The sequence below is a fragment of the Rothia sp. HMSC062H08 genome, assembly GCF_001810775.1.
Classification (GTDB): Bacteria; Actinomycetota; Actinomycetes; order Actinomycetales; family Micrococcaceae; genus Rothia.
In genome coordinates, this window is the sequence record NZ_KV802674.1 from 107584 (window position 1) to 164567 (window position 56984).

Consider the following 56984-nt stretch of genomic DNA (forward strand, 5'->3'; position numbering starts at 1 on the left):
GTCGCGATGACCTGCACGAGTGCGGAGCGGAGCCCGCCGAGCATCATGTTGGCGGCGAGCGGGATTTCGAGGCGGGTCAGAATCTGCCATTCGGTCAGGCCTTGGGCGCGGGCTGCGTCCACGAGGTCTTCCGGCACGGCGGCGAGGCCTTCAAGAACTCCGGCGAGCAGGGGTGCCGCCGCAATAATAATGAGCACGATGAGGGCGGGCAGGGTTGAGACGCCCAGCCAGAGCGCCAGGATGGTGAGCAGACCGAGCGCGGGTAGCGCGCGGGTGGCGGCTACGGCGCTCATGAGCAGGTTGCTGCGGCGGCGGTTAGTGCCGTCGGAGGGTCGGTGGTGTCCAGCCCAGAGGCCGAGGGGCACGACGATGAGTGCCGCGCAGGCGGTGGCGAGGGCGGTGACGCTCAGGTGTTCGAGCAGGCGCACGAGGATTCCGCCGCTTCCCTGCCAATTGGCGCCGTCCATGAGGTAGGCGAAGGTTCGTTCTATGACGTTCACGGGTTACGCCTTCCTTTCGGGGCTGCGGTGGTTCGCAACCGTAGCCGCCTGCCAGGGCGTAAGTGCCCTTGTCAGAAGGATAAGAAGCAGGTCGAGGACCAGTGCCAGCAGCAGGCTAAGGATTACGCCAGCCAGGATTTCCGAAGGGATATTGCGCGCGAGTCCGTCGGTGAAGAGCGTGCCGAGCGAGGGTACACCGATGAGGGCACCCACGGACACCATCGCAATATTTGCCACGGTTGCCACGCGGATTCCCGCCATAATGACAGGTGTAGCGAGGGGCAGGTAGAGCTCCATCAGCGCCTGTCGGGGCGTGTATCCGAGGGCGCGTGCAGATTCGTGCACGCTATCGGGTACGGAGTCGAAGGCATCCACACCGGAGCGCACCATGAGCGAGAAGGAGTAGACACTCAGGGCGACGAGCACGTTCAGCGGGGAAATAATGGAGGTTCCCAGAATGAGCGGCATCAGCACGAACAGCGCGATCGAGGGGATGGTGTACAGCAGCGAGGAGAGGTGCATGAGGGTTCGCGCACCGATGCGGCGTTCAGAACCGCGGTCACGGCGACGGCTCGCGTAGTAGGCGACCGGCAGCGCAACGAGAGCACCAATCGCGACGGGCACGACGCCCTGGTAGAGGTGGCTGAGGGTCAGCTCGAGGATGCGCTGGCTGTTGGTGGCGACCCATTCCCAGTGCATATCGCTTGCGGCGAGGGGTTGCGTGACGAAAGGTGGTGCCGCGAGCACAATATTTTCTAGAAGACTCATTCGCTTTTCTCGCCTTCTACCACACCATTCTGTGCTTCTCGGGAGGCGGCAAGTCGGCGTGCGCGCGCCTGGCGCACCGTCTGCTCATCCAGCAGACCGGCAACGGAGCGGCTCACGAAGGAACGCACAAAATCATCGGCGGGGCTGTAGAGAATCTCTTCGGGAGTACCGAACTGTGCGAGGCGGCCGCCCTCCGCGAAGACGGCGATTGTATCGCCGAGCAGAAGCGCCTCATCAATGTCGTGGGTGACGAACACGATCGTCTTGGCGAGTCGACCCTGTAGGCGCAGCAGCTCTTTCTGCAGGTCGGTACGCACCACCGGATCCACCGCGGAGAACGGCTCGTCCATCAGCAGGACGGGCGCATCGGCGGCGAGAGCACGCGCCACACCAACGCGCTGCACCTGACCGCCCGAAAGCTGGGAGGGGTAGCGCTTGGCGTACGAAGGATCCAGACCGACTACTTCGAGCAGTTCGAGGGCGCGCGCCTGCGCCTCCTTGCGGGAGGCGCCGAGCAGGCGCGGTACGGTGGCAATATTCTGCGCGACGGTGCGGTGCGGCATGAGCCCGCCCTGCTGCATTACGTAGCCAATGCCGCGGCGCAACTCGTAGGGGTTCTTCTCGTGCACGTTCACGCCGTCAATGGTGATGGTTCCGCTATTGGGCTCCACCATGCGGTTAATCATGCGTAGACTAGTGGTTTTACCGCAGCCGGAGGGGCCGACGAACACGGTAATCTGACCGGCGGGAATATGCAGGTTCAGGTTCTGCAGTACCGTGGTGGGTTCACCGGTTCGGCTCGGGTAGCTTTTGGTGATGTTCTCGAAGCGGATTCCGCCCGCCTGAGCACTATCGACAGCAGCATTTTTTGCCCAGGGAATCTGGGGTGAGCCCGGAATTTGGGGTGAGATTTCCGGAGGCTGAGCGCTGGGATTCTGAGCGGTCATGGGTGCGGCAATCCTTTCTACAGCCTGGTGTTACAGCCTGGTGTTACAGCCCGGTTTTATAACCCGGTGCATGCGCCGTGCCCGCAGAAATATTTGGGTCAGTTTTCTGCGGGAAGCTTTCTAGAGTGAGCGTGGCGTTGTTTTCTTATACAAAAGGCGGCATCTCAGGGTTTTATTCCCAAAATGCCGCCTTTTCGACGGTTTTGCAGTATCTGCAACCGCAAAGTTTTTTAAAAACAAAACCCGCCCCACTGTAGAAGCCTGGAGGCGGATTTCGTGGCTCCGACCGGCGTCGATCCGGTGACCTTACGATTTTCAGTCGTACGCTCTACCAACTGAGCTACAGAGCCTTGCGTATTTACTTTTAGATACGCAATGACCGCGTCTTCGGATGAATAATCATCTGAACTTACGCGGCCAGAGCGACCCCGACGGGACTTGAACCCGCGACCTCCGCCGTGACAGGGCGGCGCGCTAACCAACTGCGCTACGGGGCCTTGTTGGAATCAACAGAAGTAAATTCTATATCATCTAACTTGGCTTTGCAAATCGTGAGATTTGCAAGTACCCCCAACGGGATTTGAACCCGTGCTACCGCCGTGAAAGGGCGGCGTCCTAGGCCGCTAGACGATGGGGGCCTAGTCGATCGAACAGGTTCCGTTTTCTTCATCCCGTCGTTCGAACCTCCACTAGTCTATGACAGGTTTGCGGAGGCGCGCAAACCGTTTTGTTCGATTTTGCCCGATTTTGACCCCCATTTTCGACGATTTATAGCCTGGCACATATGTATTTAAGCTTGTCAATGAGGATTCAGAAAAACTTCAAAAAATTTTAAAATTTCTTCACAACACCCCATATCAGGGGCTTTTGGAGGGGTTTTAGCGACTTTTGGGCGCCTACAGAGGCCTCGAGGAAGCCCTATTTTTTGCTCTGATTTCTACAAATTTCCTTCAGAATCTTTCAAAATTTTGCTCCAAAGAGAGTCAAAGATCTTTGAACGACCCTTCACAAGAGTTCCGAAAATCCGTTTTCCGCTCCCCCACTCGCCTCACGGCAGTCCAAAAAATCTCCAAAAAATTTTCAGTACTTTCTGCAGCGCCTATATAAGGTGCACACGGAGGCGCTACCCGGAGTGCAAAAACGCAAGAGAGTGCACGGCGAATTCTGCAGTGAATCCTGCGGCAAATTCTGTGGTGAATCCTGCGATGGACTCCGTGGTGCATCTTCGGTGAATCTGGCGGCGCATCCCTTCAGCAAGACTCGTCTCAACCTTCAAGCGACCCACAAAATTCTGCCGCGCAAAGCAACTACAGGCCAGAATGCACGTAGATGCAAATATTCACTCTTGGGAATACAATAAACCGGCTTGTCAGACGCTTATTTTTCTCTCAGTGCAGATATCTACGCAATTATGACGACGCAGAAATATAAAGATTTGATAAACCTCTAGCGATTGACAAGGACAGATGAAAGCCAGCTGAAAATACCCCCTGAAATGGCTTGAAGCCCCCTCTTTGAGCACCGTACTATAGAGGGCGTGAGGTCACTTCCGGACCTTGTACGGGGCCACTTCCGGAGCCCCAGACGTAAAGTCACCGCACATTACAGCACCGATAAACCGCATAGAGATCCAAAGGGGGATCCAGTGTCCGCAACGATGAATCGCCGCACGGCATTCCGTGCACTCGGCGTAGGCACCGCAACCATCGCTCTCGGTTGTGCAGCTGCACCCGCAGCGCAGGCACAGCAGATGGCGCACCCGCAGAAAGCAATGACTGCCGACCAGCAGCTCAAGCTGATTCTGCGCCGCCTAGAGCAGGTACCTGCCCGTTTGAAGTATGCGAAGCCTGGATCCTCCAACCGCGTTAATAGCGGCATTGAGAGCGCACTGGGCAACCTGACCACCGTCCAGGGCACTGACGCAGGCCGTCAGATTGCAAGCGCTAAGGCCGCTGTTCGTAAGTCTGATGGACGCGCCCACGCAGCTCTCTCCCCCGTTGGTGTTATTGCCTGCGTTGTCAGTATTGCAAAGTTTGTCATTCAGCTGGGCATCGCCATTTACAAGCTTATTAAGGCACTCGTTAACGCCTTCAAGCAGTGGAAGACCTTCAAGAACATCGTGAAGGCCGTCATTTCTGGTGAAGCCCGCAAGAAGCTGGGTACTGAAACTGAAACCGTACTCAAGGCCATTTTGGGCATTGAAGACGTCCTCAAAAAGTGTGCATAGTCTACACACCGTACGGCTATGCGCTTGTTTAGAGAGCTAATCTTGGTGTTTCTTTAGCTTTCTAGACCCCGTTAAGGGATGCGCCGCACGTGGAGTCACTGCATGGGCTCGTTGCGCGTCCGGGTAGCCGGAGGGTATGTCCTCGAGTGTCTTCGGCACCTACCCAGCCCACCCCGCATGACCTCATGGTGCGGGGTGGGTTTCTTTAACCGCTCTTTCGATAACTCTTCCGGGCGAGCACTTTCGGGGAACCCTCCCCGTTACTCCCCCGCATCCTTATATATAGACAAAAATCGACCCCGCACCGGCTCACGGTACGGGGTCGATTTCTATGCTCTACGTACTCAACGTAAGGATTACTCGCCGCGGGAGACGTTGATCATCTCGTCGCGGTCCACAACCTTCACGCGGGCGCGAGGCTCACCGGCAGCGTCCTTGGATGCGGCGCCCAGTGCCTTCTCGTGGTCGTCCAGGCGGTGCCAGCCTTCCCAGGTGGTGTACTTGATGCCCTTGGAGTCCAGGTATGCGCTGAATGCCTCTGCCTCCGGCTCGGGTGCGGTGTAGAGGTTCTCGCGGTCCTCGAGCAGGTGAGTGATGGTCTCGAGCGCGTCAGACTTGGTGGAGCCGATCAGACCGACGGGGCCGCGCTTAATCCAACCGGATGCGTACAGGCCGGGAACAACCTCGCCGTTCTCGTCCACGACGCGACCCTCAACGTTGGTGATGACGCCGCGCTTGTCGTCGTAACCGATTTCGGGCAGTTCGGAACCAAAGTAGCCGATCGCGCGGTAGACAGCCTGTACGGGGTAGTCCACGTACTCGCCGGTGCCGATGATACCGCCGTTGCCGTCGAGCTTGTTGCGTTCAATGCGCAGGCCCACGACCTTGCCGTCTTCGCCGAGGATCTCGTGCGGGGACTGCAGGAAGTGCAGGTGCAGGCGGCGGGATGCGGTCTGCTCATTGGTCTTCTGGTCTTCCAGCCAGCCGCGCAGGGTCTTCATCATGACCTTGGTCTGCGCGTTCTTCTCCATTGCTTCTTCGGAAGCAGCGTCGAACTGGAAGTCCTCTTCATACAGGACGATGTCCACGTCGCGGGAGTGTGCGAGTTCGCGCAGCTCGAGCGGGGTGAACTTCATCTGTGCGGGGCCGCGGCGACCGAAGACGTGCACGTCGGTCACGGGAGAAGCCTTCAGGCCCTGGTAGACGTTGTCGGGGATTTCGGTGACGAGCAGGTCGTCAGCATGCTTGGAGAGGATGCGGGAGACGTCCAGGGCGACGTTGCCGTTACCGAGCACTGCAACCTGCTCAGCTTCGAGCGGCCAGGTGCGGGGGTAGTCGGGGTGGCCGTCGTACCAGGAGACGAAGTCTGCTGCGCCGTAGGAGCCGTCCAGGTCGATGCCCTTAATGTTCAGGGGTGCATCAAAAATCGCGCCGGTTGCGAAGATGATGGCGTCGTAGTGTTCGCGCAGGTCGGCGAGGGTCAGGTCCTTGCCGTATTCGACGTTGCCGAAGAAACGGATGTCGCCGCGGTCCAAGACCTTGTGCAGCGCGGTGATGATGCCCTTGATACGGGGGTGATCCGGTGCCACACCGTAGCGGATCAGGCCGAAGGGGGCGGGGTAGCGGTCGAAGATGTCGATGGCGACCTCGACGGCGCCGGTGCGGACCTCTTCAGACTTGGTGAGGATGTCGGCGGTGTAAATACCGGCGGGACCTGCACCAATAACGGCGACGCGCAGGGGGCGTGCTGCTTCAGACACGAAAATCTTCCTTTCGAAGTTCACCGTCCGGCGCCCGGTGCGGCGCGAACAGGCGGTGAGCTTAGTGTTCACTTCCTGCCTATTTTACCGGGGATTGACGGGTGTTCGGGGGCTTATATGTCGTCGCCCACTAAATAGGACAATTTTCTGTCACCTAATCCGGGCGGGGTCACCTAATCCGGGGAGGTGCGGCACGGTCGGTTCCGGAACCCTGCGCACGCGGCGGGCGTAAAAACTGCCCCGCCCTCCGAGGTGCAGGAGGGCGGGGCAGGGTAACGAAGACTAGAAAGCAGGGACTAGGAGGCGGGTACCGCCTCAAAGGTCACGACCAGTTCGTCACGCTCACCGAAGCGGACCAGGTGGCGGTCCAGCACATCCGCCAGACCAGCAGCCAACTCGTCACTTTCGGCGCGCACCTCCATGATGAGGGCACCGTCGATTTCGCGCAGGTCACCGTAGCCGCGGAAAATACCGTCGCGGTTGAAGGTGAGGCGCAGACCGTCGGGCAGTTCTGCGGTGCCGAGCTTGCGGCCCATGTGCGAGCCGAGCTGCTTGATGTATCGGGCGGGGCGGTCGGTTGCTACGACGGCGCGCTGGCGTACCGGCAGGGATTCCGCGGCGGGGTAGTTCTCAGCGGTGTTTTCCTGGGGAGTTTCAGTCACGGTGGATTCCTTCTCATCTATGCCGGAAAAGGCTCACCACACGGAACCTGGCATCCGGCGACGCATGTTTCACCTCGAATATAGCAGAAACTTAGGGTCTACTAACCTAACAAACTATCATTGTTCGCGCAGAGGCGAGAGATAGTTACCGCTATTACGCCCCCAAAAAATCTCTGAACGAAAGCTGGGAATTTCCTGGATTAACGCTTAGAGAAACTTTAACCGTAGAATATTTCGGTACAACAGTGTCACCTCCCCAACACACCGGGAAGTGGCACTTTTTTATGCGGGATCGGAACCCCGAACCCCGCCCCGACTATGAGTATCTACGGATTTTCACGAATGTCTTCTGAGAACACCGCGGCTCCCCAGAGCCCCAAGGCAGAAGCCAAGGGCGCACTGGACCGTTACTTCAAGATCACTGAGCGAGGCTCCACCATCGCCGCAGAATTCCGCGGCGGCCTCGCCACCTTCTTCGCGATGAGCTACATCGTCGTGCTGAACCCCCTCATCATCGGCCTCGGCAAGGACGCATCCGGCAACGCCCTCGGCGTACCGCAGGTCGCAGCAATGACCGCACTGGTCGCAGGCGTCATGACCATCCTCATGGGCGTCGTCGCCAAGCAGCCCTTCGCCATGGCGGCAGGCCTCGGCGTGAACGCGCTGCTGGCAACCACCATCGCCTCCACCCCCAACCTGACCTGGCCCGCCATCATGGGCCTCGTCGTCTGGGCTGGTGTGCTGATGACCATCCTCGTGCTGACCGGCTTCCGCACCGCAGTGTTCAACGCGGTTCCCGAATCGCTCAAGGTTGCAATCGTCGTCGGTATCGGCTTCTTCATCGCCTTCATCGGCCTCGTCAACGCAGGTATCATCCGCCGCATGCCCGACGCAGCAGGCACCACCGTGCCCGTCTCCTTCGGCGTGAGCGGCCACCTGCTCGGCTGGCCCACCCTGGTCTTCCTGTTCGGCCTGTTCCTCACCATTGCGCTGTTCATCCGTAATGTGAAGGGTGCAATCCTCTACGGTGTGCTCGCCTCCACCGCCCTCTCCATCATCCTGGAGAAGGTCGTGCCCTCCGGCAGCTCGCTTCAGTCCCCCACCGGCTGGTCTCTGAACGTCCCCGTCTGGGACTCCAACACCAGCAAGCTGCCCGACTTCTCCCTGTTCGGCTCCGCTGACCTGTTTGGCGCCTTCGGCACCCTCGGCGGCATGGCTGCAGTTCTGCTGATCTTCACCATCCTCATCTCCGCGTTCTTCGACGCAATGGGCACCTCCGTCGGTCTCGCAACCGAAGCAGGCACCATCAAGGACGGCCAGATCGAGAACGTCGACAAGGTCCTGCTCGTGGACGCTCTCGGCTCCGTAGCCGGCGGTGGCACCTCCTCCTCCGCAAGCCAGATCTTCGTGGAGTCCGCAACCGGTATCGGCGCGGGCGCACGCACCGGCTTCGCGAACGTCGTCACCGGCGCACTGTTCCTCGTCGCGATCTTCCTGTCCCCGCTGGTCACCATCGTGCCCTTCGAAGCTGTTGCACCCGCAATGGTGTTCGTTGGCTTCCTGATGATCCGCCAGGCAGTGAACATCGACTGGAACGACTGGGGTCTGGGTATCCCCGCGTTCATGACCATCATCTTCATGCCGCTGGCATACTCCATCGCGGACGGTATCGGCGCAGGCTTCCTGTCCTACGTCTTCATCCGCCTGGTGCAGGGTCGCGGCAAGGAAGTTCACTGGCTCATGTACGTGGTTTCCGCAGTGTTCCTCATCTTCTTCGCTAACGGCCTGATTACCGGCTGGATGCACTAAATACATCGGGTGCCTCACCCTCCACACGTGGAGGAGCGGGCGCCATCAGGGCGGGGTATCGGCACCTTCGGGTTGCCGGTACCCCGCCCTGCGCTATTCTTCCCTCTACCCCAACTACCCAATTCTGGTTGCAGGGGTCGGGGAAACACCACATCACCGACTGAACCGCCGCACACAACGCGTTTCAACGGCACAAGCTAAGCGGCGGCGCCTACAATGGTTGAACCATCGTGGCGCCCAACCCGAGACTTACCCGCGAGCCTAGCCCGTGAAATTTACCTGCGAGCTTTACCCGCGAAACCGGCGGCGCAACAGTACACACCGAACAACATCAACGGATCCTCACATGTCTGAACCCCAGAAGGCGGCAGCGCCCACCAGCGCACTCGACCGCTACTTCAAGATTTCCGAACGCGGCTCCTCCATCGCCGCAGAATTCCGCGGCGGCCTCGCCGCATTCTTCGCCATGAGCTACATCGTGGTGCTGAACCCCCTCGTCATCGGCCTCGGCAAGGACGCATCCGAACGCACCCTCGGTATCGCACCCGTCGCGGCTGTGACCGCGCTGGTTGCCGGCGTGATGACCATCCTCATGGGTGTTATCGCCAAGCAGCCCTTCGCCATGGCGGCTGGCCTGGGCGTGAACGCGCTGCTCGCCTCCACCATTGCCACCACCCCGAACCTGACCTGGGCAGACATCATGGGCCTGGTCGTTCTTGCCGGTCTGATCATGACCGTTCTGGTGCTCACCGGCTTCCGTACCGCGGTGTTTGAGGCGGTCCCCGAGTCGCTCAAGACCGCGATTGTGGTCGGTATCGGCTTCTTTATTTCCTTTATCGGTCTGGTCGACTCCGGCATTATCCGCCGCATGCCTGACGCAGCTGGCACCACCGTTCCGGTGAGCCTCGGCGCGGGCGGTCACCTGCTCGGCTGGCCCACCCTCGTCTTCCTCTTCGGCTTGTTCTTCACCATCGCCCTGTTCATCCGTAACGTGAAGGGTGCGATCCTGTGGGGCGTGCTCGCCTCCACCGCGCTGTCCCTGATTCTGGAGGCGGTTGTCCCCTCCGGTTCCGTGAAGGAGGCGGCGACCGGCTGGTCCCTGAACGTGCCTTCCCTGGCGGACATGGAGTTCACCACCCCGAACTTCTCCCTCATCGGTTCCGCTGACCTGTTCGGCGCGTTCACCCACATCGGCCCGCTGGCCGCATCGCTGCTGGTGTTCACCATTCTGCTGTCCGTGTTCTTTGACGCGATGGGCGTTTCGGTTGGCCTTGCCGCCGAGGCTGGCACCATGAAGGACGGCAAGGTTGAGGACATTGACAAGGTCCTGCTCGTGGACGCTTTCGGTTCCGTTGTCGGTGGTGGCGCGTCCGGTTCGGCGAACCAGATTTTCGTGGAATCCGCTACCGGTATTGGTGCGGGTGCACGCACCGGCTTTGCGAACATTGTGACCGGTGTGCTGTTCCTGCTGGCGATTTTCATTTCGCCGCTGGTCACCATCGTTCCTTTCGAGGCGGTTGCTCCGGCGCTGGTCGTGGTCGGCTTCCTGATGATTCGCCAGGCCGTGAATATTGACTGGACCGATTGGGGTCTGGGTATTCCGGCGTTCTTGACCATTATTTTCATGCCGCTGTCGTACTCGATTGCGAACGGTATTGGTGCCGGCTTCGTGGCGTACACTTTCATTCGCCTGGTGCAGGGCCGCGGTAAGGACGTGCACTGGCTGATGTACCTGGTGTCTGCGGTGTTCGTGATCTACTTCGGTATGGGCATCATTAACGGCTGGACTAGCTAAGTCCAACAGTCCCGATAGTTAGCCTCGTTGAGAGGCGTCAACAAAGAATGGCAGAATCGTTCCGGTTTCGGAATGATTCTGCCATTTCTTCTATGCCCACACTCTGCACGTATGAGAGGCAGGGAAAGTTACGAGATTTAGCGGACGTCTCCATCCACATAGAGCCAGGTGCCGCCCACCTTCTCAAAGCGCGACAGCTCATGCATACTGCCCTTCACCCGCTCCTCCGCAGGAACACCCGGCACCGAACGGTAATACGCAACGAACTCCACCGTACCGGACGCATCAAACGGGCCACCCGAAGCACCCAGAATATCCAGGCGATACCAGCAGATATTATCCTCCAACTCCAGCGTCGCCGGGCGAGTACTCGGATGCCAGCTCGCCAGCAAGTACGCCGCATCCCCTGTCGCAAACGCGGTAAAACGCGAGCGCATCAGCTGCTCCGGCGCGGGAGCAGTCAGCGTGCCGGAGGCGGCAAACTCGCCCAGGAACCTGCCGCAGCAGGCGCCGTACACCTCGCCGCTCGAGCAGGGGCAGCGGTCATCATGGTTAAGTTCAACCTGGTTCAGTTCAGTCATGCCACCCAGTATAAAGAACGTGCCACGTCAAGAAGGCATCGCATCAAGAAAGCACAGCGCAAAGAAACGCCCGCTCCGCCGGGGATACAAATCCTCCAGCAGAACGGGCGTTCTTGTTTTCAATCGTTAAGTTTGAGCGAACCTACACGGTGCGCTTCAGCGGCAACGCTTATTCAGCGATTGCGCGAGCCGGGGTGTCAGCAGCCGAAGGCTTGCCCACGTATGCGCCGCGGTACTTAGCAGCCGGGTGGCTGTCAGCAACCTTGGTGTGGCCCTTACCGAAGATGTTCTCACGCAGGGTGTTGCCCTCGTACTCGGTGCGGTAGCGGCCGCGCTTCTGCAGCTCGGGAACAACGTACTCGATGAAGTCCTCGAAGGAACCCGGGGAGACGTGGTACGCCAGGTTGATGCCGTCCAGGCCGCCCTCGTCGATCCAACGCTCCAGCTCGTCAGCAACCTGAACCGGGTCACCAACAATGACCTCGCCCATACCGCCGAGGGTGGTGTGCTCAGCGATGTCCTTGCGGGTCCACTTCTTGTCCTTCGCCTGCAGGGTGAAGGGGGTCAGGAAGGACTGAATCGACTCGGTCTGCACGTAGTTCAGGACCTCATCCTCGTCGAACTGGGACAGGTCAACACCGGACCATCCGCCGACAATAGCCTGTGCAGAGTCGAGGTTCACGTACTTCTTGTACTCCTCGTACTTTGCCTTTGCCTTCTCCTCGGTCTCATCCACGATGACGGAGAGCATTGCGAGGATCTTGACGTCGTCGCGGCTACGGCCCTGCTCCTCGGCAGCGGCGCGAATACGGTCGGTCACAACGCGGGTCAGGTCCGGGCGCAGGGCGCTGATGAACACAGCCTCAGCGTGCTTACCGGAGAACTTCTGACCGCGGCTGGATGCGCCAGCCTGGAAGATCACGGGGGTGCGCTGCGGGCTCGGCTCGGTCAGGGAGATGCCGGGCACGGAGAAGTACTTGCCCTTGTGGCCAATCGGGTGGACCTTGGAGGGGTCAGCGTAGATGCCGCGCTCGCGGTCCTTGATGACTGCGCCGTCTTCCCAGGAGCCTTCCCACAGCTTGTAGCAGACGTCCAGGAACTCGTCGGCGATTTCGTAGCGCTCGTCGTGCGGGATCTGGGTGGGCAGGCCCTGGTTCTCAGCAGCCGAAGGCAGGTAAGAGGTCACAACGTTGAAGCCGACGCGGCCCTCAGTGAGGTGGTCGAGGGAGGCGTAGCGGCGAGCCAGAGTGTAGGGCTGCTCGAAAGTAGCGGCAGCAGTCACACCGAAGCCGAGGTGCTCGGTCACTGCAGCCATTGCAGAAATCTGGGTTGCGGGGTCATTCACGGGAACCTGAGCGGCACCCTCAATGGCGGGAGCGGCAGAGTTCTTGTACACGTCGTAGATGCCGACAACATCAGCGATGAACACGGCGTCGAACAGGCCGCGCTCAAGGGTCTTAGCCAGGTCAGTCCAGTACTTGATGGTGTTGTACTCGGTTGCGCGGGAGCGCGGGTGACGCCAGAGGTCGAAGCTCTGGTGACCGATGCAGGTCATTTCGAATGCGTTAACTACGATGCGCTTCTTCTGCTCAGCCATCGATTTTCCTTTCGCGAATGATCGGGGACGATCGGGTTTGTACCCTGCACCCCGCGCGCCGCCTCCTTCTTGCCTTCTGCGTTCGGTGGTGGCCTTCGTGCAGGTGGCGCGTTCGCGCCGTACTTGCCTCTTTTCGTTGAGGCCAGATCATCATCTGGGGCACCCCGCTACGGGAGAGGGTTGCCGCCCGGCTAGCCAGAGCTTAGCGCCGGGACTCATGATCTCGTGGTTTGAGTGTACGGGGCGCGCGGGAGGGAGGTCACGTTTGTGACGAAAAAATCTTTTTGTGACGTGGAACCGAAATATTTCGTGATAAATGCGAAATATACGGTCATAGAAATTCATACGCGCCCGCCGGGTTGATTGAGGCACGCCACAGCCCATAGGGTGGGAGAAGCAAACCATCCAGAGCGACTGAGAGACCTGGCTCCACGACGTCGCAGCAACCGACACGGATTCTTCCGCCCCCGGTGCTAACGCCAGGAACGATGGAAGTGACATGACACTCAACAGTGCAGTAACTGACGTACCCACCAGTGAAAAGAACGGCCGCCGTGCCGTATCCACCGCCGCCGTCCCCTTGAGCTTTGAAGACGTCGGACAGTCTTTCCCCGTGCCCGGCGGAACCCACGAAGTTCTTCGCGGAGTCTCCTTCACCGCAGCCCCCGGCGAGATTATCTCCGTCATCGGATCCTCCGGATGCGGCAAATCCACCCTCCTGCGTGCAGCAGCAGGCCTGAACCGCATCACCGCAGGTACCGTGCGTATCGGCGAGAAGGCAGTGACCGGCCTCGACCCCCGCGTAGCTATCGGCTTTCAGGAACCGCGCCTGCTCCCCTGGCGCACCGTCGCCGACAACGTGGCACTCGGACTGCCGCAGGGCACCAAAAAATCTGAAGGCGCAGCATCCGTAGCGCGCCTGCTCGACCTGGTCGGCCTGGGCGAATACGCAACCCACCGTCCCAAGGAAATTTCAGGCGGTATGGCTCAGCGCGTGTCCCTGGCGCGAGCGCTCGCACGCAACCCCGGCGTGCTGTTGCTCGACGAGCCCTTCGGTGCTCTAGACGCGCTGACCCGCATCAACATGCAGGATTTGCTGTTGGACGTGCACCGTCAAGATCCGACCACGATTCTGCTGGTCACCCACGATGTGGAAGAGGCGCTGTACCTCTCTGACCGGGTGATTGTCCTCGGTAAGGACACCCCGGAGGCGCCCGCCACCATCCAGCGCATTGTGACCGTTGACCGCTCTCACCCGCGTGACCGCGCCGATGCAGAGATCACGGCGCTGCGCAGCGAACTGCTGGCTGAGCTCGGCGTGGAAGATAACGCCTAAAGCCGCCACGAAACGCATTTCTCACACATCACATCATCATCTTCAGAAGCGAAAAGATTTCATCATGACTTACTCCCCGTCTCGCCGTACCGCCCTCAAGTCCCTTGCCGCAGCCGCCGCTTTTGCTACTCTGCTCAGCGCCTGCGCCGGTGAAGGGTCCGGTTCCGCTAACGCCTCCGGTGCTGCCGGTGGTGGCGACCAGAACACCGTGACCATTGACTACGCGACCTACAACCCGCTGTCCCTGATTATCCGCAAGAAGGGTTGGCTTGAGACTGCCCTCGCCGCGGAGGGTAAGAAGGTTGAGTGGGTCAAGTCGGCCGGTTCGAACAAGGCGAATGAGGCGCTGCGTAGCGGCAATATTGATGTCGGCTCGACCGCCGGTTCGGCGGCGCTGCTGGCACGCGCTAATGGCTCCCCCATCAAGGTCATTAGCCTCTACTCGCAGCCGGAGTGGTCGGCTCTGGTGACCCGCAAGGATTCGGGCATCACCAAGGTTGCGGACCTGAAGGGTAAGACCGTTGCCGTGACCAAGGGTACTGACCCGTACTTCCTGCTGCTGCAGGCACTCAAGCAGGAGGGTATTTCCGCTTCGGATCTGACCATTCAGAACCTGCAGCACGCCGACGGTCGCACCGCCCTGGATAACGGTCAGGTCAACGCGTGGAGCGGCCTGGATCCGATCATGGCTGCCGCAGAGGTGGAAAGCGGCGACGTGCTCTTCTACCGCAACCTGAACTTCAACACCTACGGCTTCCTGAACGCGACCGAGAAGTTCATTCAGTCCAACCCGACCGCCGCACAGGCCATCGTGGACGTGTACGAGTACGCTCGCGCCTGGGCTAAGAAGAACCCCGAAGAGGCTGTGAAGATTGTCGAGGAGGAGTCCGGCATTAAGCACGAGACCGCCCAGGTCGTCATGGAGCGCACCCACCTGGATATCGACCCGGTTCCGGGCGCTAAGCAGGTTGAGGTTCTCAAGGGCGTCGGCCCGATCCTGGTGGAGTCCGGCGACGTTCCCTCCCAGTCCGACGTGGACAAGGCACTGAACAGCATTGTGGACGACCAGTTCGCAAAGAAGGCTGACAGCGCAGCCGTTGAGAAGATCGCAAAGGTGGTTGAGAAGTAATGACCGCCGCAACGATTACCGCCGCCTCCAGCGCTCGCGCTGAGCGTGCCGAGAAGCGTGTCTCTTCCGTGAAGCTGCCGTCGAACCCGTTCGCCGGTAAGCAGTACCTGGGCCTGATTCTTCCCCTGGCGCTGATTGCCCTCTGGTACATTCTGAGCACGAACGGCGTGTTCACCCAGGTTCAGCTGCCCTCCCCCGACCGTGTGGTCAGCGCCGGTGTTGAGCTGGCACAGCGCGGCGAGTTGGGCCGCCACGTGGCGATTTCTACTCAGCGTGTGCTGATTGGTTTCGGTATTGGTGCCGTGCTCGGCCTGGTGCTTGGTGCGCTGATTGGCTTGTCTGCGCCGGTGCGTCTGATTGCCGCACCGACCATTGGTGCGCTACGTGCCGTGCCGTCCCTGGCGTGGGTTCCGCTGCTTCTGCTGTGGATCGGTATCGGCGAGAATTCCAAGGTGACCCTGGTTGCTATTGGTGCGTTCTTCCCGGTGTACACCACGGTTTCTGCGGCTCTGGCGCACGTTGACCCCAAGCTTGTGGAGGCGGCACGCGCCTTCGGTCTGAAGGGTCTGCGCCTGTTCACCACGGTTCAGCTTCCCGCGGTTCTGCCGTCGGTCGTTTCGGGTCTGCGTCTGGCGCTGGCTCAGGCGTGGCTGTTCCTGGTCGCCGCTGAGCTGCTGGGTGCATCCATGGGCCTGGGTTACCTGCTGACCGACTCGCAGAACAACGGCCGCACCGACCGCCTGCTGCTGGCCATTGTGGCGCTGGCGGTGCTCGGTAAGATTACCGACGCGCTGGTGGGCGTGTTCGAGCGCTGGGTGAAGGCGAAGTACCCCAGCAACTAACGCCACCAGCAACTAGCACCACAGCTAAACGTAACACTCAGCACGCGCTGAGTTTTAGGAGAGATGTCCGCCGCGTGGCTGCTCCCCAAAGGTGAGCTAATCATCGCTACGCGCCGGAGAAAGAAGTCGGCGGGGAAACCTGTCGCCTACTGAATGATGATGATGAATCCCGCCCCGCGCCCCACAGCAGTGAGCGCGGGGCGGGGTCTTTAAATATGTCGTTATATTACGAACTGGTACTCACCATTCCGAATATGACGGTCCCCTTTGCGTCCACCCCCTCGAGCGCGCTTTACTAAGAAGGCAAACCATCCAGAGCGACCGAGAGACCTGGCTCCGTGACGTCGCAGCAACCCCCTCGCCAACGCACACACAGACCCCACGGTCACACAGACAGCGGCGCGGCGAGCAAGGGTGCTAATGCCAGCAACCGATGGGAGAATAATGGGACTGCCCACCCCCTACTCGTTCACCGACCCGCTGAACCCCACTCCGAACCCCGCGCTCGAATCTGACGAGGCACGCGTCGAGTTCTGGGAGAAGCAGGCGCAGCGCCTCACCTGGGCTGAGCCCTGGCACACCGCGCACCGCTTCGAGAAGCCGAAGTCCCTCGGCTTCGATGAGGACGGCATCGAACAGTTCACGATTCCCGAAATTAAGTGGTTCGAGGGCGGTAAGCTGAACGTCGCCTACAACTGCGTAGACCGCCACGTGGAGGCGGGCCGCGGCGACAAGGTCGCCCTCTACTTTGAAGGTGAACCCGGCGACCGCGAAGCCATCACCTACGCCGAGCTGCAGCGCCGCATCGCGAAGGCAGCGAACGGCCTGCTGTCCCTGGGCGTGCGCAAGGGTGACCGCGTGGTCATCTACCTGCCCGTCATCCCCGAAACCATTATCTTCACCCTCGCCTGCGCGCGTATTGGTGCGATTCACTCGCTCGTGTTCGGTGGTTTCTCCGCCGAGGCGCTGAAGTTCCGTGTGGAAGACACCGGCGCGAAGGTTCTCATCACCACCGACGGCCAGAACCGCCGCGGCAAGGTCGTTCCCGTGAAGGTCAACGCCGACGAAGCATGCTCCGGTGAGAACAACATCGAGCACGTTATCGTGGTGGACCGCACCAGCGCCTCCGACCCGGTGGCGCACGCCGCTGTGCCGTGGACTGAGGGCCGCGACGTCTGGTACCACGACCTGGTGGACGACCAGCCGGATACTCACGCCTACGAACTGCACGACGCAGAAGACCCGCTGTTCATCATTTACACCTCCGGCACCACCGGTAAGCCCAAGGGCCTGGTGCACACCATGGCTGGATACCTGGTGCAGACCGCGTACACCCACGCGCTGCTGTACGATCTGCTGCCGGATTACGTGGATGAGAACGGCGTGCTGCGCCCCGACGAGCTGTCCGCGGTCAACGACCCGGAAAAGGTTGAGTCCACCGTTCACTGGTGCACCGCCGACCTCGCCTGGGTGACCGCCCACACCTACGAAATTTACGGCCCGCTGGTTAACGGCGTGTCCGAGGTGATTTATGAGGGTCCCCCGAACACCCCGCACTTCGGCCGCCACTTTGAGGTCATCGAACGCTACGGCGTGACCAACTACTACACCGCCCCGACCCTGATTCGTTCCCTCATGGGTGCGTTCCCGAACGGCCCGGAGCCCGGCAAGTACGACTTCTCGACCGTGCGTCTGCTCGGTTCTGTGGGTGAATCCATTAACCCGGAGGCGTGGCGCTGGCTGCGTCAGCACGTGGGCGGCGGCACCGCGGCGTTCATCGACACCTGGTGGCAGTCTGAAACCGGTTCGACCGTGTGCTCCCCGCGCCCGCACGACCCCGCATTCGCGCCCGAGGGCACCTACCCGGAGGGCACCCCGCACTGCACTCCCCTGCCCGGTTGCGCTACCCGCGCCGTTCCAGGCGTATCCACCCGCGTGGTGGATGAGCACGGCGACCCGGTCGAGCCCGGCAAGCAGGGCTTCATCGTGGTCGATAAGATTGGCCCCTCGATGGCTCGTACCGTGTGGCAGAACCCGCAGCGTTACCTGGATTCCTATTGGCGTCACTACGGCGAGCGCGGCTGGTTCCTCGCTGGCGACGGCGCGAAGGAAGACGAAGAGGGTAACGTGTACATCCTCGGCCGTATTGATGACGTGATTAACATTTCGGGTCACCGCCTGTCCACGATTGAGATTGAGTCGGCTCTGGTGACTCACCCGGCTGTGGTGGAGGCTGGTGTCTGCCCCGTGGAGGATGAGCTGACCGGTCACCAGGCGGTCGCCTACGTAACGCTCACCGATGAGGGTAAGGATCTGACTGAGGATGAGCTGAAGGCGGCGCTGACCGCACATGTGCGTGAGCACATTGGCCCGATTGCTAAACCGAAAGACGTTGTGGCGGTTGCCGATATCCCGAAGACCCGTTCGGGTAAGATTACTCGCCGTCTGCTCGGTGAGCTGTACCAGGGCCGTTCTTTGGGCGATGTTTCTTCGCTGCAGAATGAGGAGGCGCTGGGCCACATCGCGCAGGTGCTGGTGGATACTGGCCGCGTGAGCGAGGCTGTCTAGGCTCTGTTGCTGAGCTGCACGTTATGCTGAGCTGAGAGCTGAGCTGAGCTAAAAGCTACATAGAGTAAAGGTGCGGATACCGAATGATGATTCGGTATCCGCACCTTTTGCTATGCCATTTTATTGAGCTGACACGGCTCTCAACCGGCGGCGTGCCGCCTAGTCAGCCTACTTAATCAGGCCCAGCGAACGAGCGTGTTCGGCGGTAATGCCGCTCGGTTCAATATGCTCGGGGCCTTTGTCCTTCTCGGGGTGCTCGGTCGCCTGGAAGCGAATCATCTTCACATCGTTTGCCGCGCCCAGGTTCGTGATCATGCCGTCACCGTTCAGATCCACCGAGACCGGCTCGGTGTCGATCTTGCCGTTGCCGTTGAAGTCAATCGGCTGGTTGGCGGGCTTGCCCTTGTACAGGAAGCCAGCCGCGCGGGGACCGAAGCCACGCGCCTCGTACAGCTTCGCCTCGTTGAGCATGCGGTACTCGGCGGTGGAGTAGCCGAAGTAGCGGCTACCGTCAGCCATGGGCACGCCGGTGAGGGTGTACTGGTAGTTCATGACGCTGTAGTAGTTGGGCTTGTAGTTGATTTCGTCCCAGCCACCGTGACTCAGTGCGAGGTTGTGGCCGAGCTCGTGCACGAACACTGCCACGCGGATGTCGCTGCTTGCCTTGCCCCAGAAGTGCGGGCCGACGGTGACCATGAGGTTGCGGCCGCCGAAGTTAGCAATGCCGGAGGAGGTGCTGTTGTCGTAGTAATCGCCCCAGATGACGTAGTGGAAGGTGCCTTCGCGGGCGGGGTTGAACTTACCTTCGGTCGCCTTGATGCGGTGGAGTGCCTTGAACTCGCTGTCGAGTGCCTGGTAGCTGATTTCGTTGCCGCCGCCCAGGTTGTACTTGGCGCTGCGGGCGTCACCTGCGTCCAGGTGGATGTTCACGCCGTGGGTGCCGTCGGGGTTGCGCAAGGGCAGGTCGGCGTAAATCTTGGTGATGCGGTCCAGTTCGTCTTCGCTGGGCAACAGGCCTGCCATGTAGTCCATCTCGACGAAGATGTCCTTGTGGTTGGGGTCTGCGCCCATTGCGGGGAAGTCGACGTCGATTTTGCCGTCGCCGTCAGCGTCGTAGCCCTTCAGTTCCCAGGTATTGGGGATGCCGTCGCCGTCGATGTCGGGGCTGTAGGCGTTTGCTGCGGGGGCTGCGATAGTGCCCAGGCAGAGCACTGCGAGGGAGGCAAGCGTGACGCGTGCGCTCTTCAGAAATGCCATGTTGTGTTCCTTAGTGTGTGGTGACCGATAATGTTCCGGTGGTGTTTCGATGGAGTTTTCCGGGAGGGCGTTCTCCTCGGTTTCCATGATGCTCCCGTTTCACGTGTTAGGTGAGCTGGGTGCCGCAATGTTCATACATTGAGGTAAAAGTTGAGATAATTTTGAAGATGAGCTGAATTACATTAGAGTATCAGTAATTCAAATCACATGCATCACCACATTCTTAATGACAAGAGAGATCCCATGACTTCTTCCTCGAACACCACTAACGGTCTGAACCGCCGCGCCCTCATCAAGGGTGCCGCGTGGAGCACCCCCGTCATCGCAACCGCAGCGGCGGTACCCGCCTACGCGGCGTCCACCGATGCGCAGGAAACCCCGACCCTGAAGTTCGGTGTCTTCACTCAGGCGTTCAACTCGAACCCCGCCAACGACTTTGATACCCGCTACGGCCTGGACTCCTACACCGTGCAGGTACCCAACATCACCGCAACCTCCACCACCCCGCAGAGCCTCGGCGGCGGCACCTTCACCCCCGGCGGTAGCGTCGGTGCCGGCCTGTACGGTGGTGCGGGTCTGTGGATTTCCGCACCCGTTAACTCCAAGGGCGAGTTCCAGGGCAGCTCCTGGCTGTACCCTCAGGCGCACCTGCAGGTGACCTTCGAGTTCACCTTCCCCACCGCCGAGGATGTCACCGACCCGCTGCTGTGGGATGTCGATAACGACGTTGAGATCCCGGCACTCGCTAAGAGCGAGGGCGGCGCAAAGACCAACAACCCCGCCGTGGCGGCGTTCAACGGCATCGCATACACTGCGAAGTTCTACGAGCCGACCATCGAGGACAACGTCTGGACCGGCGTACTGGACATCCGCACCTCCGACTACCTGGAAGCCACCGCGAAGGACGGCGTGAGCTACGCGCAGGTGCTGGCGTCGCTGGTTCCGGTGTACTTCACCAAGGTGACCTCCAGCTACACCCTGACCACCACCGCTCAGATCACCAGCGGTAACGTCGCAATGCAGCTGACCGAGGGCGGCGAGTACACCTTCCAGGATCTGGCTGGTTTGCGCGCTTCGGCAACCATCAGCCGCTAAAGTACCGAACATCAGCGAGGGGCCCGGCATCCGTTATGGATGCTGGGCCCCTCGCTGTGTTTATGGCTTAGCCTACTGGGCACCGCCGGTAGCTGCTAGAGGCTAGTCCTTCGCGGGAACCAGACCCTCAGCTGGTAGCAATAGTTCATGACGCTCAGGTAGTTCGGCTTGTCGTTCACGTCATCGGTGCCGCCGGGCAATAAAAACCTAGCACTTCATCATAACGCCGTCTTGAGCCCCGCACGAGAATTCTCATCATGCGGTGCTGTTTGAGCGCATCAGCACAGGGAATGCGGGTATCTGTCGTTCTCGGGAAGCATAAGAAAAACCATAGACGTTGCGGCACAGCAAGCCTATTCTGGATATACAAGTATTTTTCAACATACAGGAGGATACGATGGCTAACGTTACGATCATTGGCGGGCACGGCAAGGTTGCTCTTCTGGCCGAGCCGCTGCTGGTGGAGCGCGGGCATGCGGTCAATGCGCTTATTCGCAGGCCGGAGCAGTCAGAGGATATTGTCACGCGCGGGGCGAACCCTGTGGTCGCTGACATTACCGCGTTGAGCACCGAGGAGATGGCGAAGCTCTTCAAGGATTTACATACAGAAGTGCTGGTGTGGTCCGCGGGTGCGGGCGGTGTAGGTGGCCCCGAACGCACCTATGCGATTGACCGTGACGCTGCGATCCGGTCGATGGATGCGGCGCGGCTGGCCGGTATTAAACGGTACGTGATGGTATCGTACCTGGGCGCGGGTTCCGGGCACGGCATCGACCCTGATGACAGTTTTTACGCCTACGCCGAGTCGAAGACGATCGCCGATGAGCACCTGCGCGGCTCGGGGCTGGATTACACGATTCTGGGGCCGGGGACGCTCACCCTTGAGGAGGCAGGCGGCATTACTCTGGGGATTGAGCCCGCCCACACGCCCGGCGCCGAATCTAATACTCCGCGGGCCACCGTTGCCCAGGTGCTGGCGGCGGTTCTTGAGGACCCGTCCACGGTTGGGAAGGCGCTCCCGTTTATTGGCGGGCCCACCCCGATAGCTCAGGCTCTCGCATCGGCGCCTAACAGCAATAAGCTGCGCTAGGGTTTGCCGGATGCACCCGCCCCGGCTGAGTGCGGACGCGTCCCGAGCCTCTTCACGGGTTTGGGGCGTGTTTTTCTCTCACGCAAGGTTGGTGCCGCATCGCTCAGTATCCTAAAGTACCATGTATTTTTAGAGCAACTGCAAGAGGTTCCCGTGGGATTCTTCGATCTCTTCGCCGACAAAACCCCGGACGAGCCCGCCGAGGCGTAGCTTACCAGGACATTTCTGGTCTGACTGCTTCGGCGACCATTACCCGCTAAGGGGCATGAGCCGCTAAGACAGCGAATTTAAAACACCAGGGGCCCGGCATCCATATTGGATGCCGGGCCCCTTTGCTTTCGGGCTCAGCCTATCGGCTGCCGCCGAGGTAAATTGTCGCAAAAAGTAGTTCCCAAAAAAAGAGAACTGTATTACAATGTATATATAGTCTTTAGGAACGAGGTACCAACTATGGAAAACCTAGTAATTTCAGTCTTTAACACCGAAAGCGAAGCTTATCAGTCCTTTGCAGATTTGAAGGCTTTCCGCCAAACTCAGACGACCAAGGTTGCTCAAATCGCCCTGGTCAAAAATGAAAACGGTCATATCGTTGAAAAAGAACGCTATGATTTTGAAGATTCAACGACGGATGCAACCCTAAAAGGTGGCTTGCTCGGTGCAGTTATCGGGCTTTTGGGTGGTCCTATCGGCGTCTTGTTTGGTTATGGTATTGGTAGCCTCAATGGTTTGGTTGCTGGTGCTACCGTTGATACGGCAGAAGCTGGCCTGATTGACGTTGTTTCTCAAAAATTGACTAACGGTGAAACAGCCGTTGTTGCCTTGGTGCAAGAAGACAACGAAGCAGTCATCGATGCTTACTTCACCAAGTACGACACCCAAATCGTGCGTTGGGATGTAGCAACCGTCGTAGCCGAAATCGAAGCAGCTCTGCAAGTCCAAGAAGACCTCTACAACCAGGCGCGTGCACAGATGAAGGCTGAACGTAAAGCCGAACGCAAGGCTAAGCTTGAAGAATTCAAGGCGAATGTCAAAGCAAAGTTTGACAAATTGAAAGCGTAAGCACCCAAGCATCTCATAAAAAATAGGCTATCTACTTCTGGTAGATAGCCTATTTTTTTTAAAAACTAGATTTTAGAAAGAGGAAGTGAGGATTTTGGCTCAAGATCTTGAACAAATCAAGGAAGACAATGGCAAAAATACCAAACTCAAGGTGGGGATTTTAGCCATCTCTCTTTCTCCAGGTGGATGTTGATGCCGGTGGTGCTGTTGGGGTTGCGCAGGGGAAGCTGGGCGAAGGATTCGGTGATACGGTCCAGCTCATCCTCGCTAGCGAGCAGGCCGGGCATGTAATCCATCTCCACGAAGATGTCCTTCTACAGCGGGTTATTGCGCTCTCACGAGGTTTCAACACCTCAGGGCAACAATAACCCGCTTCATCATACACAGAGTGCATATAGATTTTCTCCGGTATAGCACCATATCTCAGGTTATGCACCGCTTATGCCGTAAAAGCGCTCTGATAAGCCTTCTACTTGGTGGTCTCCACCCCAGCGTTCTGCGCGGCAGCCTTCGCCTCGGAGGTCTTCTTGGAGGCATAGAACAGGCACACGACCGCGCCCACCGCCGCGGCAACCAGGGGCAGCATCATGGAATCAGCCATTGCCGCCGCGTAGGGTTCACGCAGGACCTGCGGAAGCACGCCTCCAGCAGCGCTGCCGTGAGAGCTACCGCCCGCTGCGGCAGCCGGACCCAACGCGGACAGGTGCGAGGTAATCGCAGAAGCCATAATCGTCGTAATCGCAGCCGAACCCAGCACCGACGCCATCTGGCGGGTCTCGTTGTACACGCCCGAACCGGCACCGGCACGCTGCGGCGGCAGGTTACGGGTCGCAGACACCGACAGCGGACCCCAAATGCAGGAGTTCGCCGCACCCAGAATAATCATCGGACCAACCATCAGCCACAGGTTGCCTTCCGCAACCATCGTCGGGCGGAGCAGAGCAAAACCAACAACCATCAGCGTAAAGCCAATCACGGCAATCCACTTCGGGTCGTTACGGTTCAGACGCGCACCCACCACCGGCGCCAACGCGCCCGAGAACAACGCCATCGGGGCGGTCATCAGCGCAGCCTGGGTCGGGTCCAGGCCCTCCACCTGCTGCAGGTACAGGGTCAGCGGGAATGCCATGCTGATAGCGACCACACCCATAGCGGAGATAGCCACATTCGACACGGAGAAGTTACGGTCACTGAACAGGCTCAGCGGAACCAGCGGCTCACGCGGGTTAATAGCCTGCCAACCAATGAACAGACCCAGCACCAGAATGCCGGCAATAATCAGACCCCACACGCTCACCGCAATACCGGTGCCCAGGAACGAATCGGTCATGGTGCCCCAGTCGTAGGTGGCACCTTCCTGAATACCGAAAACTAGCAGGAACAGACCGACCGCCGAAAGCACCACGCCCAACCAGTCGAAGCTGTGCTTCTTCTGCTCAAACACCGGCACGTTACGCCACGCCAAGAACAGACCGACCAAACCCACCGGAATGTTCACGAAGAAAATCCAGCTCCAATTCAGGGCATCCACGAGCACGCCGCCCAGAATCGGGCCAACCAGCGAGGCGACACCCGCCGTCGCACCCCAAATACTCATCGCAACACCGCGCGCATTCGGCGGGAACATCAGCGTAATCAGAGACATGGTCTGCGGGGTCATCAGCGACGCACCCAGGCCCTGCACCACGCGGGCAGTAATCAGCGATTCAACGTTCGGTGCCAGACCACACCACAGGGAGGCGAGCGTAAAAATAGCCATACCGATCATGTACAGGTTCTTCTGACCGAAGCGGTCACCCATACGACCGGTAATGAGCAGCGGCACCGCATACGCCAGCAGGTAGGCGCTCGTCACCCACATACCCGCCGACAGGGATGCATCCAGATCCTGCAGCATGTGCGGCAGGGCGATGGTGACGATATTGCCATCCACCAGGATCATGAAGAAGCCAACAACCAGGGACCAGAGAGCAGGCCAGGGCTTGTAAGGTGTCTTCGCCGGGTTACCGACGAGAGGCGCTTTTTTAGGGCGTGAACTCAATGATCCTCCAGGGGATGGGTTGTATGCGGGTAGATGTCCGTGTGTTCAGCGTTGCCGCTGAGTGAATGTCCCTAATGTTACTCCTTTTCAGGGCGCAGCTTCGGTTGCTTTACCCTTATTCAACTCTTCACGGCGCGTACGCGCGGCAACCAGGCAACAGGCACCCCGCACCCTCTAGACTGAAGCTATAGAAGCTAATCCGGGCGCCACCACCGGCGCTCACCCCCATCAGACCACTCACAATGAGATGACCCCGGGAGGACCCATGGGTTTCTTTGATTTCTTCACCGACCGCACCCCGGCAGAACCCGCCGAAATCCGCCTCGTCGCTTTCGTCAGCGGCAAAGTGCAGGGTGTGGGTTTCCGCTGGTGGTGCGCCGGAACCGCCAAGCCCATGGGCCTGACCGGCTACGCCGAGAACCTCGACGACGGGCGCGTGAAGGTCGTTGCGGAGGGTACCGCCGCCTCCTGCGCTCGCCTGGTGGATGTGCTGCGGGGTGATGACACCGCGGGCCGGGTTGACGAGGTGGTCGTCGAGTGGGAGGAGCCGTCCGGCTCGTTCCGCGGCTTCGGCATTCGGTAGTAGTCCCCCGTTCTTTATGTAGTGCGCGGGTTAGTTTCTCGGTTCTCCACAGAGCACTGCGCCAGTTTGTCCTAAAGCCTTAGTTAGCCCCAGAGCCTAGTGAGCCCAGAGCGCCGCGAATTGCGCGCGGGTCATATCGGCGCGGCGCACCCGATGCTGCACCGGGTGACCGTTCTCGTCGGGGCGGCCGGAGTTCGGGTCAATATCGTCGTAGATACCCGTGAAACCCGCCTTAACCGCCACTCGTTCGGATGCCTCGTTACCCGCCAGGGCGGTCCAGCGGACGGTATCAAGGCCCAGCCCGAGCGGGTCGAAAGCGTAGCCGAGGATGGCTCGCAGCGCCTCGGTCATGTAGCCCTTGCCGCGCGCCTTCGGGGCGGCGTAATAGCCCAGTTCGGCGCGGGTTCCGGGGCTTTCGGAGGTGCCGTCAGCCAGACGTAATTCAATGGTCCCGGCAAACACACCGGAGGCGTCAATCACCCAACGCTGAATCTGTCCGGCGGCAATCTGGCGGGCGGTGGTGAGCAGGTAGTCCTCGGCGTCGGCACGCGTGTAGTTCAGTGGAATGCGGGTGTAGCGGAGGGTTTCTTCGTCGCGGCAGGCTTCTACGATGTCGGGGATATCCGCCTCGCGCAGGTGGCGCAGGGTGAGGCGTTCGGTAATGAGTTCGGGCTGGCTGGGCTCTACATATTCGCTGTGTTCTGAGAAGTCGCTGTCTGAGAAGTTACTGTGTTCGGGGGTCATGATTCGAGCTTAAACCCTCAGGTTTGTGTGCCGGAAAAGCTTTTGTGAGCATCCCAGAATGCTCGGTGATGCAAATCATAGTTAAACCTTCAGGTTTTATTCCAATATTACTTGATTATTATGAATTATTCATAATAAAATAATTATCAAGCCCGCCCAATGGGCACCACTTAGAACAAGCGCCGCGCAACGAATCTGCGCGGCACGAAGCAGAAAGAAGAACACCATGGCAGTTCTGACCATCGGCGACCAGTTCCCCGCATACGAGCTCACCGGCGTTGTCCCCGGTAAGCTGGCTGACATCGAAGCAACCAAGCCCGAAGACTACTTCACCACCGTCTCCTCCGAGGGTCTGGACGAAGACACCTGGCGCGTCGTCTTCTTCTGGCCGAAGGACTTCACCTTCGTTTGCCCCACCGAGATTGCTGCATTCGGCAAGCTCGCTGACGAGTTCGAGGCACGCGACACCCAGGTGATTGGTGTTTCCGTTGACAACGAGTACACCCACTACGCATGGCGCCGCTCCCACGAAGAGCTCCTGGACCTGCCCATCGTCATGGCATCCGACCTCAAGCGTGAGCTGGTTAGCGCACTGGGCATCCTGAACAAGGACGGCGTTGCAGACCGCGCAACCTTCATCATCGACCCCCACAACACCATCCAGTCGGTCTCCATTACCGCTGACTCCGTCGGCCGTAACACCGACGAGGTGCTCCGCCAGCTGGACGCACTGCAGTCCGACGAGCTGTGCGCATGCAACTGGAAGAAGGGTGCAGCAACCATCGACGCATTCAAGGAGATGAAGTAATCCATGAGCATCGATAACCTGCGTTCGGCTCTGCCTTCCTACGCGAAGGACATGAACCTCAACCTGTCCTCCCTGCCCCGCATTAGCTCTCTCACCGAGCAGCAGCTCTGGGGCGCAATCCTCGCAACCGCAGCAGCAACCAAGGTTGACTCTGTTGTTGTTGAGATTGCTGCAGAGGCTAAGGAGCACCTGAGCGACACCGCTTACGAGGCTGCTCTGGGTGCTGCATCCATCATGGGCATGAACAACATCTTCTACCGCACCCGTGGCTTCCTGAATGGTGCATACGATGACCAGCGCGCAAACCTGCGCATGCAGATCATCGGCAAGAACGGTGGCATTGAGAAGCTGGACTTCGAGATGTTCGCTCTGGCAGTGTCCGCAGTCAACGGCTGCTCCCACTGCGTTGAGGCTCACGAGCACACCCTGCGCGAAGAGGGCGCAACCAAGGAGCAGGTCAACGACCTGATCCGTATTGCTGCAACCCTCGGTGGCGTGGCACAGGGCATTCAGCTGGCTGAGGCACTGGGCTAAACCCACTAAGCGTTAGAGCTTGAAACAAGCGGCGCATCCACCCCTTTACGGGTCGGATGCGCCGCTTACTTTATGCCCAGATTATGTCCTGCACTAGCTAAAAACGTGTTGGACGGCAGTTCCCTAAATCCCCCAATTTGACGCTATACAATGCCTGTATGCGGTACTGTATTTTGGACTCCACCAGCCCCCTTCCCAGCGTGGAAGAACTTACTGAGCTTTACGATTCTGTGGGCTGGAGCGCCTATACCAAAACACCCGAACGTCTCATCCCGATGGTGGAAGGGTCGCGGTATCTCTACACCGCACGAGAGGCAACCACAGACGGAACGGGACGGCTCGTCGGGCTAGTCCGCGCCGTCGGGGATGGACATTCTATCGCCTACATTCAGGACCTTTTGGTACATCCGCACGCCCAACGACAGGGCGTTGGTTCTGCGCTTCTAAAGCGTGTCATTGAGGACTTTGACCAAGAAGACATTCGACAGCGGCTCATTACTACCGACGTCGGTACTGAACACGCCGTTGCGCTCTACAAACGCTACGGCTACGCCCCCGTAGAGGCGGCAGGATGCATCACCCTTGCATGCTATCGATAAGGCAATATCGCATGCGGCTTGACTCGTTCAAACTAGCTGAGGCACTGGGCTAAACCCACTCAGCGTTAGAGCTTGACCAAGCGGCGCATCCACCCATCACGGGTCGGATGCGCCGCTTTGTTTTATGTTTTAGCTGCCCGCCGAGCCCGTGCGCAGGGCGGCATCCCAGCTACTCGCCAGGCGCGTCGCCGCGGCCACCAGAGCCACCAGATCCTCGGCGTACACCGGGGTCGAGCGCACGCCCGCGCACCAGTCAATTGTGCCCAAACCCAGCCAGGGCTTACCCGGAAAGAACTCGCGGCGTAGCGCCACGCGGCGCTTACCCAGGGCGCGGCGACCGGGCACGTACCCGCCGCGGCTGATGAACAGCGCCTCGCGGCCCTCGGACTCCACTAGAGCCTCCAGTGCCCTCAACGCGGGAACCCAGCTCGGCTCCCCCACGCTCGCCAGGTCGGCCGGCTCGGGGTACTCGCTCTCGTGCTCCGCCACGCTCACTCCCAGGATGTACTGGTAACGCACCTGCCCGAGCTCCTGCGGCAGGCCGCGGTCGGCGGTCTGAATCGTGCCGCACAGGTGGCGGGCGACCGGCTCACCCTCGACGTTCACGCCGGCCAGGGGCTCGCCGTCCCGGTAGATTGCGGGGCCGTCCAGGTAGAGCCCCACCGCGCCGGTACCCGTAATGTTGGGGCGCACCGACCAGCCGGGAAGCGCCTCCTCCAGACGGGGTACGATTCCCTGCAGGACCCCGAAAACTTCGTCGCGAGATACCGCCACAGCGGCTCCTTTCACCTTACGCAGATTTCGTCTAGTCCCAGCTTAGCGAGCGTTCCGGCTACGCGAAGGCAACCACACCATGAGCGCCGACAGCGCCGTGCCGGCAAACATCATGACCGCCATGGACTCCACCGCATTCAGGGGGCTCAACGCCAACAGTAGCGAAGAAATGATGCCGTTACCGTACTGGAAAGAACCCAGCGCAAAAACAATCATGACAGAACATTGGGGGTGGAGATTCACTCATTCTACGCCCATCTTTTAGCGCGCCCACAAGCTTCTCCTTCTCGTCTCAGAGCTCGTCATGAGCACTTTTCAACTAGGAGCAGGAGCGGCGGCGGGTCTACAATAAATCGGTGCCAATTCAGGTACGCGCACAGGCAGACAGAGCCGGATGCGGTGATAACGTCGTCACCCGACCCCCCCCGTTGCGCGCGCCTCCCCCTACCGGCACCCGCAGCACACGCATCACGTACGCAGGAGAACGCCCATGCACGAGTTCTTTGACCCCGATCAGGTATTCCGCATCGTCGACATTGCCGCCGTTGTTGCTAACGGCCTGCTCGGCGGTGCTGTGGCGCGCGCCTTCCGATTCGATATCGTGGGCTTCCTGCTACTCGCGGTCGCCTGCGGTATGGGCGGCGGCATGATTCGTGACGTGCTACTAAACTCGGGCCTGCCCGTGGCGCTCACCGACGGCGGCTACTGGGTGGGTGCTATCGGCTCCTCGATTCTGGCGTACAGCATCGATTTGAGTGCCCGGTGGGCGACCCGAACCATGCTCATCATTGACTTCATCGGTATGGGCGCGTGGGCGGCAACCGGCACCATCAAGTCCCTGAACCTGGGTCTGCACTGGCTGCCCGCTATCGCACTGGGTGTGACCACCGCGGTCGGTGGCGGCGTTATCCGTGACATCATGGTCAACCGTATTCCGGCAATCTTTGGTGGTAACTCCCTGTACGCTACCGTGGCGTTTGTGGGTGCCGCCGAGACCGCCCTCGTGACCGGCCTATTCCACCGCCCGAACCTGGCGATGGGTCTGTCCATTCTGCTGTGTTTGGTGCTGGGTGTGCTCTCCCATATGAAGAATTGGCAGCTGCCGACCACTCCGGCTGAGCTTCGTGTGCCTCGCCCGCGCCTCTTCAATTTTGGTAAGCAGGAGGACCGCACCGTCGCTAATGAGGGCTGGTCGCCCGGTGAGCCGCTCACTGAGCAGCTTGAGGTTATTAACGCTGAGCAGCTGGAGGAGTACCGCCGCTCTAAGGGGCTTTCAGAGTAAAAGCCAATATATGCTGAATATAGAATATGGGCTGGTTTCCGCTGGTTAGATGCTTATCTGACGGGCAGAAACCAGCCCATATTTACTATGTACAGTACAACTAAATCGTGTACTCAGTGCTGTCGTACACGGTCAGGAACTTGCGGATACGCTCATCGTCCGAGGCGAAGAAGCCATTCGGCTCACCGTTATAGCGCAGGGTACCGTTCTCCAGGAACACGATGCGGTCCGCGACCTTCTTCGCAAACGCCATATTGTGCGTCACGATGACCAGAGAGCGGCCCTCCTTCGCCAGCTGCATGAGCACGCGAATCACCTCCGCCTCCAGCTCGGGGTCCAGGGCGCTCGTCGGCTCGTCGAAGAGCAGGTATGCCGGTTCCAGCGCCAGGGCGCGGGCAATCGCCACGCGCTGCTGCTGACCGCCCGAGAGCGACTCCGGGTAGGAGCCGGTCTTATCGGCTAGACCCACCTTGGCGAGCAGCTCGCGGGCGCGCTCCTCAGCCTGCTTGGCGTCCAGGGTGCCGTTGAGGGTCGGGGCGAGCGCCACGTTCTTCAGCGCCGTGTAGTTCGGGAACAGGTTGAACTGCTGGAACACCATCGCCGAGCGGGAGCGAATATCACGCACCTGCGCGTCGGTGAGCTTCTGACTGTAATCCACCTGCGCGTCATCAATGGTGAGCGTGCCGGACTGCGGGGTTTCCAGCAGGTTCAGGCAGCGCAGCAGGGTCGACTTGCCGCTACCGGAGGGGCCCAGAATCACCGTGGTCTCACCGTCGGGGATGTCCAGGCTGATGTTCTTGAGCACCTGCGTCTCGCCGAAGCTCTTCGACAGGGAATCAACGCTAAGCATTGTTGCTCCTCACGTAACGGTTGCTGTACTTCTCCAGCGCCGACTGCGCGGCGGTCAGCAGAGTGAAAATCACCAGGTAAATAATGGCGACTTCGGAGTACATTGCCAGCGGCTCGAAGGTACGCGACGCGATCTGCTTACCGGTCTGGAACAGGTCAACCATCGAAATAACCGACACCAGCGAAGTGCCCTTAATCAGGTCAATAAAGTTGTTGCCCAGGTTCGGCAGCGCGATGCGCACCGCCTGCGGAATCACCACGTGGCGCAGGGTCTGCATGCGGGTGAAGTTCAGGGTTGCCGCCGCCTCAAACTGGCCACGGGGAATAGCCGCCACCGCGGAGCGGAAGGTTTCCGCCACGTACGCGCCGGTGTGCAGGCTCATCGTGATGATCGCGGCACTCCATACGTCCAGTGCGATACCGACCTTCGGCAGGCCGTAGAAGACGATGAACAGCTGAACCAGCAGCGGGGTGCCACGGAAAACCCAAATGTACACCCACGCCAGCCAGTTCACCGGCGCAAAACGGCTCGTACGCGCGCCAGCAGACACAATGCCGACCAGCAGCGCCACCGCGAACGAAATCAGCGACAGCGGAATGGTCACTGCCACCGTCGAGGCCAGCAGCTGAGGCAGGGACTCAGCCCAAAGATTCAGGTAGCGTTCCATGAACGGAACTCAGCTCCTTATAGAAAGTATTAGTTCTTCGGGGAGAGGTCTTCGCCCACGTACTTCTCGTAAATCGCCTTGATGTCACCGTTCTGCAGGTGCTTCTTCAGCGACTCGTCGATAGCGTTGCGCAGGGCGTCCTGGCCCTTAGCCATCAGGATGGAGGAGTTGCTGCCGGTACCCAGGTCACCGGAGAGCAGGCGCAGGTTAGCGTCCGGGTGCTCCTTGAAGTACTCAGCGAAGGACACGGAGTCGTTCGCGGTCATCTCGGCGCGGCCCGAGAGGACCTGCTCGATGGCCTCGTCGAAACCGGAAACAACCACGATCGAGGCGCCCTTCGCCTCCACCATCTTGCGGAAGTTCGAGGTCTCAGACTGCGCCGAGGAGTGGCCGGAAATCTCGCTCACGTTCTGCAGGGAAGAATCCTTCTTCACAGCAACCTTCGGCTCGGAGTACAGGTAGGGTACGGAGAAGTCGTACTTCTGCTTACGCTCATCGGTTGCGGAGACGTTGTTAATGACAATGTCGTAGCGGTCAGCGTCCACACCGGCAATCAGCGAATCCCAGGGGGTCTCGACGAACTCGGCGGTCACGCCCAGGTCCTTGGCAATCAGGTCGGCGATTTCCTTCTCGAAGCCGACCAGGGTGCCGTTGGACTCGTGGAAGGAGAAGGGGCGGTAGGTACCCTCCAGGCCCACACGAATCTTGCCAGCAGACTTGATAGCCTCCAGCTTGTTAGTGCTGGATGCGGAGGTGCTGCTGGACGAACCGCACGCTGCGAGCAGTGCAGCCAGGCCGGTGAAGGCGGTGCCTGCGAGGACGGTGCGGCGGTTAATCATTGCGGACATGGTTCTTCCTTTGCGTCGTAGTCGATGCTCTTGTAGGTGCAGGTTGTCACCTTGCGATAACCCTGGGGCATCATGCGGTGTGCCCCTTACTCTGCGGGTACAACGCTGGCTATCCTACAGCTATTCCCAACCCGAGAGAATTCAACATAATATTCCGTCACAATCTGCAAGAGAGGAAAACCCGGCGGTCGGTACGCGTGTGTGCTGAGTACCGGCCGCCGGGCTCCACACTAGGATACCGGCTCAGCACCCCAGAACATAAGGGTAGGTTTACCTTAAAGCTGAACTGCCCTCCACTAGGGGCGATGCTGCGCCCTCAATCTCGCCCAAACACGCCGGATGCCCTGCCGGGCATTACACGGGTATTACACCGGGTATAGAAGGAGGGGCGCACCCGGGAATCACCCCGGGTACGCCCCTTCCGTTCAAACGCTAACGAGCGCCTGATTTTTTGTAATTACAAGCCGCAGCGGCTTATACAGCACAGGCTGCTTACTTCGACAGCACCTGACGCTTCGAAGAAATCACGCCCGTATTGAAACCAGCCAGGTGCAGGCCACCGTGGAAACGCGCATGCTCAATCTTCACGCACTTATCCATCACCACGTTCAGGCCGGCAGCCTCACCAATCGCGGCAGCCTCCTCGCTCCAGGAGCCCAGCTGCATCCAGACGGTCTTCGCGCCCAGATCCACAGCCTCCTGAACCACGCCCGGCAGGTCCTCATTACGGCGGAAAATCTCCACCAGATCCGGGACCTCCGGCAGGTCCTGCAGCGACGGGTACACCGGCTGACCCAGCACAAGCTTGCCCTTCGCCGCCAGAATCGGGTTCACAAAATACAGCTTGTACGGCGACGCCGACTGCAGATACGTTGCCACAAAGTACGAGGCACGCGAAATCTTATCGCTCATACCCACAATCGCAATCGTGCGGGTATTACGCAGAATGTTCAGACGCTCAGGGGCGGAAGGACCCACCCAGGTACGCTTCTCAGTCATTACTTCTCCTCCTGAGTGGTAGTAGGCAGGGAGCAGGATGCGCCAGCAGCAGCCTCAGCGGCGGCAGCGTCCTCGGCGGCCTTAGCGGCGGCAACCGCCTCCTCAGCCTCCACGAGCTTGTCCGCGCTGGACTCGCCCACACGCTCACCGGCGTGGTTCAGGCCGGTCGCGTAGGTCAGCGCCTGGTCCAGGTCCCAGATGATGTCTTCCACATCTTCCAGACCCACCGAAATGCGGATCAGATCCTCGCCCACGCCGGCAGCCTCAAGCTGCTCACGCGACAGCTGCTGGTGCGTGGTCGAACCCGGGTGCAGAACCAGGGTGCGGGAGTCACCAATGTTCGCCAGGTGGCTTGCCAGCTGCAGCGCACCGATGAACTCGCCGCCGACCAGGCGGCCCGAGGCCTTCTCGGTCGCCTTCACACCGAAGGAGAACACGGAACCGACGCCCAGCGGCAGCAGCTTCTTCGCGCGCTCGTGGTGCGGGTGGTCTTCCAAGCCGGCGTAGTTCACGTAGGCGATGCGCTCATCCTCAACCAGCCATGCGACAACCTGCTTAGCGTTCGCCAGGTGCGCGTCCATACGCTGCGGCAGAGTCTCAACGCCCTGCAACAGGTTGAACGCGGCCTGCGGGCTCAGCGACGGGCCGAAGTCACGCAGCTGCTCGGAACGCAGCTTGGTGAGGAAGCCGTACTCGCCGAAGTTACCCCACCAGGACACGCCGTTGTAGGAGGGCACGGGCTCGGTCATGGACGGGAAGTTGCCGTTGCCCCAGTTGAAGCGGCCGGACTCGACGACGACACCGCCGAGGGTGGTGCCGTGGCCGCCCAGGAACTTGGTGACCGAGTGGATAACGATGTCCGCGCCGTGCTCGAGGGGGCGAATCAGGTAGGGGGTGGAGATGGTGGCGTCCACGACCAGCGGGATGCCGGCCTCGTGGGCGACCTCTGCGAGGCCCTCCAGGTCGGCAACCTCGCCGGAGGGGTTGGCGACAACCTCGGTGTAGATTGCCTTGGTGTTCTCGGTCAGTGCCGCCTTGTAGTCGGCGGGGTCGGTGCCGGGAACGAAGGTGGTCTCAATGCCGAAGCGTCGCAGGGACACGTCCAGCTGGGTGACGGTGCCGCCGTACAGCTGCGAGGAGGCAACAATGTGGTCGCCCTGCTGGCAGAGCGCCGCGAAGGTGATGAACTCGGCAGCCATGCCGGAGGCGGTGGCCACCGCGCCGATACCGCCTTCGAGGGAGGCGATGCGCTCCTCCAGCGCGGCGACGGTCGGGTTGGACAGGCGCGAGTAGATGTTGCCGTACTTCTGCAGGGAGAAGAGGTTCGCGGCGTCGTCAGCGTCTTTGAAGACGAAGGAGGTGGTCTGGTAGATGGGGACCGCGCGGGCACCGTGCTCGGCGTCGGGGGTGCCGCCCGCGTGTAGTGCGCGGGTGCGGAAGCCGAAAGTGTGTTCAGCCATTGGTTTGCTCCTGGTGTATCTGCCCGCCTGTGTGCGGGGAGTCGATAGTGGCTCGACTTTATACTGTGCCACCGGCGGCGGGGTGCACCAAGTGCGGGTACCTATATGTCGTTTATTGCGGATTATGACGGGGCATCATATCAGCTGTCATAACAGAAGTTGTTATGACGGCTGTTATGATGCGCGCTCAATCAGCGCCGGCAAAATACCCGGTTTTAGCTTGCAAATCCGGGGTTTTCAAGGTTCAAGGCGCGAGGAAAATATCGCATCATAACAACATTATCGCAGGATCATAACAACTTCATAACAGAAATTGTTATGATGCTGTTATGACGTTGCTATGACGTTCACCAAGAAGTAGCCATCGGGAGCATGCATGGAAACAAACACCGCCGAACTCATCAAAAACCTACGCCATAACCGGGCTGAAAACGGGCGGGTAGAAGTCAAAGCTGCCGCTGGCGGGTTCCCTAAGTCCGTTCTTGAAACCGTTAGCGCCTTCGCTAACGGCGACGGTGGCACCATCCTTCTTGGCCTGACCGACCCGGCAGAGGGTCTGCAACCGGTTGAAGGTTTCAATGCACAGGCAGTCCACGACGCATCCGTTGAGGCAATCCGTTCCAAGATCACGCCTCGACCCCCGGTAGATATTCAAATTGAGGCGGCAGATGAGCAGCACCGTATCGTGCGCATCGACGTACTCCCCGGCGACCCGACGCAGAAGCCCTACTACATCGAAACACACGGCATGTACAACGGCTCCTACCAGCGCGTCGGCGAGGCCGATATTCGCCTCACCAAGTACGAGATTGACCGCCTCCTAGAGAACCGCAGTCAGCCCCGCTACGACGAGGAACTCGTCAGCGAGGCAAGCTTCAAGGACCTCTCACCCACCCTCGTCAGCGCCTACGTTGCCCGCCTCCGCGAAGAACAGCCTCGCGTTTTTGCGGCGCTTTCTGACCGTGAGGTTCTTCTGCAGGCACGCATTCTGCGCATCGATTCTGAGGGTCGAGAAGTGCCCACTCTTGGGGCGCTTCTCGCCATGGGCTCCTACCCGCAGGCGTTCTTCCCGCAGCTGATGATGAGCGTCGTTGTTCTTCCCGGTGAAGAACTCGGTGAGGTCACCGAGGACGGTCGACGTTTCCTAGACAATCACAGCTGTACCGGGCCTATCCCCTCCATGCTGGATGAAGCGATGGGCGTTTTGGTTCGCAATATGCGCAAAACGTCCACGATGGAGGGTCTCAACAGCAGCGGTATCGGGCGGGTTGAGCGCTACGAGTATCCGCTGGAGGCTATCCGTGAGCTCCTGGTTAACGCCCTCATGCACCGCGACTACTCGCCGGGTGCGCGCGGCTCGCAGGTGCAGGTTGAGCTCTACACCAACCGCCTGGTGGTGCGTAGCCCGGGTGGTATTTACGGTGCCGTGACTATCCGAGATTTTGGTCAGCCCGGTGTTTCTTCAACCCGCAATAGCTACCTGGCGAGCATTCTGACTGACCTGCCCGACCCGGCGACGGGGCGTTTGATTGCGGAGAACAGGGCTTCGGGTATTCCCACGGTTCTGCGCGCGCTGAAGGAGGCGGGTCTGCCCGCTCCCCAGTTTGCTGACCGTCTACTCTATGTGCAGGTCACTCTGATGCAACCCCCACAGGATGTGTCTTCTACGGAACAGAAGACCACACCTGAGGATAAGACTCAGCAAGCAACCCATTCCACGGGCAAAGATTCAGCCGACGCCGTCGAACCGACGGGAGTCGACGTGTCGCTTGATGGTCTCAGCGAACGCCAGGCTGGTATTGTGCGCGGCCTGCGCGCACAGGGCGAGGCTGTTTCCACGGCGTATATCCAAGAACATTGGGGTCGGGGCGCTTCACGTACCTCCATTACGAATGACCTGCGCAGTCTTGTGGAGGCGAAGCTGATTGTCCCGACGGCTCCGCCGCGTAGTAAGAACCGTAAGTATCGCGCTGCTTAGAAGTGCCCGATAAAAGGTACACAAAAAGGGGAGGGAAATAGAGCGGTTATTCTCTATTTCCCTCCCCTGCGGCTACTCAGCCAAGACCTTACTTAGCCGCAGGCCCACTCAAAGACGACCTGCGAGAAATCGCGGGCGGCAAGCGTCTCCGGAGTAATCAGCCAGTTCGCCGCACCGGCATCACCCCACATGATCTCGATTTCTTCGTCTTCGTTCTCCTCGTTCTCCGACTCGGAGACGATAGTCAGCAGGTTCACCGTGTGGCCGCGCAGCTCCTTGAACTCGTCACGCGGGTCATTCTGCACGAAGTACGGGTATCCGCCCACGTGGGAGTACTCTTCATCCGACTCGAAGGGGTCCGTCAGCTCGTAGATAGCTTCGCGGCGAGGCTGGTTCTTATACGGGTTTTTGTGCGCCTCGGGCAGCAACTCATCCGGGTAGGTTTCATCCCATTTCTTGCCAAAGAGGTCATAGTAGTCGTAGCCGGATGCGGTCACACCCTGCTCACGCACCTCAAAGGTCATGCCGTACTCAATTTCGAGCGGGCCGCTCTCACAGTCGAAACCGCCAATGGGCCAACCGCCTTCGTCCCAGTCCACGTTCGGGAACGGGGCGTCCGGGTTCGGTTCGCCCAACGTCTCGTAGTAGACGACGCGGTGATTCTTCTGAGAGAGCGGGTTCTCGTAGTCGTAACCCCACAGGCATTCTTCGTCGTTCGGGTCCATCCAGAACTGCAGCAGACCGGTGGCGGGGTACAGGTCGTTTTCGGGCAGGTCAGCGCAGTTAATCTGCGCAATCATACCCAGCGGCTCACCCTTCTCATTGGTCGGTGCGGACTCGCCAGCGGGCAGGTAGGGGCGGCCACCAAACTTGGAGGCAGTCTGCGGCAAGGGATCGGCGGGAACGAAGGGCTTCAGCGCGATAGCCTTCTTGCGGGCACCCTCCTGGTTGAGCAGGTCGATAACGTGCTTCGCCTGCTTCTCGATGTCCTTGAACGGCTTGTTGTCGAGCATTTTAGAGTCTCCTCATTGATGATGTGAAAGTAATACGGTGTCTAGCTGCAAGCCCACTCAAAGACGACCTGCGAGAAGTCGCGGGCGGCAAGTGCCTCCGGGGTAATCAGCCAGTTCGCTGCACCGGCATCACTCCATATCACGTACACGTCCTCCTCAGCATCCTCGCCCCACTCCGACTCGATAGTCAGCAGGTTCACCGAGTGGCCGCGCAGCTCCTCAAACTCATCGCGCGGGTCACCCTGCGCGAACGAAGGGTAGCCGCCAATATACGAGTAATCCCTCTCCTCCGATTCGAAGGGCTCCAGCAGGTTGTAGGAGGCGTTATCGCGTGCGTTCGGGTTCTCGGGAAGCTTCTGGTCCGGGTACATTTCATCCCAGGCATCAGCGAACTGGTCGTAGATTTCGAGGCCACCGTCCAGGAAGCTCTGTTCCCAGGTCTCGAAGGCAAGTGCGTACTCGGTGGTCGCCTCAGAAACGTCCTCGCCCTCGGGGCCCAGAGGCCAATCGTATTTATCCCAATTCACGGTCGGGAAGGGGGCATCCGGGTTCGGCTCATCCAACGTCTCGTAGTAGACCACGCGGTGGTTTTTCTGCGAAAGCGGGTTCTTGTAGTCGTAACCCCACAAGCACTTTTCGTCGTTGGGGTTAATCCAGAACTGCAGCAGACCGGTTGCTGGGTAGATATCATTTTCGGGCAGGTCGGCACAGTTAATCTGCGCGATCATGCCCAGCGGCTCACCTTTCTCATTGGTCGGCGCAGACTCCCCGGCGGGCAGGTAGGGGCGGCCACCAAACTTGGAAGCAGTCTGCGGCAGCGGTGCATCGGGGCGGGTCACCTTCAGGCGGATTGCCTGCTTGCGGGCGCCACGCTCGTTGAGTGCGTCGATGACGCGGCGTACCTGCGCCAGGGTCTCTTCGGAGGGCTTATTCTTCGGCATTACGTGCTCATTTCGTCGGTGAATTAATCGGTGTGGAAGGTTCGGTGTGTCAGGCGCGGGCAACGGTACCGCTACGCCTTCTACCCCCATTAGACCCTATTTCGGGCGGACGCGCACCGAATCCGGTCACAAGTGCATCCGGCGGGCAAAAAACAGGTGCACAGCGTGCAGAAAGCCCCGCTTCCTCACCCTCATGCACGGGCATGAGAGGCAAGAATGCGGGGCTTCAGTGATTCTTGGTGGAACTCAGTGATTCTCTACAAATCTCTACGAGAGGCTAGAGCCTTTAGAGCGCCTTCTCAATGGTCTCCAGAACGCCAAGCGCGGCAGCCGGGCCAGCGTTCAGGAAGAACATATCAGAATCCACGCTGTGCGCGCGCTTCTCGGTAACAGCCTTGAGGGTGCTCCACAGCGCCTCACCGGTCAGCTTAGACTCGTCACCGCCCTGCACACCGTAGAACAGGTAATCGCCGTCAGCCTGGTCAAGCTGCTCGGAGCTCAGGTCGATGGAAGTCTTCTCAACCTGCGCAGCTGCGGGGCGTGCCAGGGACGCATCCTGGCAGATGGAGCCCACGAACGAGGACTTCGCGAAGATGCGGGTGCGGTCAGCGGAAGCGTACAGGAAGGAGAAGGTCTTCTCGGTGCCGGCCTTCTGACCGACCGACTTCGCCTTGGTGGTGTACTCCTCCATAAGCTTCTCAGCCTTCTCGGTGGTACCCAGCGCGGCGGCAATCAGCAGGAAGTCCTGCTTCCAGTTAATGCCGGTACCCTCGGTGACCACGGTCGGCGCGATCTTGGCGAGGGACTCGTACAGCTCGTCCTTCTTGTTGGTGTTGTTGATGAGGATCAGGTCGGGCTTGAGGTTTGCGATGGCCTCAACGTCCGGGTCGGTGCGCTTGCCGACCTTGGCAATCTTGTCGAGCTCTGCGGACTTATCGGAGAACTTGGTCTTCAGGTAGGTGGGGACCAGGTCGGCGTCACCGGCAGTTGCCGCGCCGACGGGTACGATGCCCAGGGAGAGCACGCCGTCGAGCTGACCGGTGGAGAGAATCACGACCTTGGAGGGTGCGGATTTGATGGTGGTTTCACCGCGGAAGTGCTTGACGGTGCGGGGGAATTCGCCGTCAACGGTGGTGGTGCCCATGCCGGAGGGCAGGGCGGAGGGTGCCACCTTCTTACCGGTCGCAGAAGCAGACGCGGAGGAAGAGCCGGAAGTGTTGGAGGAGCCGCATGCCGCCAGGGCGAGGGCACCGAAGGAACCGAGTGCGAGTGCGCCGAAGGAGCGGCGGGTGATCTTATTCGTCATATTTGCCATTTTATTAGGATAACCTCATATATGCATATGCGATACTTAATACTCATCTATTGATACGTTAAGCATCCTCCGTCCGCACGGGAGCGCACCGCTCCCCCACCACCTCCAAGGCATATGACCCCACAGACCACCACCCCTTCCGGACCCGCCGTCAGCGAAGGCTCCACCGTCAGCGCTGCCTCCCTGGCGAAAATTCGTGCCCTCTCCGCTTCTTCGGACGCCGTATCTGGCGCCTCCTCGGGCGGTCAGGGCGGCAAGTCTATCTCGCGTCTGGCGGTTGCGCTCATTATTGGCGGCGTTCTGCTGGTGCTGCTTTGCGCCCTGTCGTTTGCGGTGGGTTCGCGCATGTTCCCCCTGGATCGCTCCATTGACGGTTTCCTCCACCCGGAGGCGAACACTATTGAGTCGAAGCTGATTTGGGCGAAGCGTGCCCCGCGTACCGCCGCGGCGTTGCTGGTGGGTGCCGCGTTGGCGGTGTCGGGTGTGCTCATGCAGGCGTTGAGCCGTAACCCGCTGGCTGAGCCGGGTCTGCTGGGTGTGAACTCGGGTGCTGCCGCCTCCGTGGTGGTGGGTGTGGGCGTTTTTGGGGTGTCCTCCCCGTTCGTTCAGCTGTGGCTGGCTCTACTGGGTTCGGGTCTGGCAGCGGCGCTGGTGTTCGTCATGGGCCTGGTGGATTCTAAACCGAACCTGGATTCGACGGCGCGTCTGGTGCTGACTGGTGTGGCGGTGAACGCTTGCCTGGGCACGATTACCGGCATTATCACGATGTTTAATTCGAAGGCTTTTGATTCGCACCGTTTCTGGGTGGTGGGTTCGCTGGAGAACCGCACCTTTGAGCAGGTGCTGTCTGCGCTGCCCTTTGTGGCATTGGGTTTGGTGCTCTCTTTCATGCTGATTGGTCCTCTGCGTGCCCTGGCACTCGGTGAGGATGCGGCAGCTGGCCTGGGTGTGCCGGTGACATTGGTCCGTGGCGCGACGATTATTGCGATTATGGCGCTGTGTGGTGCGGCGACTGCGGTTGCGGGCCCGATTGGTTTTGTGGGTCTGGTCGTGCCGCATGTGGTGCGTCTGCTGGTGGGTTCCGATATTGCGCGCGTTCTGCCGCTGTCGCTGGTGTACGGCCCGGTATTGGTACTTGCCTCCGATATTTTGGGTCGCGTTCTGGTGATGCCGAGTGAGCTTGAAGTGGGTATTGTGACCGCCTTTATTGGTGCCCCGGTGCTGATGGTTCTGGTGCTGCGGTTGAGTACGGGTGCGCGCGGTGCGAAGAAGGGCCGCATGGGTGAGAAGGCGCAGGCGCACGATGAATCGGGTCCGGCTCATGCGTCGGAGCACGGTCCGCATCGTGCTCAGCGCCCTGTTGCGCGTGGTTCGTCTGGTTCGACTGGCGTATCTGGTTTGTAGGCCCCGGTTTCTGAGAGGTTTTATTGTGAGCGTTGTGTCTCGTTCTGTAGCCGGGTCTGCTGTTGCCGGGTCTGTGCGTATCCCTGGGCGTTACCGCACCCCTATTCCGCGTACTCTGCTGGTGGTGGCGGTGCTTGTGGTGGCGGCGGTCGCCTCCCTGGTGTTTGGTAGTTATCAGATGAGCCCTGATCAGGTGTTTCGCCTGATTTTTCAGGGTGAGGGCACGGAGATTGAGCGTCAGCTGGTGTTGAATCAGCGTCTGCCGCGTATGCTTGCCGCCGTGGTGGTGGGTGCGGCTTTGGGTTTGTCGGGCGCTATTTTTCAGTCCGTTTCCCGTAATGCTCTGGGTTCGCCGGATATTATCGGCTTCACGGTGGGTTCGGCGACCGGGGCCCTGTCTGTGGTGCTGATTGGGTCGTTGAGTTCTACCGGCGTGGGTATGGGCCTGGGCGCTATTATTGGCGGTTTTGCGACGGCGGCTGTGGTGATGCTTCTGGCGGGTGTGCGCGGTGGTGCAACGATGGGTCAGAAAATGGTGCTGATTGGTATTGCGGTGAGTGCGATGCTCAGTTCCGTGAATGATTACCTGATTACGCGCGGTGATTTGGAGAAGGCGGAGGCGGCGAAGACCTGGCAGCACGGTTCGCTGAATGCGCTGTCGTGGAATCAGATGTCGGTGCAGGCGGTGCTGCTGCTGGTGGCTATTCCGCTGGTGCTGATGCTGACGCATCGCCTGCGCGTCTTGGAGCTCGGCGACGATTTGGCAGCGGGTTTGGGTCTGCCGGTGAAGAGGACCGTGAACATGCTGGTGGCGGCCGCCGTACTCCTGGTGGCTGTGGCGATTTCTGTTGCCGGCCCGATTGGTTTCTTGGCGCTGGTTGCCCCGCAGATTGCGCGCCGCCTGTGGAACACTCCGGGTATGGCGATGTGGCATTCGGCGTTGCTGGGTTCGGTAATTTTGGTGCTGGCTGATTTTGTGTCGGCTCGTGCGTTGGCGCCGTTCCAGATTCCGGTGGGCCTGGTGACGGGCGCGTTGGGTGGCGTGTATATGCTGTGGTTGCTGTACCGTCAGCGCTAGTTGCGCCGTCTTACTCCGTATGAGTGACCGGGTGTTCCCGACTGTGGGGGCACCCGGTTTTCTCTGTTTCGCTAGGTTTCATGAGCGGTTTCACTGGGTTTCACGGGTGGTTTCAGAATTTTTCAGAATTTTCCCAGTTTTACCCCGGGGTAGATTAAAAACTGCTTATCGTGTCAGGGGTCGCTCATAGAGTGTAGGTGTTGGAAGGGACGATCCTTCCAACCGGGCACGCCGTCTCCTGCGGTGTTGCCGCTAGGTTGATTCAGCATCTACGGAAGGAACGGTCATGGAAAACACCACTCACGAGAGCCAGTACGCAAACGCAGAGATTTCCTGCACCGCCGATGAGCAGCTGTGCCGTGATGCAGAGTTCAACCTGCTGATGCAGGCGGGCACCATCGTCCGTATGGAGCGTTTCAACGTGGAGGAGCTCCGCGGCATTCTGGAGCAGCTGGTGGCTGACGGTTCGTGTTTCCGCAACGCGCCGGCGTCTTCGACGATGGGCCGCGTGATGCGTCACCTGACTCAGGGTGCTTCCGGTTACGAGGCGAACCTGGCTGAGCTGCGTGCGGCGGCGCAGAACGCTCTGCTGTTCGTGTTCCCCCTGGAAAAGGACTTGGAGATGTGCCTGCGCTTTGAGCGTGTGCAGGGTACCGGCCTGGCATTGACTCGCCTGGGCGTGAGCCCGGTCAATGGTGACCTGTGGACTCAGCACTGTGCGATGCGCGCGCTGGAGTGCACCGGCGGCGTGTTTGCGGTGGAGTCCGCTCCGGGCGCCTGCAATTTTGAGCTGCGCCGTGAGATGTTCTACGCGATGCTGTCGCTGGTTGAGCTGTCAACTTTGGGTCTGTCGGCTGAGCCGGAGGACTTCTACATGTTTGCCGATTCGAAGGCTGTGTGTAAGAAGTTCAAACGTGAGCGTCGTGATTGCCGCCGCGCGATGCGTGCCCAGTACGACCGCGCCGCATAAGGTATATCGTGTATGCCTTATGCGGCATACGCGCATATCAGAGCCATTTGTTCTTCTTGAAGAACCAGTAGAGGAGCAGGCAGGAGCCCACCATGAGTAGCAGCGCGGCGGGGTAACCGAACTCCCATTTGAGTTCAGGCATGACCTCAAAGTTCATGCCGTACACGGAGCCAACGATGGTGGGCACCATGAGCAGCGCCGCGTAGGCGGAGATTTTCTTGGTGTCGTCGTTCTGCTGCTGACCGAGCAGGGTGTCGTGCACGCGCAGGGCGTTTTCGAGGGAGCTGCGAAGGTCTTCGAGGCGTTCTTTTGTTTGGGTTACGTGGTCGAGCACGTTGCGGAATTGCCGGGCGAGCTCGACCGCTTCTTCGTTCTTTTCTTCGTCGGATACGCCCGGGTAGGGTGAGGGGTCGAGCGCGCCGGTGCGCATCCCTTCGATAATGCGGCCAATCATGGATTCGAGGGGTCGGCAGGCACGCTGGAAGTCGATGACCTGGTTGAGCAGTTCGTAGATGCGCTGTGCGAGGGAGTTGGCGTCTCGCCGCTCGTTGGTGGAGAAGAGGATGTCTTCGATTTCGTCGTTGTCGTTTTCGAGGCCATCGAGCACGGGTGCGTACCCGTCGACGGTGCTGTCGAGGATGCGGTGCAGCAGTCGGGCGGGGGATGCGTCGGGGGTGGCGTAGAGCAGGTTGAACTGGTCGTTGATGCGCTGGTTGCTGCGTTGTTCGTCGCGGACGAGTGCGAGGGTGTAGCGGGGGCCGGTGAAGAGGTGCAGTTCGCTGAGGCGCACTTCTTCTTCTTTGTCGAGGTAGATGGCGGGGCGGATGACGGTGAAGAGGGAGTCGCCGTATCGTTCTAGTTTGGCGCGCTGGTGGCCTCGTCCGGCGTCTTCGATGGCGAGTTCGTGCAGGTTGAAGGTTTCTTGCAGGGCGTGTAGTTCGTGGATGTTGGCGTTGGCGTATCCGAGGGCTACGGCGGTGTTGGGCTGCTGGTAGGCGTTGAGGGTTTCTTCTTCGGGTGTGCCTACGCGGATGCGGTCTCCGCTGGGGTAGATGGCTCCGGTAATGTAGGTCATCGTTGTACTCCTCTGAACGCTGTGGCGCCACGTGTGCGAGGCGCTCTTTCCAGCATACGGCACACGCCCCGCCCGGTCACATGCACCGCGCGTGCACCCGGCATACGAAAAGCCCCCGGAAGGCACCTGTAAGGTAGCCTCCGGGGGCTTTCGCGTATTGAGCTATTGCGCTTAGTCTTCGTTGATGAGGTCGCGAACCACAATAGTCTGGTCACGATCCGGGCCCACACCAATCGCGGAGATACGGCAGCCGGAAATCTCTTCCAGCTTCAGCACGTACTTGCGGGCGTTCTCGGGCAGCTCATCCAGGCTCTTCGCATCCGAAATGTTCTCAGTCCAGCCGTCGTAGTACTCGAAAATCGGCTTAGCGTGGTGGAACTCAGTCTGAGTCATCGGCATCTCGTCGTGGCGCACACCGTCAACGTCGTAAGCCACGCAGACCGGGATCTTATCCAGGCCGGTCAGAACGTCCAGCTTGGTGATGAACAGGTCGGTGAAACCGTTGATGCGCACAGCCTGACGCGCCAGCACGGCGTCGTACCAGCCGCAACGACGCGGGCGGCCAGTGTTCACACCGAACTCGCCGCCGGTGGTGCGCAGGAACTCGCCCATCTCATCGAACAGCTCGGTCGGGAAGGGGCCAGCACCCACGCGGGTAGTGTACGCCTTCTGAATACCGATCACGCGGGAGATGCGGGTCGGGCCCACACCCGAACCGACGCACGCACCGCCGGAGGTCGGGTTGGAGGAGGTCACGAACGGGTAGGTGCCGTGGTCAACGTCCAGGAAGGTTGCCTGGCCACCCTCCATCAGCAGGGTCTTACCCTCGTCCAGTGCCTTGTTCAGCAGCTGGGTGGTGTCCACAATCATCGGCTTCAGACGCTCAGCGTAAGACATGAAGTACTCGACGATCTCGTCAACCTCAACGTGGCGGCGGTTGTAGACCTTCACCAGCAGTTCGTTCTTCTGGCGCAGTGCGCCTTCAACCTTCTGACGCAGGATCGACTCGTCCAGGATGTCCTGAACACGCACGCCGAGGCGGCCAACCTTATCCATGTAGGCGGGGCCGATACCGCGGCCGGTGGTGCCGATAGCGCGCTTGCCGAGGAAACGCTCGGTCACCTTGTCCATGGTCTGGTGGTAGGGTGCGACCAGGTGTGCGTTAGCGGAAATCTTCAGGCGGGAGGTGTCAGCGCCGCGGGCCTCAAGGCCGTCAATCTCAGCGAAAAGAGCCTCGGGGTTAACAACCACGCCGTTACCAATCACGGGGACGGCGTTATCACTCAGAATACCCGCGGGCAGCAGCTTCAGCTCAAACTTCTGGCCGTTCACCACCACGGTGTGACCGGCGTTGTTACCGCCGTTGGGCTTGACCACGTAGTCTACGCGGGGGCCGAGCAGGTCGGTTGCCTTACCCTTACCCTCATCGCCCCACTGGGCGCCCACAATCACGACAGCTGACATTTTTGTGCTCCTTGAAAGCCTTGAAGATACGCACCGGATTTCACGGCGCGGCGGCGACCTACCGCCTCATGATCCGGGTAGGCACACCTCTTCTAATGATACCGTGCCCGCCCCTTTAAGTCCCGTGTGACGGGGCGGTAGGCGTGCCGGATACGGTGCCGGTGAGCCTCACCGGGCACGGCAACGCCCCCATCCGATATTTGGACGGGGGCGCTACCGGTATGAGCTTATGAAGACTACTTGATGATCTCGATGAAGGTCATCGGGTAGGTGTACTGCTCACCGCGGTTTGCGGCCAGAGCAGCCAGGCTGTGGAAGATAACCATCAGGATAGCCACAACCATCGGGACGACCCACAGGATGATGCCCAGGATGCCGAAGGTCAGAATAATCAGCAGCCAGGAAGCCATGCTGATGACCCACAGGGAGAAGTTGAAGTTGAACGCGCGGCGGGATGCTTCCTTAGTGAAGGAGTAACCGGGCTTGTCCTTGTAGATGAACCACATGACCAGCGGCGCGAGAATACTTGCGGATGCGAAGGACAGCAGAGACAGAATTGCAGAAGCCAGGTGCGCGAGCATCGCCATGTTCTGGTCGTCCTTGGAGGAGACTACGTAACCGTTGGGCTGCTGACCCGGCGCCTGCGAGTAGGAGGGTGCCTGCTGGGAGTACTGGTTGTACTGTTCAGGGTTCGGGTTCTGGGACATCGTTCTTTTCCTTAATCTATCGATGAGTGGATACAGCTAATCGTTGAGGTGCGGCGGCAGGCTAACTCGCCGTTCTCGGAGGGTGCCCGCCTCGCTCTACTTGGTCGCAACGCTCGTGATGGTTTCACCCTATCAAGGCAAAGTAAATGGAATATTAACCCTCGCCGGACAACAGACGAAGAAACCCGAATATGACACAAAAAAGACGCCCCTGCCCCTCCACGCGGTGTTACGTACGTGGAGGGGCAGGTCGTTATACGGTGTGGGCTGACCGAGGTTAGTCCTGTTTCTCTTCATCAGCGAGCGCAGGATGCGCGGCGGGCTCATGTAGTGCGGAGGCCTCGCGCTGTGTTGCAGACTCACGTAGCTTTGCGTGTTCTTGCTTTTTCAGAAACTCGTACACCGAGAAAGAATCCTCTTCTTCCTTCGTGAAGCCATTGACGCCCGTGTAGCCTTCCGGCAGGCGGTTGTACACCAGGTAGTACCAGAACTCGGCATGTGCCGTCTCTATTTTCTGGAGGAGTTCCCTCAGCTGATTCTTACGCTTCACCGCCTGAACAATACCCACAATCCATAGGATCGGCACCACAAACAACGATCCCAGACCGATAATGATGAAGAAGAACAGCATCGACATGCCAGCACTACTATCGAACATACTCACCAGAGGAACCAGCACAAACGGGTTCAGTATCAGCAGGACAATAAGCACGGTCTTCCAGAATGTGCGCTGACTCTCGATCTCTTCAATGTTGGAGCCAGCAAACGGATTATTGATGGGAACGTAGCCTACCGGCTGGATCATTGCTGCCCGCGATATGGGGTTCTCCTCAACCTTGACCGGGTTCAGGTGGGCAGCGCACGCCTGCATGGGTGCGGACTCGTCGTGGGAGCGGTCCAGTAGGCGCATTTCGATGAGTTTTGAGTCGGGGGTGCCGAAGAGCGGGTCGGGGATGACCGGCAGAATAGCGCCCGGTTGCAGACCGAGGTGTTCCAGCCGAACGTACTCGCCGTAGGCGTGCGTTGCCTGAGCCTGCTCTTGCTGAGCCTGTTCAGTGGAGGCGAGCGCTACCGGGTGGTTCGCCTCGTCGTCCTTGCGAGATTCGTGAGTATCTTCCGGGGTGTCTTCTGAGGTATCTTCTGAGGTGTCTTCCGGCTCGTCGATTTTGTCGGTGTCATGAGAGTCTTCGGGTTCGTCTTCTGAGTCTTTCCGCGCGGAGTCGTAGCGCTTGGGGGCACCCGGGTAGACGTATTCATAATCGGGGTCGGGGTGTTCTAGCTCTTCGTCGTCGGATTCTTCATATAGCTCAGCGTCTTCATTTTTCTGCGTCTGCTCGCCCATGAGTAGCGTCATGTATTCCGGGACGGACTGGTCGGTGTCCCAGAGGGGCTGGTACGCCTCGTCCTTCTTTGCAGTTTCCTTCTTTTCAGTGGGGCGGTCTGCCATGGTCGTCTCCTTCGCTTACCAGACATACTCCTAGTGGCACCACCGTACCAGCGGGCGCTGGGCAGTCCCTTGAAACCTGCCTGATAAAAGCTGAGAAAAAGCCCCCGACAAGCGCCAACACACACGTGTTAACACTGCCGGGGGTTCAGCGCTACCAGAGTCCAGGGGCTCACGGGAAGTCGACTACGATACATCCGCTGAGTTTGGATCAGAGCTTGAGGTAGGGCTCGGGGCACTCAGCGGCTGAGGGGCTGACGCCACCGAAGACATCGAAGACGCTGCACCCAGGATTCCCTGCATTTCCTCGGAGTCCCTAGGCAGGCGGTCATACACCAGGTAGAACCAGAACGACCCGAGAGGCATGGCCTTCCACTTCAGCGCCCGATACTTTCGGCTCACTCGGAGTAGCGCAAAAATCAGCGCACCAGCCCACAAGAACAGGGGAAGACCAAATGTCGCCAGAGAAAATATCAGGAAGAAATAGTAAACAAACCCGCCGAAGCGAGGGTCCTCTGTAACGGTAGCCAGCAGAAGATAAGTCAGGGGATTAAACACCACACCCACGAAGAAGAGCACTATGAACTCAGGCCAGGCTTTCCACCATAAGTCTGATACACGCACCTTGCCCGCAAGTGGGGTCGCTGAGATATACCCGATGGGTCGCGGTGTACCCACTACTTTCCCCTCCTGCCAGGTAGGAAACACACTTGGCACCTGCTGGTTTGCAGATGCGCCAGTATCCGTGCCCATGGGGGACATTCGGCGCATCGTGGGGCCCGGGCGGCCATACAGCGGTCGATTCAGCACCGGGTACCCCTCCGCCGAAGGGAAAAAATTCGCCGCCTGCGCAGAGGGCGCAGGAGCCGAAACCGCCAGAGTAGACGCCGCAGAATTGGGCGCTGCAGGGTTGGGCACCGCAGAATCAGGTGCTGCAGGAACCGATGGGACAGCAGGCGCGGATGCAGAACGAGCCTTCTGTATTTCCAGGACCTCCTTCACCGGCTCGGGAATATCCCCGGTCGGTGCGGGAACCGGCGTTCCGTGAAGAAGCAAAGCCGAGTATTCGGGGGCGGGTTGATCCATATCCCACAGCGGCTGATACTCGCTATCGCTCTTCTCGGTTGGGTTCTGAGGGTTTTTCGGTGCTTCGCTATGCTCCACCACGGTGACCTCCTCCAATGCTTGTCTGCTGTTATGTGTCTGTTGTGTTGTCTACATTGTGTGTTCAGTGTGCGGGGGCTATCCCCCGGCTACTATTGGCGGTCATGATTCCTCCTCATGGTGCGATTCAAGGATGCGGTGCAGCAACGCCGTGGCTGAACCACCGTCAAGCGGGGTGCACTCGTACACCAGCCGGAATTGAAAATCCTGCTGAATCTTGTGCTGCCCAATGAACAGGCGCATCGACTCGACGGCATCCTCAACGGCCTTCAGAAACTTTCCTGCACTGAGAAACAGCAACCAGATTCCTACAACGACCCCAACCAGAATCAGCGGCGGAAAGTAAAAGAACGGCGCGAAGATATTTATCAGCGCCAGCTCCATGCCTTCACTGATTTCTATATGGCTCTGGGAGAGGAGCACCGGACTCACCAGCGCGATAAAAAGAGACGACCAGAACGCCATCCGCAGTACCGGTCCCAGCACATACAAGGTGAAGCCGTCCCAATCGGTGAAGAAGCCCTTCGCGTCGAAGGTTTCGCGCGACTTCTCGATGGGAACATAGCCCACCACCTTGCCAACTTTCCAGGCAGATGACGTGCCCTCGGTCAGGATGCCCTGCACCTCTCCCCTGTCGATGCACCGCAGCCTCGGGCGGGGGCGACCGTGGATGACCTTCGGTGACATCAGCAGAACCGGCTCATCCGAGAACTCCAGCTGGTCCTCGATGGGCTGGTTGTTATTAGTGGTCATGACGACTCCTGAGAGCTCAATGCGGCATGTGTTTTTGGGCCAATAATTTTCTGATTGGGTTCTTCATCCAGCTCGTACCGGTACATGGAGCCCTTGTCGACAGGGCGGTTATACACGAGGAAAAACCAGAAATCCTCATAGGTCGTACCCTCACGCAACGCAGCACTAATCTTTCGTACTGCTTTACTCACCACAGAGATCAGCAAACCCGCCCAAAGAATAGGGATAAGCCAGAGAACTATAACGCCCCCAGAAAATACCAGGAAGAGAACGATTGTTTCGAGGAATTCAGTGTCTGTAGCACGGGAATTAAAGAGCAAAGAAGCGAGCGTAAACGGGTTCAGCAGAATCACCAGGAGAACCACAACCAAGGACTCCAGACAAGGCCAAATCGCCCTGGTGTACCGCACGTTTTTCAGCTGTTCACTCAGCGGAACATAGCCCACCGGGTGTTCCGGGCCAGCCAAGATTTTCTCGACGATTTTCCGTTGCGGGCCTATCCCGTCGGGGAGGTGCTGCTGAATGGCGACCGCGCTCATCTGCCCCTGATGACCGGAGGGGTCGTTGAGCAGTTTCATGGGAATTAGGAGGGGGCCCGGTCGACCGTACTGCGGGACCGGTTCGACCTCCAGCGCGCTGCCGGCTGCCAGCAGGTGGGAGCTGTGCATGACAGACTCTTTCGGGGAAATGCGTCGTTTGACCATGGTTCGACCCTCCCTATCCCATCATTTTTGATAGATGTTCAATAGATGGTTTTACAGTAACAACCGAACCTGAAAAGAACCTGAGCCCAAATGCAAATGAAAAACGTGAAAAAGAAAAGGGTCGAACATGTCCACAATTTGATGCATTTAGGAGTAATAAACGCTTCACAAGCCATTTTGAGGTGTATCCTAGTTCACATCTAGTGTGTTCAAGTTCAGCTGGAACCCACCAGAACAACACCACAAGCCTCCCAGAAACACTCCGGGAGCCAAGCAAAGGAGCACCGTGACACACACCGCCTCCCCAACCCCCCGCGGCCGGTCGCATCGACGCCGAATCGGCAGCGGGCTACTCACCCTCAGCATGGCACTGAGCCCCCTCGCAGCCCTGGGCACCACCGCCCACGCCGCGGAAGACCCCGACGCCGTCAAGCAGGTACTCAGCGAAAGCATGAAGAACGCCAGCGGCACCGTCACCGCCTTCGTCCGCTTCAAGGGTAAGGGCGCCTTTGAACAGACCCAGCCCGCAGGCGTACGCGCCGGCACGCAGGCACCCGTCAACACCAGCTCGCAGGTGCAGGCAATCGCCTCCCAGGTGCAGAGCCAGGCACAGCAGGTCAGCAGCCAGTCCGGCGCGCAGGTCCTCTACACCACCCACAACGCAGTACGCGGCGTGGCAGTGCGCGGTGACGCCGAGTCCATCAAGGCACTCGCCAACCGCTCCGACGTAGAGAAGATCTCGCCCATCCTGCCCAAGTACCGCCAGAACGCGGGCGCCGCCATTGACGCAGGCTCCCTCGCCACCTGGACCGGCACCACCAACCCCGCTGGCGCGGGCGGATACACCGGCAAGGGCGTGAAGATCGCCGTCATCGACTCCGGCATCGACTACACCCACACCGACTTCGGCGGTAGCGGCAAGCTCGAAGACTACGAGAAGGCATCCAAACTCACCGAGCTGCCCTCCGCAGACTCCGGGCTCATCAACCGCACCAAGGTTGCTGGCGGCTACGACCTCGTTGGTGACGCCTACGACGGCAGCAACACCGCTGTTCCCGACGGCAACCCGCTCGACTGCACCACCGGCGGCCACGGCACCCACGTGGCGGGCACCGCGGCAGGCTACGGCGTGAACGCCGATGGCACCACCTTCACCGGCGACTACAGCAAGCTCACCGCAGAGCAGCTCAAGACCATGAAGATTGGCCCCGGCGTCGCCCCCGACGCTGAAATCTACGCCTTCCGCGTCTTCGGCTGCAGCGGTAGCACCAACGTCGTTATCGAGGCGCTCGACCGCACTCTTGACCCCAACGGTGACGGCGACTTCTCCGACCGCGTGAACGTGGTCAACATGTCCCTCGGCGGCGAATTCTCCCCGCAGGACGACCCCGAAGCCTACGCCGTTGACGCGCTCACCCGCGCCGGCGTGCTCTCCGTGATCTCCGCGGGTAACGCCAACGACTACAGCCTGCGCGGCGACACCTACTCCAACTCCGGTCACCCCGCCACCGCAGCCAGCGCAATCACCGTAGCTAACGCCTACGGCTCCACCCGTGCTGTGGATGCGGCAGAGCTGACCGACCCCGCCACCGGCACCACCCGCAAGGTACGCGGCGATTACAGCGTCTCCTACCCCTGGGCACAGGCGGGCACCAAGGAATTCACCGGTGAACTCACCGCAATCTCCGAGAACAACCGCTACGCCTGCAACGCCCTCAGCGCCGACGAAGCGGCAGCTGTAAAGGGCAAGTGGGTGCTCATCGACTGGGCTAAAGACGACGGTGAGCTCGCCTGCGGCTCCAAGGTGCGCTTCGACAACCTGGAGGCGGCAGGCGCCAAGGGCGTGCTGCTTGCAGGCAATGACGAAGAACCCGGCCTGGGTATTGCCGGTAACGATACCCTGCCCGGCTTCCGCCTGGCAGCATCCGCCGCTAAGGACCTGCGTGCACAGATCACCGCAGCAGAAGCGGCAGGTAAGCCCCTGACCGTGCGCCTCGGCAACGAGCTGAAGTCCTCCCTGCGCGTGGACACCGGCAAGCTGGATCAGCTGAACCCCATGAGTGCCCGCGGCTTCCACGGTAGCTACGGCTACACCAAGCCCGACATTGCGGCACCCGGCTCGTACATCACCTCCGCGGCGGTAGCGACCGGTAACAACTCCGTGACCTTCAGCGGCACCTCCATGGCGGCACCCTACGTGACCGGTTCCGCCGCCCTGGTCATGCAGAGCCACCCGACCTACACCCCCGCACAGGTCAAGTCCGCCCTCATGAACACCGCAACCCACGATGTGCGCACCGAATCCGGTGCCGCATACGCGGTGGACCGTGTGGGCGCCGGACGAGTCGACACCCTCGCTGCCGTGCAGTCGAAGTCCCTCGTCTACAACGCTGACAAGAGCGGTACCGTGTCCCTGAGCTTCGGCGTGCTCGAGTACGCACCGGATGCTGGCGTTCAGACCCTCACCCGTGAGGTGACGGTCGAGAACACCGACTCCGTAGCGCACACCTACGCCCTGTCCTACGCTGAAAGCACTAATATTCCCGGCGTGGAATACTCCTTCCCCTCCGCGGTCACCCTCGCACCCGGTGAAACTAAGAAGTTCGAAGTCACCGTGCGCATCGACCCGTCCAAGCTGGAGAAGACCCGCGACGCAGCAATGGACACCACCCAGAACGCAACTGACTACTACACCGGCAACGAAACCGTTCCCGAACAGTACCGTCAGTACATTGCCAGCGCATCCGGCCGACTCGTCCTCACCGAAGACGGCACCAAGGCGCTGCGTCTGCCCGTTCACGTGGCACCCAAGCCCGTGAGCACCATGCACGCTGCCGAAGACACCGTCACCTTCACCCAGAAGCCCTCCAGCGACGAGGCTCAGAAGGCAGACACCGGCTGGACCAAGTCCCAGATTTCGCTGCGCGGCACCGAGGTCAACCAGGGCGGCTACCGCTCCCTGCTCGGCGCGTTCGAGTACGGTGCGAGCGTGGACCGTGTGGCTCCCACCTCCCTGTCGCTGAACAGCAACGTTAAGGCGAACCTGCAGTACGTCGGTGCTTCCTCGGATGCGCCCGCGCTGAAGGCAGCCGGCGGCAACGCTGATGACGGCACCCTGCGCTTCGGTATCTCCACCTGGGCGAACTGGGATGTTGTCTCCTACGAGAACACCTTCACCGTAGAAATCGACACCGACGGCAACAACCGCGCCGACTACAAGCTGGTCACCGACCGCGCTAAGGGTCTGGACTACCCGCTGGTTCGCCTCTACGGCTACAAGAACGGCAACCTCGTCGAGCTCGGCTACTACCCGCTCAACGGCGCCTGGGGTGATGTGGACACCAACATGATGGACACCAACACCCTCATCATGGGTGCACCCCTCAAGGACCTGGGCCTGACCAGCGCAAACAACCCGGACATCCAGTACCGAGTCAGCGCAACCACCCAGTACGAGTGGGGTAACGTCAGCGAAACCGGCTGGATCAAGTACCGTCCCTTCAGCCCCAAGCTGTGGTTCAGCGGCGACTCCTCCGCCGTGGCTGGCCTCCACCCGGATGCCTCCACCACCACCCTGACGGCGCACCGCTCCGCTGACGCGATCCCCGCGCTCGGCGAATCCGGCGCACCCGCCAAGGCGCTGCTGCTGCACCTGCACAACGGCACCGGCGACCTCTCCGGCACCAACGGCGCCAAGGGCAACCGCGCCGAGGTGCTGAACATCAAGGAGCAGCAGACCGAGTACATCACTCCGTCCCGCTTTAGCGATGTGAAGAACACCGACCAGTTCTACACTGAGATTTCTTGGTTGGCTCAGCGTCGCATCACCACCGGCTACCCGGACGGCACCTACCGCCCGCTGGAGTCCGTGGAACGTGGCGCAATGGCGGCGTTCTTCTACCGCATGCAGGGTTCCCCGCAGTTCACTGCCCCCTCCACTCCGAGCTTCAAGGACGTGCCCACCACGCACCCCTTCTACAAGGAGATTGAGTGGATGAAGGCTCAGGGCATCACCACCGGCTACTCGGACGGCACGTTCCGCCCCTCCGCACCGGTGAACCGTGACGCCATGGCTGCGTTCTTCTACCGTGCAGCGGGTTCCCCGCACGTGGATCTGCCCGCAACCAGCCACTTCAGCGATGTTTCCACCGATAACCAGTTCTACCGTGAAATCACGTGGCTGGCTTCGAAGGGCATCAGCACCGGCTGGCCGGACGGCACCTACCGCCCGGTGACCCCCATTGCCCGCGACGCAATGGCTGCGTTCATCTACCGCTACACCGAGAAGGTTGCTAACCAGGCCGGCCGCTAGACGGTAGCGAATGGTTCGGGTCCTCTCCCACCTCCTGCATGGGGTGGGAGGGGTACCTGGAACCGGCAGGCTCCGGGGCCTGAAGACCCCGGAACCTCTCAAGTTTTGGTGGCGGTTTCACCGGCGGATGCACTCACTCGTCGTCTGCCGGTGGGGCCGCCTCCGCACATCACCGATACACAACCACAGAGCACACAGCACCATCGAAAAATAGAAAATCCGAAGGAGGATTCCATGACAACGCCTCATGCGCCACGCCGCAGAATGAAGGCTGTCGGTGCGACCGGTTTGAGTGCGGCTCTTGCCCTTACTCTCGGCGTTCCCGCCACTTTCTCTGCAGCTCACGCTCAGAGCCCCCAGCAGGTCGAAGGAAGCACTGCGAGCGCATCCGGTGACGCTGCCTCGCGTATCAGCCCGGGCCTGCAGAAGGCTGAAGGCCAAATCACCGTGTATGTGCAGTTCAAGGGCAAGGGCGCGTATGAGCAGACCCAGTCCGCGGCTGTTCTGGCACGTAAGGAGGCGCCGGCGAACCGTCAGGCGCAGGTGCAGGCTATTGCAGCTCAGGTGCAGTCGCAGGCTCAGTCTGTGGCGGCTGCTTCTGGCGCGAAGCTGATGTACACCACGCATAATGCGATGCGTGGTGCGGCGATTACTGGTGATGCTGCGCAGATTCGTGCGTTGGCGGAGCGCCCGGATGTGGAGCGTATTTCGCCGATTATCGCGAAGGAGCGTATGAACTCCGGTAGCGAGATTGATACGAAGACTCTTGCCACGTGGACTCGTGAGAATACGGGGTACACGGGTAAGGGCGTGAAGATTGCGGTTGTTGACTCTGGTGTTGACTATACGCACGCTGATTTTGGTGGCCCCGGTACGGTGGATTCGTACCTGAAGGCTAAGGCGATGACGGAGCTTCCGTCCGCTGATTCGGGTCTGATTGATCGTAATAAGTTCATTGGCGGCATTGATTTGGTCGGTGATGACTACAATGCGTCGGTGGCTGAGAAGTCGACTCCGCAGCCGGATAATAACCCGCTGGATTGCCGCCCGGATGGTTTCGGTTCTGGCGGTCACGGCACGCACGTGGCGGGTACTGCCGCCGGTTATGGTGTGACGGCGAACGGTACGACTTACCGTGGCGATTACAAGAACCTGACGGAGGAGCAGCTGAAGGGCATGTCCATTGGCCCCGGTACTGCTCCTGATGCTCAGATTTTGGCGATTCGTGTGTTCGGCTGCTACGGCAATTCGAGTGTTGTGATGAAGGCGCTTGATACCGTGATGGACCCGAATGGTGACGGTGATTTCTCTGACCGCGCCGACATTGTGAACCTGTCGCTCGGTGGCGAGTTCGCCCCGGCTGACGACCCTGAGTCGTACATGATTAATACGATGGCGCGCCAGGGTGTGTTCACTGTGGCTGCTGCCGGTAACGCCAATAACTACAACGG

Annotated in this window: 47 protein-coding genes, 3 tRNA genes, 1 pseudogene and 2 riboswitches (2 of these 53 only partly in view); of the genes and pseudogenes, 21 read left to right on the forward strand and 30 right to left on the reverse strand. The window is 60.0% G+C overall.

Annotation, left to right across the window (positions count from 1 at the left end; all coding sequences use genetic code 11):
- The 6 genes from HMPREF2765_RS07665 to HMPREF2765_RS07690 form a co-directional block, all read right to left on the reverse strand.
- Window positions 1–500: the 5' portion of an ABC transporter permease gene (locus HMPREF2765_RS07665; RefSeq protein WP_044150830.1), read on the reverse strand. It extends 199 nt beyond the left edge of the window; 500 of the gene's 699 nt are visible here — the first part of the coding sequence; it begins with the start codon at window positions 498–500; its stop codon lies beyond the left edge, outside the window.
- Window positions 501–503: 3 nt separating this feature from the next.
- Window positions 504–1268 (reverse strand): ABC transporter permease, encoded by a 765-nt coding sequence (locus tag HMPREF2765_RS07670; protein ID WP_070605088.1) that lies wholly within the window; start codon window positions 1266–1268, stop codon window positions 504–506.
- The gene (locus tag HMPREF2765_RS07675; RefSeq protein ID WP_070605091.1) at window positions 1265–2215 is read right to left on the reverse strand and encodes an ABC transporter ATP-binding protein; all 951 of its coding nucleotides are present in this window, start codon (window positions 2213–2215) and stop codon (window positions 1265–1267) included. The genes HMPREF2765_RS07670 and HMPREF2765_RS07675 overlap by 4 nt, the downstream gene beginning before the upstream one ends.
- A 277-nt stretch (window positions 2216–2492) precedes the next feature.
- Window positions 2493–2565: transfer RNA gene (locus HMPREF2765_RS07680), tRNA-Phe, on the reverse strand.
- A gap of 73 nt (window positions 2566–2638) precedes the next feature.
- A tRNA-Asp gene (locus HMPREF2765_RS07685) sits at window positions 2639–2712 on the reverse strand.
- Window positions 2713–2780: 68 nt separating this feature from the next.
- A tRNA-Glu gene (locus tag HMPREF2765_RS07690) sits at window positions 2781–2853 on the reverse strand.
- 1007 nt (window positions 2854–3860) lie between these two features.
- Here HMPREF2765_RS07690 and HMPREF2765_RS07695 point away from each other — a divergent pair.
- Window positions 3861–4442 carry a hypothetical protein gene (locus tag HMPREF2765_RS07695; protein WP_005507238.1) on the forward strand — a complete coding sequence of 194 codons (582 nt, stop codon included), beginning with the start codon at window positions 3861–3863 and terminating at the stop codon, window positions 4440–4442.
- 356 nt (window positions 4443–4798) lie between these two features.
- Here the strand turns inward: HMPREF2765_RS07695 and HMPREF2765_RS07700 are convergent, their stop codons facing one another.
- Together HMPREF2765_RS07700 and HMPREF2765_RS07705 are read right to left on the reverse strand one after the other, a co-directional pair.
- The gene (locus HMPREF2765_RS07700) at window positions 4799–6202 is read right to left on the reverse strand and encodes an FAD-dependent oxidoreductase (RefSeq protein WP_049340232.1); all 1404 of its coding nucleotides are present in this window, start codon (window positions 6200–6202) and stop codon (window positions 4799–4801) included.
- Between the two features lie 296 nt (window positions 6203–6498).
- Window positions 6499–6864, reverse strand: a complete 366-nt coding sequence (locus HMPREF2765_RS07705; RefSeq protein WP_049340230.1) for a DUF2218 domain-containing protein — start codon at window positions 6862–6864, stop codon at window positions 6499–6501.
- Between the two features lie 342 nt (window positions 6865–7206).
- Here HMPREF2765_RS07705 and HMPREF2765_RS07710 point away from each other — a divergent pair, with 342 nt between their 5' ends.
- Window positions 7207–8673 carry an NCS2 family permease gene (locus tag HMPREF2765_RS07710; protein ID WP_049353437.1) on the forward strand — a complete coding sequence of 489 codons (1467 nt, stop codon included), beginning with the start codon at window positions 7207–7209 and terminating at the stop codon, window positions 8671–8673.
- Window positions 8674–9019: 346 nt separating this feature from the next.
- A complete protein-coding gene (locus HMPREF2765_RS07715; protein ID WP_049350471.1) occupies window positions 9020–10468 on the forward strand; it encodes an NCS2 family permease in 1449 nt (482 codons plus the stop codon).
- A gap of 137 nt (window positions 10469–10605) precedes the next feature.
- On the opposite strand, the gene HMPREF2765_RS07720 is transcribed toward HMPREF2765_RS07715, so the two are convergent.
- Together HMPREF2765_RS07720 and HMPREF2765_RS07725 are read right to left on the reverse strand one after the other, a co-directional pair.
- Window positions 10606–11049: a YchJ family protein gene (locus tag HMPREF2765_RS07720; protein ID WP_070605094.1), complete on the reverse strand. Its 444-nt coding sequence runs from the start codon at window positions 11047–11049 to the stop codon at window positions 10606–10608.
- Window positions 11050–11218: 169 nt separating this feature from the next.
- Window positions 11219–12646 (reverse strand): LLM class flavin-dependent oxidoreductase, encoded by a 1428-nt coding sequence (locus HMPREF2765_RS07725; RefSeq protein WP_012904245.1) that lies wholly within the window; start codon window positions 12644–12646, stop codon window positions 11219–11221.
- A gap of 114 nt (window positions 12647–12760) precedes the next feature.
- Window positions 12761–12869, reverse strand: a riboswitch (SAM riboswitch).
- A 175-nt stretch (window positions 12870–13044) separates the two neighbouring features.
- Window positions 13045–13141: riboswitch (SAM riboswitch) on the forward strand.
- Window positions 13142–13145: 4 nt separating this feature from the next.
- Here HMPREF2765_RS07725 and HMPREF2765_RS07730 point away from each other — a divergent pair.
- The 4 genes from HMPREF2765_RS07730 (at window position 13146) to HMPREF2765_RS07745 (ending at window position 18521) form a co-directional block, all read left to right on the forward strand.
- Window positions 13146–13982, forward strand: coding sequence for an ABC transporter ATP-binding protein (locus HMPREF2765_RS07730; protein WP_049327389.1), 837 nt, complete (start codon window positions 13146–13148; stop codon window positions 13980–13982).
- Window positions 13983–14046: 64 nt separating this feature from the next.
- Window positions 14047–15111 carry an aliphatic sulfonate ABC transporter substrate-binding protein gene (locus tag HMPREF2765_RS07735; RefSeq protein ID WP_070593576.1) on the forward strand — a complete coding sequence of 355 codons (1065 nt, stop codon included), beginning with the start codon at window positions 14047–14049 and terminating at the stop codon, window positions 15109–15111.
- Window positions 15111–15953 (forward strand): ABC transporter permease, encoded by an 843-nt coding sequence (locus HMPREF2765_RS07740; protein WP_049350468.1) that lies wholly within the window; start codon window positions 15111–15113, stop codon window positions 15951–15953. Before HMPREF2765_RS07735 ends, HMPREF2765_RS07740 begins: the two co-directional genes overlap by 1 nt.
- Window positions 15954–16397: 444 nt before the next feature.
- Window positions 16398–18521 (forward strand): AMP-binding protein, encoded by a 2124-nt coding sequence (locus tag HMPREF2765_RS07745; protein ID WP_070605097.1) that lies wholly within the window; start codon window positions 16398–16400, stop codon window positions 18519–18521.
- 168 nt (window positions 18522–18689) lie between these two features.
- Here HMPREF2765_RS07745 and HMPREF2765_RS07750 read toward each other — a convergent pair whose 3' ends face one another.
- Window positions 18690–19778 carry a zinc metalloprotease gene (locus tag HMPREF2765_RS07750; protein WP_070605101.1) on the reverse strand — a complete coding sequence of 363 codons (1089 nt, stop codon included), beginning with the start codon at window positions 19776–19778 and terminating at the stop codon, window positions 18690–18692.
- A 243-nt stretch (window positions 19779–20021) separates the two neighbouring features.
- On the opposite strand from HMPREF2765_RS07750, the gene HMPREF2765_RS07755 reads away from it, so the two are divergent.
- From HMPREF2765_RS07755 to HMPREF2765_RS07765, 3 genes are all read left to right on the forward strand, one after another.
- Complete coding sequence (locus tag HMPREF2765_RS07755; RefSeq protein WP_070605104.1) at window positions 20022–20873, forward strand: transcriptional initiation protein Tat; 852 nt, start codon at window positions 20022–20024, stop codon at window positions 20871–20873.
- Window positions 20874–21270: 397 nt separating this feature from the next.
- Entirely contained in the window at window positions 21271–21963 is a 693-nt protein-coding gene (locus HMPREF2765_RS07760; protein WP_044151027.1) for an SDR family oxidoreductase, read from the forward strand.
- A 450-nt stretch (window positions 21964–22413) separates the two neighbouring features.
- On the forward strand, window positions 22414–23022 hold the full coding sequence (locus HMPREF2765_RS07765) for a DUF1269 domain-containing protein (RefSeq protein WP_044150839.1): 609 nt from the start codon (window positions 22414–22416) through the stop codon (window positions 23020–23022).
- Window positions 23023–23198: 176 nt separating this feature from the next.
- Here the strand turns inward: HMPREF2765_RS07765 and HMPREF2765_RS07770 are convergent.
- Together HMPREF2765_RS07770 and HMPREF2765_RS07775 are read right to left on the reverse strand one after the other, a co-directional pair.
- Window positions 23199–23336: pseudogene (locus HMPREF2765_RS07770) on the reverse strand (C4-dicarboxylate ABC transporter substrate-binding protein); the annotation flags it as partial.
- Window positions 23337–23491: 155 nt separating this feature from the next.
- Window positions 23492–25063 (reverse strand): DHA2 family efflux MFS transporter permease subunit, encoded by a 1572-nt coding sequence (locus HMPREF2765_RS07775; protein WP_070605107.1) that lies wholly within the window; start codon window positions 25061–25063, stop codon window positions 23492–23494.
- Window positions 25064–25328: 265 nt separating this feature from the next.
- On the opposite strand from HMPREF2765_RS07775, the gene HMPREF2765_RS07780 reads away from it, so the two are divergent.
- On the forward strand, window positions 25329–25646 hold the full coding sequence (locus HMPREF2765_RS07780; RefSeq protein WP_070605110.1) for an acylphosphatase: 318 nt from the start codon (window positions 25329–25331) through the stop codon (window positions 25644–25646).
- A gap of 96 nt (window positions 25647–25742) precedes the next feature.
- Here HMPREF2765_RS07780 and HMPREF2765_RS07785 read toward each other — a convergent pair whose 3' ends face one another.
- Window positions 25743–26390: a GNAT family N-acetyltransferase gene (locus HMPREF2765_RS07785; protein WP_070605113.1), complete on the reverse strand. Its 648-nt coding sequence runs from the start codon at window positions 26388–26390 to the stop codon at window positions 25743–25745.
- Between the two features lie 226 nt (window positions 26391–26616).
- Between HMPREF2765_RS07785 and HMPREF2765_RS07790 the strand changes: the two genes are divergently transcribed.
- From HMPREF2765_RS07790 to HMPREF2765_RS07800, 3 genes are all read left to right on the forward strand, one after another.
- Entirely contained in the window at window positions 26617–27198 is a 582-nt protein-coding gene (locus HMPREF2765_RS07790) for a peroxiredoxin (protein ID WP_070605115.1), read from the forward strand.
- A 3-nt stretch (window positions 27199–27201) separates the two neighbouring features.
- Window positions 27202–27732: an alkylhydroperoxidase, AhpD family gene (locus HMPREF2765_RS07795; protein WP_005507263.1), complete on the forward strand. Its 531-nt coding sequence runs from the start codon at window positions 27202–27204 to the stop codon at window positions 27730–27732.
- Between the two features lie 158 nt (window positions 27733–27890).
- Window positions 27891–28331, forward strand: a complete 441-nt coding sequence (locus HMPREF2765_RS07800; RefSeq protein WP_070605119.1) for a GNAT family N-acetyltransferase — start codon at window positions 27891–27893, stop codon at window positions 28329–28331.
- A 129-nt stretch (window positions 28332–28460) separates the two neighbouring features.
- On the opposite strand, the gene HMPREF2765_RS07805 is transcribed toward HMPREF2765_RS07800, so the two are convergent.
- Together HMPREF2765_RS07805 and HMPREF2765_RS09285 are read right to left on the reverse strand one after the other, a co-directional pair.
- Window positions 28461–29105, reverse strand: a complete 645-nt coding sequence (locus HMPREF2765_RS07805) for an L-alanine-DL-glutamate epimerase (protein WP_070605122.1) — start codon at window positions 29103–29105, stop codon at window positions 28461–28463.
- A gap of 42 nt (window positions 29106–29147) precedes the next feature.
- Entirely contained in the window at window positions 29148–29321 is a 174-nt protein-coding gene (locus HMPREF2765_RS09285; protein WP_168162422.1) for a hypothetical protein, read from the reverse strand.
- 274 nt (window positions 29322–29595) lie between these two features.
- Between HMPREF2765_RS09285 and HMPREF2765_RS07810 the strand changes: the two genes are divergently transcribed.
- Complete coding sequence (locus HMPREF2765_RS07810; protein WP_049340196.1) at window positions 29596–30387, forward strand: trimeric intracellular cation channel family protein; 792 nt, start codon at window positions 29596–29598, stop codon at window positions 30385–30387.
- Between the two features lie 100 nt (window positions 30388–30487).
- On the opposite strand, the gene HMPREF2765_RS07815 is transcribed toward HMPREF2765_RS07810, so the two are convergent.
- The 5 genes from HMPREF2765_RS07815 to HMPREF2765_RS07835 all read right to left on the reverse strand — a co-directional run bounded on the left by HMPREF2765_RS07815 (window position 30488) and on the right by HMPREF2765_RS07835 (window position 35211).
- Window positions 30488–31237 carry an amino acid ABC transporter ATP-binding protein gene (locus tag HMPREF2765_RS07815; RefSeq protein WP_070605125.1) on the reverse strand — a complete coding sequence of 250 codons (750 nt, stop codon included), beginning with the start codon at window positions 31235–31237 and terminating at the stop codon, window positions 30488–30490.
- Complete coding sequence (locus HMPREF2765_RS07820; RefSeq protein WP_049340190.1) at window positions 31230–31904, reverse strand: amino acid ABC transporter permease; 675 nt, start codon at window positions 31902–31904, stop codon at window positions 31230–31232. The genes HMPREF2765_RS07815 and HMPREF2765_RS07820 overlap by 8 nt, the downstream gene beginning before the upstream one ends.
- A 29-nt stretch (window positions 31905–31933) precedes the next feature.
- Window positions 31934–32752 (reverse strand): transporter substrate-binding domain-containing protein, encoded by an 819-nt coding sequence (locus tag HMPREF2765_RS07825; RefSeq protein ID WP_049340188.1) that lies wholly within the window; start codon window positions 32750–32752, stop codon window positions 31934–31936.
- Between the two features lie 492 nt (window positions 32753–33244).
- Window positions 33245–33751 carry a CoA-binding protein gene (locus HMPREF2765_RS07830; protein ID WP_005509183.1) on the reverse strand — a complete coding sequence of 169 codons (507 nt, stop codon included), beginning with the start codon at window positions 33749–33751 and terminating at the stop codon, window positions 33245–33247.
- Window positions 33751–35211, reverse strand: coding sequence for an O-acetylhomoserine aminocarboxypropyltransferase/cysteine synthase family protein (locus HMPREF2765_RS07835; RefSeq protein ID WP_070605128.1), 1461 nt, complete (start codon window positions 35209–35211; stop codon window positions 33751–33753). Before HMPREF2765_RS07835 ends, HMPREF2765_RS07830 begins: the two co-directional genes overlap by 1 nt.
- Window positions 35212–35587: 376 nt before the next feature.
- Between HMPREF2765_RS07835 and HMPREF2765_RS07840 the strand changes: the two genes are divergently transcribed.
- A complete protein-coding gene (locus tag HMPREF2765_RS07840) occupies window positions 35588–37189 on the forward strand; it encodes an ATP-binding protein (protein WP_070605131.1) in 1602 nt (533 codons plus the stop codon).
- A gap of 92 nt (window positions 37190–37281) precedes the next feature.
- Here HMPREF2765_RS07840 and HMPREF2765_RS07845 read toward each other — a convergent pair whose 3' ends face one another.
- The 3 genes from HMPREF2765_RS07845 to HMPREF2765_RS07855 all read right to left on the reverse strand — a co-directional run bounded on the left by HMPREF2765_RS07845 (window position 37282) and on the right by HMPREF2765_RS07855 (window position 40449).
- Window positions 37282–38202 (reverse strand): YwqG family protein, encoded by a 921-nt coding sequence (locus HMPREF2765_RS07845; protein ID WP_070605134.1) that lies wholly within the window; start codon window positions 38200–38202, stop codon window positions 37282–37284.
- 41 nt (window positions 38203–38243) lie between these two features.
- Window positions 38244–39143 (reverse strand): YwqG family protein, encoded by a 900-nt coding sequence (locus HMPREF2765_RS07850; RefSeq protein WP_070605136.1) that lies wholly within the window; start codon window positions 39141–39143, stop codon window positions 38244–38246.
- A gap of 286 nt (window positions 39144–39429) precedes the next feature.
- Window positions 39430–40449: an ABC transporter substrate-binding protein gene (locus HMPREF2765_RS07855; RefSeq protein ID WP_070605202.1), complete on the reverse strand. Its 1020-nt coding sequence runs from the start codon at window positions 40447–40449 to the stop codon at window positions 39430–39432.
- Between the two features lie 123 nt (window positions 40450–40572).
- On the opposite strand from HMPREF2765_RS07855, the gene HMPREF2765_RS07860 reads away from it, so the two are divergent.
- The 3 genes from HMPREF2765_RS07860 to HMPREF2765_RS07870 all read left to right on the forward strand — a co-directional run bounded on the left by HMPREF2765_RS07860 (window position 40573) and on the right by HMPREF2765_RS07870 (window position 43910).
- Window positions 40573–41862 carry a FecCD family ABC transporter permease gene (locus HMPREF2765_RS07860; RefSeq protein ID WP_070605139.1) on the forward strand — a complete coding sequence of 430 codons (1290 nt, stop codon included), beginning with the start codon at window positions 40573–40575 and terminating at the stop codon, window positions 41860–41862.
- Between the two features lie 25 nt (window positions 41863–41887).
- Window positions 41888–42940, forward strand: a complete 1053-nt coding sequence (locus HMPREF2765_RS07865; protein ID WP_070599210.1) for a FecCD family ABC transporter permease — start codon at window positions 41888–41890, stop codon at window positions 42938–42940.
- A gap of 286 nt (window positions 42941–43226) precedes the next feature.
- Window positions 43227–43910, forward strand: a complete 684-nt coding sequence (locus HMPREF2765_RS07870) for an integrase (protein WP_070605142.1) — start codon at window positions 43227–43229, stop codon at window positions 43908–43910.
- A 37-nt stretch (window positions 43911–43947) separates the two neighbouring features.
- Here the strand turns inward: HMPREF2765_RS07870 and HMPREF2765_RS07875 are convergent, their stop codons facing one another.
- From HMPREF2765_RS07875 to HMPREF2765_RS07905, 6 genes are all read right to left on the reverse strand, one after another.
- On the reverse strand, window positions 43948–44985 hold the full coding sequence (locus HMPREF2765_RS07875; RefSeq protein ID WP_049354414.1) for a magnesium and cobalt transport protein CorA: 1038 nt from the start codon (window positions 44983–44985) through the stop codon (window positions 43948–43950).
- Window positions 44986–45156: 171 nt separating this feature from the next.
- Window positions 45157–46449, reverse strand: coding sequence for an adenylosuccinate synthase (locus HMPREF2765_RS07880; protein ID WP_049338292.1), 1293 nt, complete (start codon window positions 46447–46449; stop codon window positions 45157–45159).
- A gap of 236 nt (window positions 46450–46685) precedes the next feature.
- Window positions 46686–47156: a DUF4870 domain-containing protein gene (locus tag HMPREF2765_RS07885; RefSeq protein ID WP_012904287.1), complete on the reverse strand. Its 471-nt coding sequence runs from the start codon at window positions 47154–47156 to the stop codon at window positions 46686–46688.
- Window positions 47157–47433: 277 nt separating this feature from the next.
- On the reverse strand, window positions 47434–48603 hold the full coding sequence (locus HMPREF2765_RS07890) for a pyruvate ferredoxin oxidoreductase (protein ID WP_070605143.1): 1170 nt from the start codon (window positions 48601–48603) through the stop codon (window positions 47434–47436).
- 1263 nt (window positions 48604–49866) lie between these two features.
- Complete coding sequence (locus HMPREF2765_RS07900) at window positions 49867–50517, reverse strand: hypothetical protein (protein WP_049340156.1); 651 nt, start codon at window positions 50515–50517, stop codon at window positions 49867–49869.
- Window positions 50514–51185 (reverse strand): hypothetical protein, encoded by a 672-nt coding sequence (locus tag HMPREF2765_RS07905; RefSeq protein WP_049340154.1) that lies wholly within the window; start codon window positions 51183–51185, stop codon window positions 50514–50516. Before HMPREF2765_RS07905 ends, HMPREF2765_RS07900 begins: the two co-directional genes overlap by 4 nt.
- Window positions 51186–51585: 400 nt before the next feature.
- Here HMPREF2765_RS07905 and HMPREF2765_RS07910 point away from each other — a divergent pair, with 400 nt between their 5' ends.
- Window positions 51586–55533 (forward strand): S8 family serine peptidase, encoded by a 3948-nt coding sequence (locus HMPREF2765_RS07910; RefSeq protein WP_371440735.1) that lies wholly within the window; start codon window positions 51586–51588, stop codon window positions 55531–55533.
- Window positions 55534–55767: 234 nt separating this feature from the next.
- On the forward strand, window positions 55768–56984 hold part of the coding region annotated (locus tag HMPREF2765_RS07915) for a S8 family serine peptidase (protein ID WP_070605149.1) (this coding region is incomplete at its 3' end). The annotated region continues 2460 nt past the right edge of the window; 1217 of 3677 annotated nt are visible.

Excerpts from the sequence above, each read along its gene's own strand:
- HMPREF2765_RS07670 (WP_070605088.1), bottom strand. The coding sequence starts at position 1,268 with ATGAGTCTTCTAGAAAATATTGTGCTCGCGGCACCACCTTTCGTCACG.
- HMPREF2765_RS07675 (WP_070605091.1), bottom strand. The coding sequence starts at position 2,215 with ATGACCGCTCAGAATCCCAGCGCTCAGCCTCCGGAAATCTCACCCCAA.
- HMPREF2765_RS07710 (WP_049353437.1), top strand. The coding sequence starts at position 7,207 with ATGTCTTCTGAGAACACCGCGGCTCCCCAGAGCCCCAAGGCAGAAGCC.
- HMPREF2765_RS07715 (WP_049350471.1), top strand. The coding sequence starts at position 9,020 with ATGTCTGAACCCCAGAAGGCGGCAGCGCCCACCAGCGCACTCGACCGC.
- HMPREF2765_RS07720 (WP_070605094.1), bottom strand. The coding sequence starts at position 11,049 with ATGACTGAACTGAACCAGGTTGAACTTAACCATGATGACCGCTGCCCC.
- HMPREF2765_RS07725 (WP_012904245.1), bottom strand. The coding sequence starts at position 12,646 with ATGGCTGAGCAGAAGAAGCGCATCGTAGTTAACGCATTCGAAATGACC.
- HMPREF2765_RS07730 (WP_049327389.1), top strand. The coding sequence starts at position 13,146 with ATGACACTCAACAGTGCAGTAACTGACGTACCCACCAGTGAAAAGAAC.
- HMPREF2765_RS07735 (WP_070593576.1), top strand. The coding sequence starts at position 14,047 with ATGACTTACTCCCCGTCTCGCCGTACCGCCCTCAAGTCCCTTGCCGCA.
- HMPREF2765_RS07740 (WP_049350468.1), top strand. The coding sequence starts at position 15,111 with ATGACCGCCGCAACGATTACCGCCGCCTCCAGCGCTCGCGCTGAGCGT.
- HMPREF2765_RS07745 (WP_070605097.1), top strand. The coding sequence starts at position 16,398 with ATGGGACTGCCCACCCCCTACTCGTTCACCGACCCGCTGAACCCCACT.
- HMPREF2765_RS07750 (WP_070605101.1), bottom strand. The coding sequence starts at position 19,778 with ATGGCATTTCTGAAGAGCGCACGCGTCACGCTTGCCTCCCTCGCAGTG.
- HMPREF2765_RS07755 (WP_070605104.1), top strand. The coding sequence starts at position 20,022 with ATGACTTCTTCCTCGAACACCACTAACGGTCTGAACCGCCGCGCCCTC.
- HMPREF2765_RS07760 (WP_044151027.1), top strand. The coding sequence starts at position 21,271 with ATGGCTAACGTTACGATCATTGGCGGGCACGGCAAGGTTGCTCTTCTG.
- HMPREF2765_RS07765 (WP_044150839.1), top strand. The coding sequence starts at position 22,414 with ATGGAAAACCTAGTAATTTCAGTCTTTAACACCGAAAGCGAAGCTTAT.
- HMPREF2765_RS07780 (WP_070605110.1), top strand. The coding sequence starts at position 25,329 with ATGGGTTTCTTTGATTTCTTCACCGACCGCACCCCGGCAGAACCCGCC.
- HMPREF2765_RS07785 (WP_070605113.1), bottom strand. The coding sequence starts at position 26,390 with ATGACCCCCGAACACAGTAACTTCTCAGACAGCGACTTCTCAGAACAC.
- HMPREF2765_RS07790 (WP_070605115.1), top strand. The coding sequence starts at position 26,617 with ATGGCAGTTCTGACCATCGGCGACCAGTTCCCCGCATACGAGCTCACC.
- HMPREF2765_RS07795 (WP_005507263.1), top strand. The coding sequence starts at position 27,202 with ATGAGCATCGATAACCTGCGTTCGGCTCTGCCTTCCTACGCGAAGGAC.
- HMPREF2765_RS07800 (WP_070605119.1), top strand. The coding sequence starts at position 27,891 with ATGCGGTACTGTATTTTGGACTCCACCAGCCCCCTTCCCAGCGTGGAA.
- HMPREF2765_RS09285 (WP_168162422.1), bottom strand. The coding sequence starts at position 29,321 with ATGATTGTTTTTGCGCTGGGTTCTTTCCAGTACGGTAACGGCATCATT.
- HMPREF2765_RS07810 (WP_049340196.1), top strand. The coding sequence starts at position 29,596 with ATGCACGAGTTCTTTGACCCCGATCAGGTATTCCGCATCGTCGACATT.
- HMPREF2765_RS07815 (WP_070605125.1), bottom strand. The coding sequence starts at position 31,237 with ATGCTTAGCGTTGATTCCCTGTCGAAGAGCTTCGGCGAGACGCAGGTG.
- HMPREF2765_RS07820 (WP_049340190.1), bottom strand. The coding sequence starts at position 31,904 with ATGGAACGCTACCTGAATCTTTGGGCTGAGTCCCTGCCTCAGCTGCTG.
- HMPREF2765_RS07825 (WP_049340188.1), bottom strand. The coding sequence starts at position 32,752 with ATGTCCGCAATGATTAACCGCCGCACCGTCCTCGCAGGCACCGCCTTC.
- HMPREF2765_RS07830 (WP_005509183.1), bottom strand. The coding sequence starts at position 33,751 with ATGACTGAGAAGCGTACCTGGGTGGGTCCTTCCGCCCCTGAGCGTCTG.
- HMPREF2765_RS07835 (WP_070605128.1), bottom strand. The coding sequence starts at position 35,211 with ATGGCTGAACACACTTTCGGCTTCCGCACCCGCGCACTACACGCGGGC.
- HMPREF2765_RS07840 (WP_070605131.1), top strand. The coding sequence starts at position 35,588 with ATGGAAACAAACACCGCCGAACTCATCAAAAACCTACGCCATAACCGG.
- HMPREF2765_RS07845 (WP_070605134.1), bottom strand. The coding sequence starts at position 38,202 with ATGCTCGACAACAAGCCGTTCAAGGACATCGAGAAGCAGGCGAAGCAC.
- HMPREF2765_RS07850 (WP_070605136.1), bottom strand. The coding sequence starts at position 39,143 with ATGCCGAAGAATAAGCCCTCCGAAGAGACCCTGGCGCAGGTACGCCGC.
- HMPREF2765_RS07855 (WP_070605202.1), bottom strand. The coding sequence starts at position 40,449 with ATGACGAATAAGATCACCCGCCGCTCCTTCGGCGCACTCGCACTCGGT.
- HMPREF2765_RS07860 (WP_070605139.1), top strand. The coding sequence starts at position 40,573 with ATGACCCCACAGACCACCACCCCTTCCGGACCCGCCGTCAGCGAAGGC.
- HMPREF2765_RS07870 (WP_070605142.1), top strand. The coding sequence starts at position 43,227 with ATGGAAAACACCACTCACGAGAGCCAGTACGCAAACGCAGAGATTTCC.
- HMPREF2765_RS07875 (WP_049354414.1), bottom strand. The coding sequence starts at position 44,985 with ATGACCTACATTACCGGAGCCATCTACCCCAGCGGAGACCGCATCCGC.
- HMPREF2765_RS07880 (WP_049338292.1), bottom strand. The coding sequence starts at position 46,449 with ATGTCAGCTGTCGTGATTGTGGGCGCCCAGTGGGGCGATGAGGGTAAG.
- HMPREF2765_RS07885 (WP_012904287.1), bottom strand. The coding sequence starts at position 47,156 with ATGTCCCAGAACCCGAACCCTGAACAGTACAACCAGTACTCCCAGCAG.
- HMPREF2765_RS07890 (WP_070605143.1), bottom strand. The coding sequence starts at position 48,603 with ATGGCAGACCGCCCCACTGAAAAGAAGGAAACTGCAAAGAAGGACGAG.
- HMPREF2765_RS07900 (WP_049340156.1), bottom strand. The coding sequence starts at position 50,517 with ATGACCACTAATAACAACCAGCCCATCGAGGACCAGCTGGAGTTCTCG.
- HMPREF2765_RS07905 (WP_049340154.1), bottom strand. The coding sequence starts at position 51,185 with ATGCACAGCTCCCACCTGCTGGCAGCCGGCAGCGCGCTGGAGGTCGAA.
- HMPREF2765_RS07910 (WP_371440735.1), top strand. The coding sequence starts at position 51,586 with ATGGCACTGAGCCCCCTCGCAGCCCTGGGCACCACCGCCCACGCCGCG.